We start from the raw sequence: 47190 nt of genomic DNA, 5'->3' as shown, positions 1-47190 counted from the left end.
ACGGTTCTGGTGGTCGTGAACCTCGATCCGCACCACACCCAGGAGGCCACGGTCTCGTTGGACATGCCGCAACTCGGCCTGGAATGGCACGAGTCCCTGTCCGTGCACGACGAACTGACGGGTGAGACCTACCGCTGGGGCAGAAACAACTACGTGCGCCTGGAGCCCGGCCGGGCACCGGCGCACCTGTTCCAGGTCCGCAGGTCGGCGCCGCAGAGCGGAGGATCCACAGCGTGACTGTCAACGAGCCCGTCCACGACACCTTCGAGGACACCCCGGCCAAGGACCGGGACCCCGACTGGTTCAAACGCGCGGTCTTCTACGAGGTGCTGGTCCGGTCCTTCCAGGACAGCAACGGCGACGGCGTCGGTGACCTCAAGGGCCTGACCGCGAAACTGGACTACCTCCAGTGGCTCGGTGTCGACTGCCTGTGGCTGCCGCCCTTCTTCAAGTCACCGCTCAGGGACGGCGGCTACGACGTCTCGGACTACACCGCCGTCCTTCCGGAGTTCGGTGACCTCGCCGACTTCGTGGAGTTCGTCGACGCCGCCCACCAGCGCGGCATGCGCGTGATCATCGACTTCGTCATGAACCACACCAGCGACCAGCACCCGTGGTTCCAGGAGTCCCGCAAGGACCCCGACGGCCCCTACGGCGACTACTACATGTGGGCCGACGACGACAAGCAGTACGAGGACGCGCGGATCATCTTCGTCGACACCGAGGTCTCCAACTGGACCCACGACCCGGTCCGCGGCCAGTACTACTTCCACCGCTTCTTCTCCCACCAGCCGGACCTCAACTACGAGAACCCGGCCGTGCAGGAGGAGATCCTGGCCGCCCTCCGCTTCTGGCTCGACCTCGGCATCGACGGCTTCCGCCTCGACGCCGTCCCCTACCTCTACGCCGCCGAGGGCACCAACTGCGAGAACCTCCCCGCCACACACCAGTTCCTGAAGCGAGTGCGGCGCGAGATCGACGCGATGTACCCGGACACGGTCCTGCTCGCGGAGGCCAACCAGTGGCCGGAGGACGTGGTCGACTACTTCGGCGACTACCAGGCCGGCGGCGACGAATGCCACATGGCCTTCCACTTCCCGGTCATGCCCCGCATCTTCATGGCCGTGCGCCGCGAGTCCCGCTACCCGATCTCGGAGATCCTCGCCAAGACCCCGGCCATCCCGCAGAACTGCCAGTGGGGCATCTTCCTGCGCAACCACGACGAGCTGACCCTGGAGATGGTCACCGACGAGGAGCGCGACTACATGTGGGCCGAGTACGCCAAGGACCCACGGATGCGCGCCAACATCGGCATCCGACGGCGCCTGGCCCCCCTGCTCGACAACGACCGTGACACGATCGAGCTGTTCACCGCCCTGCTGCTGTCCCTGCCCGGCTCGCCGATCCTCTACTACGGCGACGAGATCGGCATGGGCGACAACATCTGGCTCGGCGACCGGGACGCCGTCCGCACCCCGATGCAGTGGACCCCCGACCGCAACGCGGGCTTCTCCACGGCCGACCCGGGCCGGCTCAACCTGCCGATCATCATGGACCCCGTCTACGGGCACCAGGTCACCAACGTCGAGGCGTCGATGGCCTCCCCGTCCTCCCTGCTGCACTGGACGCGCCGGATGATCGAGATCCGCAAGCAGAACCCGGCGTTCGGCCTCGGCACCTTCACCGAGCTGCCGTCCTCCAACCCGGCGGTCCTGGCCTTCCTGCGGGAGTACGAGGACGACCTGGTCCTGTGTGTGAACAACTTCTCGCGGTTCGCCCAGCCCACCGAGCTGGACCTCCGTGAGTTCGACGGCCGGCACCCGGTCGAGCTGTTCGGCGGGGTGCGCTTCCCGGCCATCGGTGAACTGCCGTATCTGCTGACCCTCGGCGGGCACGGCTTCTACTGGTTCCGGCTCTCCCGAGTCGCATCCCGCATCGGCCGACGCCATTGAGCGTGCCGACGAAAGGACGCGTCACCATGCCGAAGACCGCACCCCTCAGCCCGAGACCCGCGCCCGCGGCCGATCTCATGGCCTCGCTCGGCGAGCTGCTGCGCCAATGGCTGCCGCGGCAGCGCTGGTTCGCGGGCAAGGACCGGCCCGTGAGCGACCTCGGTCTGCTGTCGATGACCGAGCTGTTCCCGGGCTGTCTGCACCTGCTGGTCCACACCGGTCACGGCGGGGTGCCCGCGCCCGGCGGCGGCGCGCCGGCTGGTGACTGCTACCAGTTGCTGCTCGGCGTACGCAAACACCTCTCGCCGCGCCTGGGCCGCGCCCTCATCGGCCGCGCCGAGCAGGGCCCCCTGGCCGGCCTGACGATCTACGACGCCCTGCACGACCCGCGCTCGGCGCAACTGCTGCTGGAGCGGCTGCGCCGGCCCGGCACGGCCGGCCCCCTGTGCTTCGAACGCGCCCCCTCGGTACCGGTGCCCGGCGGGCTCCCGCCGCGATTGCTGGACGCCGAGCAGTCGAACTCCTCGCTGGTGTACGGCGACGAGTTCATCCTGAAGGTCTTCCGCCGCATCCAGCCCGGGGTCAATCCGGACCTGGAGGTGCCGGTCGCACTGGCCGGACAGGGCTGCCGCAGGGTGCCGGCGCCGGTCGCCTGGTTCCGGACCACGCATCCGCAGGAGGCCACGCTCGGCGTGCTCCAGCCGTATCTGCGCGACGCGTCCGACGGCTGGGCCCTGGCCCTCCAGGCGCTCGCCTCGGGTGACGACTTCACCGTGCAGGCGCACGAGCTGGGGCGGGCGATGGCCGAGGTGCACCTCGCACTGGCCGCCGCCTTCCCCGGCAGCGGCCACGACGACAACGGCGCCACGGCCGCCGCGATGACCGAACGCCTGGACTGCGCCGCGCACAGCGTGCCGGCCCTGCGGCCGTTCGTCCCCGGCCTGCGGGGCGCGTTCGGCGCGCTCGCCACCTGCGACTCCGGGCCGCCCGCGCAGCGCGTCCACGGTGACCTGCACCTGGGGCAGGTGCTGCGGGCCGGCCGCGAGTGGTTCGTCATCGACTTCGAGGGCGAGCCCTCGCGCCCGCTCGCCGACCGGTGCACCGCCCAGTCCCCGGTGCGGGACATCGCGGGCATGCTGCGCTCCTTCGACTACGCGGCCCGGCAGCGCCGGCCCTGGCGCCCGGAGTGGGCGCGCCGCTGCCGGGAGGCCTTCTGCGGGGGCTACGCCACCCTCGCCGGGTGGGATCCGCGCAAGAAGCACGGCCTGCTGCGCGCCTACGAGACCGACCGGGCCGTCTACGAGGTCCTGTACGAAGCACGACACCGGCCCGACTGGCTGCCGGTGCCCATGGCGGCGATCGAACGTCTCGCCGTGAGAGGAGACTGAGCCGTGGCTTTGCGTGACACCTCACTGCCCGAGCCGTCCGGACCGGCGCGCTGTGCCCCGGCCCCCGCGCTCGACCCCGGGGACCGGGGCCGGCTGCTGGCCGGCGCCCACCACGACCCGCACGCGCTGCTGGGCGCCCACCCGGTCGCGGACGGGATCGTCTTCCGGGCGCTGCGCCCCTTCGCCCGCGGGGTGAGCGTCGTGATCGGCGGCGAGCGCAGACGGCTGGCCTCGGAGGGCGACGGCCTGTTCTCCGGTCTGCTGCCCCTCGACGCGATCCCCGACTACACCCTGCTGGTGGCGTACGCGGACGGCGAACAGGAGGTGCACGACCCCTACCGCTTCCTGCCCGCGCTCGGCGAGACCGACCTCCATCTGATCCGCGAGGGCCGCCACGAGCAGTTGTGGAAGGCGCTCGGCGCCGAGCCGATGACCCACCAGGGCGTGACCGGCACCCGGTTCACGGTATGGGCGCCCAACGCCCAGGGCGTCCGGGTGGCCGGGGAGTTCACCTTCTGGGACGGCCAGGCCTTCCCGATGCGCTCGCTCGGCTCGTCCGGCGTGTGGGAGCTGTTCCTGCCGGGGATCACTGAGGGCGCCCGGTACAAGTTCGAGATCACCTCGCGCCACGGCGACCGGTTCCTCAAGGCCGACCCGATGGCGCGCAGCACCGAGGTGCCGCCCGCCACCGCGTCCGTGGTGACCTCCTCGCGCTTCGAGTGGGGCGACCAGGAGTGGATGGCCGGGCGCGGTGACATCCCGGTGCACCAGGCGCCGTTCTCGGTCTACGAGGTCCATCTCCCGTCCTGGCGCCAGGGCCTGACGTACCGTCAGCTCGCCGAACAGCTGCCCTCCTACGTCAAGGACCTGGGCTTCACCCACGTCGAGCTGATGCCGGTCGCCGAGCACCCCTTCGGCGGCTCCTGGGGCTACCAGGTCACCGGCTTCTACGCGCCGACCTCCCGGCTGGGCACGCCCGACGACTTCAAGTACCTCGTCGACGCCCTCCACCGGGCCGGAGTCGGTGTGATCATGGACTGGGTGCCGGCCCATTTCCCGAAGGACGACTGGGCGCTGGCCCGCTTCGACGGGGAGCCGCTGTACGAGCCCGGCGACTCCCGGCGGGCCGAGCACCCGGACTGGGGGACGTACGAGTTCGACTTCGGGCGCGTCGAGGTGCGCAACTTCCTGGTCGCCAACGCCGTGTACTGGTGCGAGGAGTTCCACATCGACGGGCTGCGGGTGGACGCCGTCGCCTCGATGCTCTACCTCGACTACTCGCGTGACTCCGGCCAGTGGAGCCCCAATGTGTTCGGGGGCCGGGAGGACCTCGACGCGGTCGCCTTCCTCCAGGAGATGAACGCGACCGTGTACCGCCGGGCGCCGGGTGTCGTCACCATCGCCGAGGAGTCCACGGCCTGGGACGGCGTGACCCGCCCCACCGACAGCGGGGGCCTGGGTTTCGGCCTGAAGTGGAACATGGGCTGGATGCACGACTCCCTCGGCTACATCAGCCATGAGCCGGTGCACCGCAAGTACCACCACAACGAGATGACCTTCTCGATGGTGTACGCGTACAGCGAGAACTACGTCCTGCCGATCTCCCACGACGAGGTCGTCCACGGCAAGCAGGCGCTGGTGTCCAAGATGCCGGGCGACTGGTGGCAGCAGCGCGCCAACCACCGCGCGTACCTCGGCTTCATGTGGGCGCACCCCGGCAAGCAACTCCTCTTCATGGGCCAGGAGTTCGCCCAGGGCGCCGAGTGGTCCGAGGCCCACGGCCCCGACTGGTGGCTGCTCGACCCGGAGTACGGGGCCGAGGCCGACCACCGGGGTGTCCGCGATCTCGTGCGCGATCTGAACACCGTCTACCGCGCCACCCCCGCACTGTGGGAGCGCGACACCGACCCCGGCGGTTTCCGGTGGGTGGTCGGGGACGCGGCCGAGGACAACGTCTTCGCCTTCCTGAGGTTCGACGCGGCGGGCGGTCCGCTGCTCGCGGTCTCCAACCTCTCCCCCGTCGTGCGCGAGGACTACCACCTCACCGTGCCCGACGGCCATCCTCTGTGGCAGGAGTCCCTCAACACCGACGCCGCGCGGTACGGCGGCGGCGACATCGTGCTGCGTGACCCGGTCAAGGCGGAGGACGGGGCGCTGCGCCTCACCCTGCCGCCGCTCGCGACGGTGTGGCTGGTCCCGGTGCCCGACTGAGTCCGCAGGCGACACGGAGGTGTCCGACCGGCCCCGAAGGGGCAGTCGGGGTCGTACGACACCCAGCATCCTCGTCGTCGCCGAGGGCCAGAGAAAGGGCTGCATCACGTGCGCACCGTGGGAGTGGAGGAGGAACTCCTCCTGGTCGACCCCGAGACCGGCGAGCCGCAGGCGCTGTCGGCGGCCGTACTCGCGCGGGCCGAGCAGGACGAGCCCGACCAGGACGTCTTCGAGAAGGAACTGCACAACCAGATGCTGGAGTTCGCCACCCACCCGCAGTCGGGGATGGAGGAGCTCCGAGCGGAGATCGTGCGCTGCCGCAAGGAGGCCGCCCGCCTCGCCGGCGACAGCGGGTGTGCCGTGGCTTCCCTGGCCACCTCGCCGCTGCCCGTCAGCCCCTCCATCGGTATGGGCCGCCGCTACCGGTGGATGGCGGAGCAGTACGGCATCGCCACCCAGGAACAGCTCGTCATGGGCTGTCACGTCCATGTGTCCGTGGAGTCCGACGAGGAGGCCGTCGCCGTCGTGGACCGGATTCAGCCCTGGCTGACCGTGCTCGCCGCGATGAGCGCCAACTCTCCCTTCTGGCAGGGGAAGGACACCGGCTACAGCAGTTACCGCAGCCGGGTGTGGCAGCGCTGGCCCTCGGCCGGCCCGACCGAGCCCTTCCGCTCCGCTGAGCGCTATCACCGGCGGGTCGCGGACATGGTGGCGACCGGTGTCATCCTGGACGAGGGGATGATCTACTTCGACGCCCGGCTGTCCCGGACCTACCCGACGGTGGAGATCCGGGTCTCGGACGTCTGTCTGCACGCGGACACCGCCGCACTCCTGGCGACCCTCGCCCGCGGGCTGGTGGAGACGGCCGCGCGCGAGTGGCGGGCGGACAAGGAGCCGGTGACGCACAGTGTGAGTCTGCTGCGGCTGGCGGCCTGGCAGGCCGCGCGCTGCGGACTCTCCGGCGAACTGCTGCACCCCGCCACCATGCACCGCATGCCGGCGGAGACGGTGGTACGGGCCCTCCTCGAGCACGTCGAGGACGCGCTCGCCGACACCGGCGACCTGGACCGGGCCCGCGAGTCCTGCGCCGAGCTGCTGCGGCACGGCAACGGCGCCCGGGTGCAGCGTGAGCTGCTGGAGCGCACCGGGAGTCTGCGGAGCGTGGTCACCGAGTGCGTACGGCTGACCCAGGCCTAGGTCTCACAGGGCCAGGACGATCGCGTACACCAGGAAGAACGCGGCGACGAGGACGACCAGGAGCAGGATCAGGGCCAGCGGCCCCTTGGCCCAGCCCTTGGTCGGGTTGTGCGTCTCCCGGGGGCCCGCCTCGGGCAGGCTGCTCTCGGCGGGCGGGGTCTCGCCCGGGGGGACGCCGCCGCCCGGTTCCAGTCCGGTGGTGCGCTCGGGTTCGGGATCGGGGTTCGTGTGACTCATGCGGTCCGAGTGCCCCGATCTCGACGAGATCACGGCTGACCGCTTACTTCCGTATTCCAGGTACCACTCGCTCGCGCCTGGGCTAGATTCGAGCACCGCGGATGACCGAACTCGTCCGCGTCGTCACAGTCCGTACACGTCAGGAGCAGCGCAATGCGCGACTTCGCCCTCGCTCCCCGGACCATCTCGCGCTCCAGCGGCGGTCTGGCCGACAGCGTGTTCGAGCGGGCGGAACTGGAGCCCGCCCTGCCGGTGCTCGCCCGCCGTCCCGAGGGCTCCCCGGGAGGCTGGCAGAAGGTGACGACGGCGCAGCTGCGGGACCAGGTCGTCGACCTCGCGAAGGGACTGGTCGCCTCCGGTATCTCACCCGGCCACCGGGTGGCGATCATGGCGCGCACCCGTTACGAGTGGACGGTCCTCAGCTACGCGCTGTGGACGGTCGGCGCCGAGGTCGTGCCGATCTATCCGACGTCCTCCCGCGAACAGACCGAATGGATCCTGCGCGACGCCGGCTGTGTGGGCGTGGTGGTGGAGGACGAGCAGGCGGTCATGACGGTCGGCTCGGTGTGCGCCTCGCTGCCCCGGCTGCGCCACGTCTGGCAACTGGACGCGGACGCGCTGGAGGACCTGACGGAACGGGGCCGGACGATCCCGCTCGCCACGGTCGAGTCGCTGCGCCGTATCGTGCTGCCGGACTCCACGGCGGTCGTCGCCTACACCTCCGGCACCACGGGCCACGCGCTGGGCTGCGCGCTCAGCCACCGCGGCCTCGCGAGCAACGTCGACACCCTCCTCGAAGGCTGGCGCCACATCACGGCGGCCCCCGGGGAGCAGCCGTCCGTCCTGGCCTTCCTGCCCTTCTCCCATGTGTACGGCCTCATGATCCAGGGTGTGTGCATCCGCGGCGGTCTGCTCATGGCCCACGAGCCCGACCTGAGCGAGGAGGCGCTGGCGACCTCCCTCCAGTCCTTCCGCCCCACCTACTTCTACGCCGTCCCCTCGGTCTTCGAGAAGATCTACAAGAACTTCCTGCGCGCCTCCCAGCAGGCGGGCCGGGGCGCCCTGTTCGAGCGGGCCGCCGACACGGCACGCGACTTCGCCCTGGCCTGCGAGCGGCAGCGGCTGGGCGAGGGCCCCGGTCCCGGGTTCGACCTGCGGCTCCAGCACGCCCTGTACGAGCGGACCGTGTACCGCAGGCTGCGGGCCGCGCTGGGCGGCCGGGCCCGCCGTGCCACCTCGGGCGGCTCCACCCTCAACCGCGAACTCTCCCTGTTCTACGAGGGCATCGGCGTCTACGTCCACGACGGGTACGGCCTCACGGAGACCTGCGGCGGGATCACCATGCAGCCGCTGGGCCGGGAGAAGTCCGGGACCGTGGGCCGCCCCCTGCCGGGCGTGGATCTGCGGGTGGCGGACGACGGGGAGATCCTGGTGCGCGGGCCGTCGGTCTTCCAGGGCTACGTCAACGACGAGCACGCCACACGGGCCGCGCTGTACGGCGGCTGGCTGGCCACCGGGGACCTCGGGCGGCTGGACGCCGACGGCTATCTGACGATCACCGGCCGCAAGAAGGACATCATCGTCACCACCAGTGGCAAGAGCGTGGCCCCGGCCGCCCTGGAGCACCGGCTGAGGATGCATCCGCTCGTCCACCAGGCCGTGGTGGTGGGTGACAACCGGCCCTGCGTGGGCGCCCTGCTCACCCTGGACCCGGTGTTCCTGGCCCACTGGCGCGGGAACCTGGTGGCCCAGCAGGACCCCTCGGCCCGCGAGGCCCGGGAGGAGAACGCGCTGCGGGAGGAGATCGCGCGGGCGGTGGCCGCCGCCAACAGCACCGTCTCGCGCTCGGAGTCGATCCGGGTGTTCCGGGTGCTGCCGGAGCCGTTCGACCTGGCCAACGGTCTGCTGACGCCGTCGATGAAGCTGCGCCGGGACGAGATCGTGCGCCGGTACGCGGCGGAGATCGACGCGATGTACCAGGCCCGCTCGGCCGGCGCCCGGCGGACCCCGGCGGAGGACTTGCTGAGCTGGGACGACTCGGACAACGTGTTCCGGTGAAACCCGGCCCGTGGGCAGCGTTCCCGAAGGTGAGGACGATTGGGCGGCCTGCCCTCGGGAACACGGCTCATTGTCGACGTGAGACAGTACGACAACCCGTAGACGCCGAGCCGTGAGAGCGGCACGGCACCGAGCCGCATTGGGACGAGACACTGACTTCCGAGGCGATTCCGAGCCGCACCACCCGTTTCGCGGGCGAGCCGCAATGCGTGACGGGTGCGCGGCTCGCCGCTGAAGAATTCCTGGACGACCTCGGCCAGAGCGTGCCGCCCGCGACCCCCGAACACTGGGACGACATCCTGCTGGTGGTCACGGAACTCGCCGCGAACGCCGTCCAGTACGCCCCCGGGCCCTTCGTGCTGCGCATGCGCCGCACCTTCGACGGCGTGCACGTCACGCTTCGCGACACCAACCCGACGCCGCCGGCCCCCCGTTCCTTCGATCCGCGCACGGGCGGCGGCGGCATCGGCTGGCACCTGGTCCACGCCCTGTGCGACCAGGTCAGCGTGGTGACGGACGAGCGGGGCAAGGATGTGCACGTCTTCCTGCCGTGGTGAACCGCCCCGCCAGGCCCGTCAGGCGGTGGCCGTGAGCCGCAGATAGTAGGCGCCGACCGCCGCGAGGTACTCACGGTCCCTGGTCTCGCTGTCGGTGCGGAAGCGGGGGGCCGCCTTCACCTCCGACCCGGTGCAGGCCAGCGTGATCCGCCGGCCCTGGGTGTCGACCCGCGTCACGACGCCCAACGGGACCAGGACGCTGCGGCCGAAGATCCAGACGCCGGTGTCGACGACGAGATGTCCCATGCCGTGGGGGGCGGCCTGCCGGTCCACGTGTCCGATCGTGCCGTCGCTCGCGACGACGCTGAAGCCCGTCAGGTCCTGTCCCTCGACGTATCCGCTGTCCGGCGCGTACGACCAGATTCTGTCGGTGGTCACGCTGCTCCTTCCCTCCCGAGCGCTGCACGGATCCCGCCTCTTCGCTGCGAGCGGGCCCACAGCACCCCATACCCCTCTGCCGCACACACATTCGGCGACCGGCATCCTCACAAGCGGTTTCCCCGGGTCCGGTCCGCGCACCTCCTTCACTTTTCTCCCGGTGCACTTTCAGGCCAGGACGGGCAAGGTGGTCCTCGACGCATTCGTCGCGCCCGCACGGGCAGACGAAGGGCGTTCGAGGCAGACCGCCTGGAGCCGCAGAAAGGGATGAACACCGTGACACGACCCAGGATCCTGGTGGTCGGCGCCGGCTTCGCCGGAGTCGAATGCGTTCGCCGGCTGGAGCGGAAACTCTCCCCGGACGAAGCCGACGTCACGCTGGTGACGCCGTTCGCCTACCAGCTCTATCTCCCGCTGCTCCCCCAGGTCGCCTCGGGTGTGCTGACGCCCCAGTCGATCGCCGTCTCCCTGCGCCGCAGCAAGAAGTACCGCACCCGGATCATCCCGGGCGGCGCGATCGGCGTGGACCTCAAGTCGAAGGTCTGCGTGATCCGCACCATCACGGACGAGATCGTCAACGAGCCGTACGACTACATCGTGCTGGCGCCCGGCAGCATCACCCGCACCTTCGACATCCCCGGTCTCACCGAGCACGCCTTCGGCATGAAGACCCTCGCCGAGGCCGCCTACATCCGCGACCACGTCATCTCGCAGCTCGACCTCGCGGACGCCAGCCAGGACCCGGCCGAGCGCGCGGCCCGGCTCCAGTTCGTGGTGGTCGGCGGCGGATACGCCGGCACCGAGACCGCCGCCTGTCTGCAGAAGCTCACGCACGCGGCGGTCAAGCGCTACCCGCGCATCGACCCGTCGCTGATCAAGTGGCATCTGATCGACATCGCCCCGAAGCTGATGCCGGAGCTGGGCGACAAGCTGGGCCGCAGCGCGCAGGAGATCCTGCGCCGGCGTGGCATCGACGTGTCGCTGGGGGTCTCCATCGAGAAGGCGGGCCCCGACGAGGTCACCTTCACCGACGGCCGGGTGATCCCGACCCGGACCCTGATCTGGACGGCCGGTGTCGTCGCCAGCCCGCTGATCGCCACGCTCGGCGCCGAGACGATCCGCGGGCGGCTCGCGGTGACCGCCGAGATGACCCTGCCGGGCCAGGACGGCGTCTTCGCGCTCGGCGACTCCGCCGCCGTGCCCGACAAGGCCAAGGACGACGACAGCGCGATCTGCCCGCCCACGGCCCAACACGCCATGCGGCAGGGCAAGGTGGTCGCCGACAACGTCATCGCGACACTGCGGGGCCAGGCCCTGAAGCCGTACGTCCACAAGGATCTCGGCCTGGTCGTCGACCTCGGCGGAACCGACGCCGTCTCCAAGCCGCTCGGCATCGAACTGCGCGGCCTGCCCGCCCAGTTCGCCGCCCGCGGCTACCACTGGGCCGCGCTGCGCACCAATGTCGCCAAGGTCCGCGTGGCGACGAACTGGACGCTCAACGCCATCGCGGGCGACGATTTCGTCCGCACCGGTTTCCAGGCCCGCAAGCCCGCGAAGTTGAAGGACTTCGAGTACACGGACGCGTACCTGACGCCGGAACAGGTCAGGGCGCAGGTCGAGGGGACACGACAGCTGGACCAGTAGGTGTGGCGCACATCACTCCGGGCCGCCGATCGGTTTCCGGCCGGTCGGTGGTCGTAGGAAGAACAGCAAGCGCCACCGAGAGGACACCGCCATGGCCGCGACCGTGAAGGGCCCCGCGAGCTACTTCCCCTCCATCGAGAAGAAGTACGGCCGCCCGATCTCCGACTGGCAGGAGCTCGTCCGCTCCTCGCCGCTGACCCGGCACATGGAACTGGTCGCCTGGCTGAAGACCGAGCACGGGCTGGGACACGGCCACGCCAACGCGCTGGTCGCCCACACCCTCGCGGAGGCCAAGGGCGAGTGATCCATTCCGCCGTGCCATGCTGGAACGGATCATGACGTGACACGGGAGTGAGTACGGCGGAGTGAACACAGCGAGGCTGCGCGATCGGGTCGCGGCGTCGGACCCCGGGCTGCTGCGGTTGGCCGCCGGTCTGCGCACGGTAGGGGCGATCGCGCTCACGCTGGTCGTGCTCGGTGTGCTGGGGGTGAGCGTCCCGCACCTGGTGGCGGGCGCCATCGCGGCGATGGTCGCCACCTTCGCCATCCGGGAGAAGCAGCGCGCCCCACAGGCCGTGACACTCGCCCTGGGCCTGCCGGTGGCAGCGGCCTCGCTGTCCCTGGGCGCGCTGCTGAGCTCCCGGGTGCTGGCTGGTGACCTGTTCTTCGTCGCGCTGATCTTCTGCGCCGTCTACGGCCGCCGCTTCGGCGACCGGGGCACCGCGCTCGGCCTGATCGGCTTCCAGGTCTACTTCGTGTCCCTGTTCGTCGGCGCCACCGTCTCCGGCCTGCCCGAGCTGTACGGCGTCCTCGGCGTCGCCTTCCTGTGCAGCGCGGCGGCACGCTTCCTGCTGGTGCCGGAGACCCCGGCGGGCCTGCTGGAGCGCCTGCGGGAGGCTTTCCGGGCCCGGCTGGCCCAGCTCGTGTCCGCGCAGCTCGAGCTTCTCGACGCCGGGCCCGAGGAGATCGACGAGGCGCTGAAGGACGTACGCGAGGGGACGGCGCGGCTGCACGAGACCGCGCTGATGATCCAGGGGCGGCTGGAGGAGGGGACCGCCGACGAGGCCGCGGCGCGGCTCGTGCAGCGGCGGATCGCCGACGCCGAGATCGCGGCCGAGCGGCTCGGCCTGTTGCTGTTGTCGGCCCGCAGCGCCGAGCGTGCGGACACCCTCACCCTGCATCTGCCGGGTGCGCCGGCCCCGCGGACGGGCCCGATGCCGGGCCGGGACGAGGCGATGGCGAGGGTGCGGCGCGATCTGGAGGCTCTGCGGCTGCTGGTGCTGCGCCCGGTCGCGGCAAGGTCCAGCACGGCCCTGTCCCAGATCCGCAACCGGCTGCTCGGCTACCGCGAGGAGGAGAACCTGCCGCCCGCGCCGCCCGCCGTCCAGGACGTCTTCCGGGGCGTCGGTGAGGCCGCCCGCGCGGTGCTGGGCCTCAGGATCGCCCTGGACGGCCCGCAGGACGAGTCGGACGACTCCCCCGCGACGGCCCGCTCGCGCGAGGAGCTGGACGCCGAGGACGCCGTCATCGACGCCGGTGAGGAGGACGGCGGGACGCAGGAGGAGCTCACGGGGCTCAGGCGGCCCACCACCCGGGCCGCCGTGCAGGTCGCCGTGGGGTCCTCGCTCGCCATCGTCGGCGGCGAGTTCCTCTCCAGCCAGCGCTGGTACTGGGCCGTGCTCACCTGCTGGATCGTCTTCCTCAACACCGCGTCCACGGGCGAGATCCTGGTCAAGGGATACCGCCGGCTGGTCGGCACCGTCCTCGGCGTGCTCGCCGGGATCGTGCTGGCGGGGGTGGTCGGGCAGCACACCTGGACGGCGTTCGCCCTGGTGCTGGTGCTGGTGTTCGCGATGTTCTACACCGCGCCGCTCTCCTACACCCTGATGTCGTTCTTCGTCACCGCCGCCCTCGGCCTGCTCTACACACTGCTGCACACCTACAGCCTCTCGGTGCTGGTGCTGCGCGTGGAGGAGACCGCGCTCGGCGCGGCCTGCGGGGTGATCGCGGCGGCCTTCGTCCTGCCGGTGCGCACGGACCGCCGTACGAACGACCTGCTCGTCACCGTCCTGGAGCGGCTCGACGAGGTCACCGAGGCCGCCGTGGACCAGCTCAGCGGCGGCTCCTCCGAAGAACTGCTCGACCGGGCGCGCGATCTGGACCAGGCGCTGGCCGACCTGCGGGCCGCCACCCAGCCGCTCACCCATCCGATCACGCCGCTGCGGGCCCGGCGGGACACCGCCCGCTATGTCGTGGCGCTCCTGGAGACCTGCGCGTACCACGCGCGGTCCCTGGCGGCCACCGCCGAACTGCTGCCCACGCACCCCTCGATCGCGGCGGATCCCCGGCTGCGCAGGGCCGGCCGGCGGATCGGGGAGAACATCGCGGCCATCGCCGCGCATGTCGCCGACGAGCGCTCCACCGCCCGGGTCGAGACCGGGCCGAGCATCGCGTCGCTGCTGGAGTCCGAGGTCCCCGGCACCCCGCGCTTCGGCCGGGTCACCGACCGCGTGCTGCGGCACGTCCAGCGGCTGGACGAGACCCTGGTGGGCCTGGCCCGGCCACTGGACGTGCCGGTCGCGGCGCCCCGTCGTTAGGGGGCCGAGAGACGGGGCCCAAGGGCGCTCAGAGGTCCGTGGGCAGGCCGCTCACCTCGGCGATGCCGCGCAGCTCGTCGTCGAGCCGCCGACGTTCGCGGATGTAGTCGGCGATCTCACCGAGGCGGACCGGGTCGGAGGCAGTGTCCGCGTCGGTGACCACCCGGATCGGGCTGGTGGTGTCATCGACATGGAGTTCGATCACCTGGTTGTCCATTCGGCCGGTCACCGCCGTGGCGATGACCAGGGCGGCCTCGTCGCGGATCTCCTGGGGCAGCCCGTCCTGCTGGCTGTCCTCGAGGGCGAAGTCCAGCGCGGGCAGTTGGTGCTCGTCGATCGCCCGCAGGACCGGACGGACGACGCTGAGCAGGAGCTCGTAGTCGTCCGAGGCCATGCGGATGCGCAGAAGGTCCAGGTAGACGTCCACGGGCCTACCGTCGGGCGGAAGCTCGGGTTCGTTCATGCACCCCGGGTTCCCCGTGACCCGCCGCTCAGACCCTCCGCCACCGAGCCATCGCGAACGAGAACAACCCGAACAGCACCAGCCCGACGGCGACCAGGACGAGCAGCCACGGTCCCAGCGGGGTGTCGGCGAAGGAGCGAAGCGTGTCGTCGAGGCCCTTGGCCTTCTTGGGCTCGTAGTCGACCGCGGCACGGACGGCGAACGCGCCCGCCGCGGTGAACACCACACCGCGCGCCACGCCGCCGCCCACGCCCGTCACATCGACGAACTTCCGGACCCGCGGGCCCATCTGGGCGAGCTTCATCTTGTCGTGGAAGGACCTGCGCAGTGCCTGCGCGGCGATCCACACACCGGCCACCGCGACGCCGATACCCGCGATGCCCACCAGCCACTGCCCGCCGGGCCACTCCAGGATCCTGGCGGTGACGTCCTTGGACTGCTTGTCGCTGGATCCGCCGCTGCCGGAGCCGACGGCGAAGGAGAGCACGGAGTAGGCGACGAACGCGTAGAAGACGCAGCGGGCCGCCGACAGCAGCCGTTTGGTGGCCTTGCCGCCGTCGGGGCCGACCGCGCCGAACACCACCTCGGACAGCCGCCACAGGGCCATGCCGACCAGCCCGATCCCCAGCGCCCACAGGACGACGGAACCGAACGGCTTGTCGGCGAGGGCGGCGAGGGCGCCGCCGCGGTCGGCCTGGCGCTTGCCGTCGCCGAAGGCGATCTGCAGCGCCAGCACACCGACCAGCAGGTAGATCACTCCGCGGGCGGTGAAGCCCGCGCGGGCGGCGCCCTCCATGACGGAACCGCGTGCCGCGCGCCTGGCCTGGATCCGGCCGGTCGGTGCCGTGGAGCTCGTGGTCATGTCGACCTCCTGGGAGTCCGGATGCCGTCCTGGCGGACGGTCACACGGGATGCGGTCAGTCGTCCGGTCACGCGGGTTCGGGCGTGGCGGCGAGCAGACGGTGAGCCGTCTTGAGGGCCAGCCGCACGTCCCGCGTGCCGGTGGATACACAGAGCGTGTAGGCGAGGTCCCGGGCCCTCGGGCTCGGTTCGGCCGCCGTCGCGGCCTCCTCGGCGCGCAGCGCCTCGTACTCCTGGACGAGGCGCCGCAGGAACGTGCGGTCGGGTATCAGCATCCGAGTCCCTCCTCGTGCTCTCAGGCCTCGGCCGGGCCGTCGGCCTGACGCCTCGCCCGGTCGGCCATCGCCTCGTCGCGCACGCGGGCGCAGCTGCGGCTGATGAGCCGGGAGACGTGCATCTGCGAGATGCCGAGCTGGTCGGCGATACGGCTTTGTGTCATGTCCTCGAAGAAACGCATGTAGAGGATGGCCCGCTCACGCTCGGGCAGCTTGCGCAGGCCCTCCTTGGCGGACTCGCGGTCGACGACGACGTCGTACGAGGTGTCCGGGCCGCCCAGGGTGTCGGCGAGGCTGTAGCCGTCGTCGCCGGCCGAGAGTTCGGCGTCGAGGGACAGGGTGCTGAAGCTTTCGAGGGCCTCCAGGCCGGTGGTGACCTCTTCCTCGGTCAGGCCGGTGTGGGCGGCGAGGTCGGCCGGTGTCGGTTCGGGGGCGCCGGGGTTCTGGGTGAGCTCGCGCCGGGCCACCCGCACCTTGTTGCGCAGTTCCTGCACGCGGCGGGGCACCCTGAGGGCCCACATGCGGTCGCGGAAGTGGCGCTTGACCTCGCCGGTGATGGTGGGCACGGCGTAGCTCTCGAAGGCTCCGCGTTCCGGTTCGAACCGGTCGATGGCCTTCACGAGCCCGAGGGCGGCGACCTGGCGCAGGTCCTCGAGGGACTCGCCGCGGTCGCGGAACCGGCCCGCGATGCGGTGGGCCATGGGCAGCCAGGCGGTGACGAGTTCGTCGCGCAGGGCGTCGCGCTCGGGGCCTTCCTCCAGCCCGGACAGGCGGGCGAAGAGGGCCATGGTGTCAGGGGCGTCGTCGTGCCGCCGCCTGCCGGAGGTGGTGGGACGGTCCTGCGTGGTGGGACGGCTGGTCGACGTGTCGGTGAGCATGCGGATTCGCTCCTGAAGAACGGGTTCAGGGACTGACCGCGGGAGGAAGACGCCGGGACCGCCGAAGTGGGGCCCGCAGCAGCCATACAGCTCCCGCTGGCGCGCCTCCGGTCCGAAGCACGAAACTGCGTCTGCCCTGCTGTATGGCACCCAAACGCCGCCGATGAAACTCCGTTTTCCGGCGGCTTGCACAGGAGTGCCGAACTAGCCCAGGGGCACCACGGCGGTGATGCACTTCCCGCCCGAGGGCAGGTCGGTCACGCGGACGTCGCGGGCCAGCCGGCAGACGATCGGCCAGCCGTGTCCGCCGGGCCGCCACCTGCCGCGCGGGTCGACGGGCTCCTTGGCGACGGGGAGCGCCGTGCTGCGGTCGCTGACCGAGACGCACACGCCGCGGCCCTCGACGGTGACCCGGAAGTCGGTGACGCCGCCACCGTGCAGGATGGCGTTGGTGGTGAGTTCCGAGGCGACGAGCAACGCGTCCGAGAGCGCCTGCGCGTCGCACGGGGTGTGTGTGGCGCGGCAGCGTTCGGACACGGCCCGCTCGACCGCCTGGCGTGCCTCGGCGGGTGCGTACGGCCGCGGTTGTACGCGTCGGCGTGCGACGGAGATTTCGGGGGTGGCTGCGGTCCTGTGCTCGTCGCACATGACGTGGCTCCTGATCGGTGGATCGACTGGTCGTTCTCAGGTCGGTGAAGCAGAAGCCGGGCCCGGCCGGGCCCACGGACGCGGTGACGGTGGTGTACGGTGCGCGCCCTCCGTAGGCCTCCAGTAATCGGCTGACCTGTGCGCGCCGGGTCAAACCTCCCCGTTTCGGGCGGCCATCCGGCGATTCGATCGCGTTCCCGGGGTACGCGAACTGCATGACGGATGTCGTGGACTCAGATGAACTGCTGCGCCGGATCCAGCGCGCCCGTGCCTGCGCCGCGGAGGAGGAGCGGTCCTGGCGGGCCCGGAGTGACGAGCTGGAACCCTCCGATCCGGAGGCCGCAAGGGACGCCGCCGTACGCACCCTGGCCTACGAGGCCGTGACCAGGGTGCTGGACGAGGTGATCAGGCCAGGCAGTCGCTGACCGCCGGGCGCCCCGGTCCGGACCGATTGCCGGACGTCCGGGCCGGGCACCCGGGGACGATGACTGTCGATCACACCCAAGCACCGGTCCTGGATGCCCTGGCCGACTACCACCGCCGGGGGCAGCTCTCGTTCGCGCCACCGGGACACAAGCAGGCGCGCGGGGCCGATCCGGCGGTGCGCGAGACGCTGGGGGACGCGGTCTTCCTCGGGGACGTGCTGGCGTCGGGCGGTCTGGACGACCGGCTGACGCGGGGGCGGGTACTGGAGCGGGCCGAGGAGCTGATGGCCGACGCCGTGCACGCCGACCACACGTTCTTCACCACGTGCGGGAGTTCCCTGTCGGTGAAGGCGGCGATGCTGTCCGTCGCGGGCCCGCACGAGAAGTTGCTGATCGGGCGGGACGCGCACAAGTCGGTGGTGTCCGGGCTGATCCTGTCGGGGATCGAGCCGGTCTGGGTCGAACCGCGGTGGGACGCCGAGCGTCACCTCGCGCACCCGCCGTCCGCCGCGGAGTACGAGCAGGCCTTCGAGGCCCACCCGGACGCGAAGGGCGCCCTGGTCACCAGCCCGACCCCGTACGGCGGTTGCGCCGCGCTCGGGGACATCGCCGAGGTCTGCCACCGCCGTTCGGTCCCGCTGATCGTGGACGAGGCGTGGGGCGCGCACCTGCCCTTCCATCCCGATCTGCCGTCCTGGGCCATGGACGCGGGCGCCGACATCTGTGTGACCAGCATCCACAAGATGGGCAGCGGCTTCGAGCAGGGGTCCGTCTTCCATCTGCGGGGCGATCTCGTCCCACCGGACCTGCTGAAGATGCGGGCGGACCTGCTGGGCACCACCAGCCCCTCGGTGCTGCTGTACGCCGGTCTGGACGGCTGGCGCCGGCAGATGGCGTTGCGGGGCGAGGAGTTGATGGGCGGTGCGCTGGATCTCGCGGCCCGGGTCCGTGCCGCGATCGAGGAGATCGACGGGATGCGCGTCAACGGCCGCGACGACTTCTGCGGGCCCGGCCTCGCTGACGATGTCGACCCGCTGCCCGGCGTCATCGACCTCTCGGAACTCGGGATCAGTGGATTCCAGGCCGCCGACTGGCTGCGCGAGCACCGGCACATCGACGCCCATCTCAACGACCACCGGCGTATCGGGATGCAGATCACCCACGGCGACGACGAGGAGACGGCCGGCGAGTTGCTCGCGGCGCTCAAGGATCTCGCCCGGGCCGCGCCGGAGTTGGGCCCGGCCCCGCGGATGGAGGTACCGCCGCCGGCCGAGCTGCGGATGGAGCAGGTCAGGCTTCCCCGGGACGCCTTCTTCGGGCCGGCCGAGGACGTGCCGGTCGCCGAGGCCGCCGGGCGGATCGCGGCCGAGATGATCACGCCGTACCCGCCGGGGATCCCGGCCGTGCTGCCGGGCGAGCTGCTGACCGAGCCCGTACTGGGCTATCTGCGGACCGGGCTGGCCGCGGGCATGAACCTGCCCGATCCCGCCGACGCGGAGTTGAGGACGATCAGGGTGGTAAACGCGTCCGCCGAGTGAAACCGGTCACGCACCCCGGATCTGATTGCGCGAAATCGCCATGGATGGTTTACGGTTCATCCATACGTGGTGACGGGGTCGACACACCGTCCTCCGACACCACCTCTGACTGCCCTGGCTGGCCTCCCCCGTCCAGCCAGGGCTTTTTCATGCCCTGCGCAGATCCTCACATCCGCCGAGGTGCCCCGGACGACGGCAGCCGCTGAAATGGGCGTAGGCACAACCGGAATCCATCGCCGGCGAGGAGCCCCGCGTCATGACCAAAGCGATAAAACTGCTGACCGCACTACCGCAGCCGCAGCGCCAGAGCCTGATGACGCTCGCCAGGGAGGTCTCCTTCCCCGAGGACTTCCGCATCTTCGAGGCCGGCGGTACGGCCGACCGCTTCTGGGTCATCCGCTCCGGGGCGGTCTCGCTGACCCAGCAGGTGACCAGCCACCACCGGGTCACCGTCGCCGGACTGGGCTCGGGCGACCTGCTGGGGTGGTCCTGGCTGTTCCCGCCGTACCGGTGGGACTTCGGCGCGGAGGCCTTCAGCCCCGTGCGGGCCTACGAGTTCGACGCGGCGGCGGTGCTCCGGCTCTGCGAGGAGGACCGGCAGCTCGGCATGATCCTGGTCCGCACGGTCGCCGAGATCCTCGCCCACCGTCTGGAGACGACCCGGGGCAAGCTCATGGAGCAGTACGGCTCGCACCGCAGGGGAGCGCTTTAGGGTCTGTCGTTTGGTTCAGGCCGGCGTCACGGAGCGTGGTGGCAGGCGCTCCCACAGAGGGGGTGCCCCCGGCCGCCTTGTCGTCGGGTGTCGACTCCCCCACGCTCGAACAGCCTCGCGCGGGAGGGGCCCCATCGCGTCGCAGCCCTCCTGCGCCTTGCAGCGGCACGCACCACGCCCGCTCATGTCGGTTGAGCGCCGCAGTCCCTCTGTGCCGACCTGATCCAGACGACAGGCCCCAGCCGTCAGACGCGGTAGCGACGCAGTGCGGGTGCCGCGAAAGCCAGGGTCAGCATGACGGTGACGACCAAGAGGCCGCCGCCGGCGACCGCGGCGCGGGCCCCGAAGGCCGAGCCGGCCGTACCGTGCAGGACGTCGGCGAGGCGGGGGCCGCCCGCGACGACGACGGTGAAGACGCCCTGCATCCGGCCGCGCATCTCGTCGGTGGCGGCGGAGAGCAGGATCGCCCCGCGGAACACCATCGAGACCATGTCGGCGACCCCGGCCACGGCCAGGAACACCACCGCGAGCCACAGACTCCCGCTCAGCCCGAACCCGGTGATGGCCACACCCCAGACGACGACCGCCCCGATGACCATCCAGCCGTGCCGGCGGGCCCGCGAGAACGTGCCGGAGAACAGCCCGCCGGCCACGGCGCCGATCGGGATCGCGGCGAACAGCAGGCCCAGCGCGAGCTCTTCGCCGTACGGGGCGTAGGTCTCGGCGGCGAGCTGCGGGAAGAGGGCGCGGGGCATGCCGAAGACCATGGCGACGATGTCCGCGAGGAAGGACAGCAGCAGCACCTTGTGCGCACAGATGTAGCGGAACCCCTCGACGATCTCGCGTACGCCCGCCCGGCGTGCCCCCGAGGCGGCGAGCGGCGGCAGGGCGGGCAGCCGGTAGACCGCCCACACCGTGACGCACAGCGCCAGGGCGTCGATGAGATACAGCTCCGGCAGGCCGATCACCGGGATCAGCACGCCCGCGAGCAGCGGGCCCATCACCTGGCCGGTCTGCATGACCGTCGAGCCGAGGGCGTTGGCGGCGGGTAGCTGGTCCTCGGGCACCAGACGGGCGATGGAGGCGTTGCGGGCAGGGGAGTTGAGACCCCAGAAGGCCTGCTGGACCGCGAGCAGGACCATGAGGGCCGCCACCGAGTCGAGCCCGCCGACCGCCTGGAGCCAGAACAGGACCGAGGTGACGGCGATACCGCTGTTGGTGATCAGGAGCAGCTTGCGGCGGTCCATGCTGTCGGCGACCGCGCCGCCCCACAGCGCGAACACGATCAGCGGCAGCAGTCCGGCCAGGCTCGCGGCGCCGACCCAGGCCGAGGAGCCGGTGATGTCGTAGATCTGCTTGGGCACCGCGACGGCGGTGAGCTGGCTGCCGACGGCCGTGACGATGGTCGAGCTCCACAGCCGGCGGTAGGCCGGGATGCGCAGCGGGCGGGTGTCCATCGCCCAGCGCCGCCAGCCGCGCCGGGGTGGCGGCGCCTCCTCGGTCACGGGTGCCTGCGGGTCGGTGCTGCTCTCGCCGGTGTCCACACGCTTCCTGGTTGCTCGGTACATCTATCGGGTCCGGGGTTCACTATCGCAGGACCGTCCAGGCGTTCGGTAGGCGATGTCTCAGGTCGTGGACCCGCCCCTGGGCGTCACGCTCCGGCCACGAGCGTGACGCCCAGGGCGATCATCATGGCGGCGACCAGTCCGTCGAGGAAGCGCCAGGCCGTCGGTCCGGCCAGGAAGCGGCTGAGCAGCCGGGCCCCGAAGCCGAGCGAGGCGAACCAGCACAGGCTGGCGAGCACCGCGCCGAGCCCGAAGGTCCAGCGCAGGGGGCCGCGGTCGGCGGCCACGGAACCGAGCAGGAACACGGTGTCGAGATAGACGTGCGGGTTGAGCCAGGTCATCGCCAGACAGGTCAGCACCGCCCGCTTCCGGGAGCCCGTCGCCCCGCCCTCCGTGTGCAGGCCCGACTGCCCCGGCCGCAGGACCCGGCGGGCGGCGAGGGCGCCGTAGCAGAGCAGGAATCCGCCGCCGATCCAGCCGACCAGGGTCAGCGCGCCCGGCCAGGCGACCACCAGCGCCCCGACACCGCCGACACCGAGGGCGATGAGCGCGGCGTCGGACAGGGCGCAGATGCCGACGACGGCGAGGACGGCGTCGCGGCGGACCCCCTGGCGCAGGACGAAGGCGTTCTGGGCGCCTATGGCGACGATGAGCGAGAGGCCGGTGCCGAAACCCGCGGCGGCGGCGGACAGAGAAGCGGACATGGCCTCGACGGTACGGAGACGATCACCGCGCGTACAGCTAAAGATTCTTAAGTAACATTAGCTGATGTGATGATGACCGAGCTCCCTCTGGATCAGGTGCGGACTCTGCTCGCGGTGGTCGACGAGGGCACGTTCGACGCGGCGGCGGCTGCTCTGCACGTGACGCCGTCGGCGGTGAGCCAACGGGTGAAGGCGCTGGAGCAGCGCACGGGACGGGTCCTGCTGGTGCGCACGAAACCGGTGCGGCCGACCGAGTCGGGCGAGGTGGTGGTGCGGTTCGCCCGCCAGCTCGCCCGACTCGAGCGGGACGCGCTCGCCGAGCTGGGCATGCCCGGCGAGGGGGAGGCGACCCGGGTGTCGGTCGCGGTGAACGCGGACTCCCTGGCGACCTGGTTCCTCAAGGCCCTGACGCGGGTCCCCGACCGGGAGCGGCTGTGTTTCGAGCTCCGGCGCGAGGACGAGACCCGTACGGCGGAGCTGCTGCGGGAGGGGCTGGTGATGGCGGCGGTGACGTCTTCTGCCGAGGCGGTGGCGGGGTGTTCGGTGCGCCCGCTGGGGCGCATGCGGTATCTCGCGGCGGCCAACCCGGAGTTCGTCGAGCGATGGCTCACTGGCGCCCTGCCGGACGGGCTGCCGCACGCGCCGGTGGTGACGTTCGACCGGAGTGACGACATCCAGGACGGTTTCCTGCGGGGGCTCGGCCGGGCCGGAGCGAGTCGGATGCGGCACACGGTGCCCACGTCGGAGGGGTTCGTGGAGGCGATAGCGCTGGGGCTGGGGTGGGGGATGGTGCCCGAGGCGCAGGTGGGTCCGCTGCTGCGGTCCGGACGGTTGATCTCGCTGGCGCCGGATCGTCCGGTCGATGTTCCGCTGTACTGGCAGCAGTGGAAGCTGGACTCTCCGGCCTTGGCCGCGCTGGTCGACGCCGTGACGGCGGCCTCCTCAGCGGCGCTCCGCTGATCCGGACCTCCCTCGCGGGGCGCTGACCGTCTGGCTCTCCACGCTGTCCAGGAGCATGTCCAGCGCCGTCGGATAGGCGCTGGTGACCATGCGGCTCGCCAGGAGACGCGCCGCTTCCGCGATCCTCGGATACCGGTCGGCGGGCAGGCGCGCGTACGTCGAGCGCCACTTGTCCTCGTCGGCGTCCAGCGCCGCGCTCGGCAGGGCCAGGGACGCCGCGTCCAGGGCCGCGAAGGCCAGCGTCTGGTCGATGAAGGCGTGGTAGATCCGCACGGTGTCCGGGAGGGCGAGGCCCGCCCCGCGCAGGATGTCCAGGACCGCCTCGTCCGCGGCCAGTTCGTTGGCCCGGCCGGTGACCCTGCTGGTCGTCAGCACGGCGGCCTGGGGATGGGCGACGTACGCCGCGTGGATGCGCAGACCCACCTCGCGCAGATCGTGCCGCCACTCCCCCGTCGGCGCCCACCCCTCCAGCGCCTGCCCGATCAGGGCGTCACCGATGGCCAGAGTCAGTTCGTCCATGCCGCGGAAGTAGCGGTAGAGCGTGCTCGGGTCGGCGTCCAGGGCCAGGCCCAGACGGCGGGCCGTGAGGCCGGTGCTGCCGTGCTCGCGGAGCATGCGCAGAGCCGTCTCGACGATCAGCCCTTCGGACAGCACGGTCCCGCTCCTGGTGGGCCTGCGCCGACGGCGTTTCTCCTCGGGGACCACGGGTTTCGGCATGGCGGCCTCCTTATGCCAACGCCATTGACCTTATGCGAGCGCACGGCGTTGTATCTCCGCCGGGGCCCCTGCATCTGCGGAAACCGACCCGTCACAGGGAGTGTTTGTCATGCGTGTACTGCTCGTGGGCGCCGGGGGCGTCGGCACCGCCATCACCCGGATCGCCGCCCGGCGGCCGTTCTTCGACGCCATGGTCGTCGCCGACTACGACCGGGCCCGCGCCGAGGCCGCGGTCACCGCGCTCGGCGACCGGGCCGACCGGTTCCGCGCCGAACGCGTGGACGCGAGCGACGAGTCGGCCGTGACCGCCCTGCTGGAGCGGCACGCCTGCGACGTCCTCCTCAACGCCACCGACCCGCGGTTCGTGATGCCGCTGTTCCGGGCGGCGCGCTCCGCCGGGGCGACCTATGTCGACATGGCGATGTCCCTGTCCCGTCCGCATCCGGAGCGGCCGTACGAGGAGTGCGGGGTCAAGCTCGGCGACGAGCAGTTCGCGGGGGCCGAGGAGTGGGAGAAGGCGGGCGCGCTGGCTCTGGTCGGCATGGGCGTGGAGCCGGGCCTCTCGGACGTCTTCGCCCGGTACGCGGCCGACGAGCTCTTCGACGAGATCGAGGAGATCGGTGTCCGCGACGGTGCGAACCTCACCGTCGACGGCCACGACTTCGCCCCCTCCTTCAGCATCTGGACCACCATCGAGGAGTGCCTGAACCCGCCGGTGGTCTACGAGGCCGACCGCGGCTGGTTCACGACGGAGCCGTTCAGCGAGCCGGAGGTCTTCGACTTTCCCGAGGGCATCGGCCCGGTCGAGTGCGTGAACGTGGAGCACGAGGAGGTGCTGCTCGTCCCCCGCTGGGTCGGCGCCCGCCGCGTCACCTTCAAGTACGGCCTGGGCCGCGAGTTCGTCGAGACGCTCAAGACGCTGCACCTGCTGGGACTGGACCGCACCGAGCCGGTGACCGTGCCGGGCCCCGCCGGGCCGGTCGCGGTCTCGCCGCGGGACGTCGTGGCGGCTTGTCTGCCCGACCCGGCGACCCTGGGCGACCGGATGCACGGCAAGACCTGCGCGGGCACCTGGGTGAAGGGCGTCAAGGACGGGGCGCCGCGCGAGGTGTACCTCTACCACGTGGTCGACAACCAGTGGTCCATGGCGGAGTACGGCTGTCAGGCCGTGGTGTGGCAGACCGCCGTGAACCCGGTCGTCGCCCTCGAACTCCTGGCCGGCGGCGCCTGGACCGGCACGGGTGTCCTCGGTCCGGAGGCGTTCCCGGCCCGTCCCTTCCTTGATCTGCTGACCGCGTACGGCTCCCCGTGGGGCCTGCGGGAGCAGTGACCGGGCACGTCCCACAGGACCCGGTTGTTTCACAGCGCATCGACAGGTGACCCGAAAGCGAGTAAGGCATGCACGAGGGCACGTACGACTTCGATCGCAGGTGACTTTGATGGACAACTGGCGAACCCATGCCGCGTGCCGCCGCGAGGACCCGGACCTCTTCTTCCCCGTCGGCACCACGGGCCCCGCGCTGGTCCAGACGGAGCAGGCCAAGTCCGTGTGCCGGCGCTGCCCCGTCCAGGAGCAGTGTCTGCAGTGGGCGTTGGACACGGGGCAGGGCATCGGCGTCTGGGGCGGCACCAGTGAGACGGAACGCCGGAGCCTCGCCCGGCGCGCGGCCGCCGCGCGCAGAAGGTCCGGCTGACGGGAGACTGAACGGGTCCGGTCGCCGGACCCGTTCAGTATCAGTGGCCTGGGCACCGTTCAGTGTCAGTGGCCCGTGCGCCGCAGCGGGCCCCAGGGGTTCTCCTGCCGGTCCACCGCGGTCCGCGCCTCGTCGATCACCTGGGGGTCGATCCAGCACATCGGCCGCACGTCGGCGACGAGCGGCTCGTTGTCAGGACCTCGGCCCCGCTCACGGCCCTGGAGCACCCACGGAAGTACGCCGGGGCCCTTCTCGTGCGGCAGGTGCGAGTAGTCGTACAGGCGCCGGGCCACCCACAGCTGGGCGGGCCGCCCCTGCCACCAGTCCTCGACGTCGAGCGGGTTCGCCGAGAGACCCGGCAGGGCCAGGCCGGTGAGTTCGTCGGTGCTGGAGGACCGGGCCAGATCGACCTCGGGACCGCGCGACCAGCGGACGTACAGCCGCTCGTGCCGCTCCGCCAGGCCCGCGAGCTCGGCGAGGGTCCGCACCACCGGCAGCCCGTCCGACACGGTCATCTCCCGTCCTCCCGTTCCTTGCGCTTCCTTCCGCGGGCATACGGGGTACCCGCACGCCACGAGGGGAATCAGGCGTCCGGACCGGGCGGGGAACCCCCCGGCATCCGCAGGGTGAAGACGCTGCCGGTGCCGGGCTCGCTCGCCGCCGCGACCGTCCCGCCGTGGGCCGCGAGCAGGTGCCGGACGATGGGCAGGCCCAGGCCCGAGCCACCGGTACGACGGCTGCGGGACTTCTCCGCGCGCCAGAACCGGTCGAATACGTGCGGCAGCTCGTCGGGGGCGATGCCGGTGCCGGTGTCGACGACCTCCAGGACGATGTCGTCGCCGTCCCGACGCGCGGACAGCGTGACCGTGCCGCCGGCCGGGGTGTGGCGCAGCGCGTTGGACACCAGGTTGCCGAGCGCCTGCCGCATACGGACCGGGTCGGCGTCCAGCCAGGGCTCACCGTCGACGTCGGTGCGCAGCTCGACCCGGGCCGCGTCGGCGGCGACGCGGTGGGCCGCGGCGACCTGCTGGAGGAGTTCGTCGCAGCGGACGGGCTCCGGGTGCAGGCGCAGGGTGCCGGCGTCGGCGTCCGCGAGGTCCTGGAGGTCGTCGATGACACGCTGGAGGACGAGGGCCTCGTCGTGCAGGGAGGCGAGCAGGGCGGGGTTGGGGTCGACGACGCCGTCCCGGGTGACCTCCAGCCAGCCGCGGATGTTGGTGAGCGGGGTGCGCAGTTCGTGGGCGATGTCGCTGACCATCGCCTTGCGCTGGGCTTCCAGGCGCTCACGGCGTTCGGTCAGGTCGTTGAAGGCGACGGCGAGGATGCCGGTCTCGTCGCGGGTCGTGACGGGGACGCGCACATGGAGTTCGGGCGGCTGCTGGGCCGCCGCGGTGAGCGCCCGCAGCGGCCGCACCAGCCGGGTGGCGACCAGGGCGGTCGCGGCGACGGTGACGGCGAGCACGAGCCCCGCGGTGCCGACGACCTTGGCCTTGTTGACCGGGGACATGTCGAACAGCACGGCCGGTGTGTCCCCGGTGCCCAGGAAGAGCTCGGCCACCGGTGCCACGTACGGGTCGAGCTGGGCGCGGCGGGCCTCGTCGACGCAGGTCCGGCTCGCGCGCTCCTGTTTCGCGTCCCCCGCGAAGGTGGGCGCCAGCGACGGGTCGGCGCCGGCGATCGTCGCGCCGACGGTCAGCCGGACGTCGTCGCCCAGGCCGTGGCGGACCAGACAGGGGCGCGCCTCCTTCTGGAGTGCGGCCAGGGCCTTCGCCTCCGTGGGCATCGGCGTGTTGAGGAAACCGTCGGCGCACGGTTCGGGCACGTAGGAGGGCTGGGCGGTGCTGTCCGCCTCCGTGAGGAACGGACGGCCGCTCGGGGTGTGCGCGATGGTGGTCTCGACGCCGTTGTGGTGGAAGCAGATCTGGCGTTTGCGTGCGAGGGCGTCGATCTCGATCCGCTCCCCCTTCGTGAGCCGGTACGGGCCGACCGCGCGCGGATCCATGCCGCTGATCTGGGCGCCGCGTTCGCTGTAGGTGTCGGTGCGCAGCGGGTCGACGGTGGCGGCGGCGCTCGGCGGCAGGGCGGTGCCGCGGGGCGCGGAGTCGGCGATGGCCGTGCGGTCGGGGGCGGTCAGGGCGATGCGCCGGCCGGTCCTCGCCGACAGCTCCCGTACGGTGGCGGCCACTGCGGTCCAGTCGGGGTGGGTGGCCGCGTATCCGCTGAGTTCGGCGAGGACGTCCATGTCGTCGGCGAGTGCCTGCCCCTGTTCCTCGCGCAGGGCCTGGGTGGTGGTCGCCACGGCCAGCCAGGCCGTCGCGGCCACCGAGCACACCGCGATGAGCCCGGACGTGATCAGCAGGCGGACCAGCAGACGCTTGTGCAGAGGTATCCGCGCGCTCATCCGCGGCTCCCGCTGAGCTTGTAGCCGACGCCGAACACCGTCAGCAGCCGTGCCGGGCGGCGCGGATCGGTCTCGATCTTGCGGCGCAGGTTCATGATGTGCACGTCCACGGCCCGTTCGGTGGAGGCCCGGTCGGTGCCCCGGGTGACCTCCAGCAACTGCCGCCGCGAGAAGACCCGTTCGGGCTCGGCGACCATGGCCAGCAGGATCTCGAACTCGGCTGGGGTGCACTCCACCGGCGCCCCGTCGCACCGCACCTCGTGCCGTACCGGATCGACGGCGAGGCCCGCGGCGCGGACGACGGGATCCTCCCGCCGGTCGGACACGGCGGCCCGTCCGCTGCGCCGGAGGACGGTCCGGATGCGGGCCATGAGCTCCCGCGGGCTGTACGGCTTGGTCATGTAGTCGTCGGCGCCCAGCTCCAGGCCCAGCAGGACGTCGTCCTCGTCGGACCGCGCGGTGAGCATCACGACGGGGATGTCCGCGTCGCGGCGCAGCACCCGGCACACGCCGAAGCCGTCGATCACGGGCAGCATCAGGTCCAGGACGACGAGGTCGGGGGCGACCCGCCGGGCCGCGTCCAGGGCGGCCCGCCCGTCGTGGACCACGGTGGCGGTGTGGCCCTCCGCGAGCAGGGACCGCCGTATGAGTTCGGCCTGCATCTCGTCGTCCTCGGCGACCAGCACATGTGCGCACACCCGGCGGATCCTAGGCGCTCAGCGCTTCAGGGACGCGGCGTCGCCCATGACGACGACGGGGTGCAGGTCCGGGTCCAGGGCGAGGAGCAGCTCCTTCATGTGTTTCTCGGCGATGCTGACACAGCCGTGGGTGGGGCCGCCGTGGTCGACGTGCAGCCATATCCCGCCGCCGCGTCCCGCGCCCAGCGGCCGGGTCCAGTCCAGCGGTGAAGTGCCGGGCTTCCGGTTGTAGTTGATGGCGATCACGTAGTCGAAGGACCCGGCCAGCGGCTCACCCTCGAAGCCGGTGCCGGGCGCGGTGAAGCCCACACCGTGGTCGTACGGCAGCTTGCTGCCGGGGTTCTTCAGCAGGCCTCCGGCATCGGTGAGGGTGTACACGCCGATCGGTGAGCGCAGGTCGCCTGCCAGGTGGTGGTCGGTCCAGCCCTTGCGGGCGTTGTGCGCGGGCCAGCTCGCACCGGCCCGCCAGCCGGCCGCCGTGCGTTGGTAGAGCACCACGGTGGAGACCGGCGAGTCGCGGCCCCGCCCGGTGGCCACGACGGCCTGCCGGGCGTCGGCCGGTACCTTCGCCCAGGTCTTCGGTCCGAGCCCGGGTATCCGCTGGGGAGCGGTCTCGGCGGAGACCTCCGGTGAAGGGGTGGTCTCCGAGGGCTCCGGAGTGGGCGTGGGCGCGCTCTCCGTGCCGGCCACGGCACCGCCGCCGCATCCGGTGAGAAGCAGGGACGCGGCGAGCAGGGCGACGTGGGTTCTGCGTGTGATCATGGTGTGACTCTGACCGACACTTGTAAGAAACTGGTCAGGTTCTAGGGCCGGTTCGGCTTGCCGGGCGTGTGGAGCCAGGTCTGGAACAGGCCGTTCAGGTCCTTCTTCGACACCCTTTCCGCGAGACGCACGAACTGCGCGGTGGTTCCGTTGCCGTCGCGGTGCCCGGTCGCCCAGGCGCGCAGGATCAGGAAGAACGCCCGGTCGCCGACGGCCGTGCGCAGCGCGTGCAGGGTCATGGCTCCCCGGGCGTAGACGGGGGTGCCGAAGATGTTGGCGCCGCTGCCGGGGTCGCCGGGAGGGAACTCCCACAGGTCGTCGCTCGCGGGTTTCGCGTAGAGCTCGTCGAAGGTCTTCTGCGCGCTGTCGCCGCCGTGCTGCTCGGCGTAGAGCCACTCCGCGTAGGTCGCGAAGCCCTCGTTGAGCCAGATGTCCTTCCAGGAGGTGAGCGATACGGAGTCGCCGAACCACTGGTGGGCGCTCTCGTGGACGAGGGTGCTCAGGTCGGGTGCCCGGTCGTAGACCGGACGGCTCTGGGTCTCCAGCGCGTAGCCCACGTTCGGGGCGTGGTCGACGATCGATCCGGCCGCGCGGAACGGGTAGGGCCCGAACAGCTTGCTCTCCCACTCCAGGACGGAGGGCAGCTTCTTGAGCACGGGCGCCGCGGCGGCGGCCTCGCGCGCGTCGACGGCGTTGTAGACCCGGATGCCGTTCCTGGTGGTGAACTGCTCGACCTTGAACTTCCCGACGGTCGCGGTGGCCAGGTAGGCGGCCATGGGCTCGCTCTGACGCCAGCGGAACGTGGTCTGGCCGTGCGTGGTCCGCTGGGAGAGGAGGATCCCGTTGGCGACGGCGGTGCGCCCCTGCGGGACGGTGAGGGTGAAGTCGTACGACGACTTGTCCGTGGGGTGGTTGTTCGCCGGGAACCAGGTCATCGCGCCCTGGGGCTCTCCGGCGACGAAGGCTCCGTCGTCGGTGGGGATCCATCCGTCGAGCGAGCCGTCCGGGTCGGTGACGGGGCCGGGCTTCCCCTTGTAGGTGACGGTGATGGTGAATCGTTCCCCCTTGCGCAGGGCGCGCTGCGGGGTGACCACGAGTTCCTGTCCGTCGCGGCGGAAGGCGGCCTTGGCGTGACCGACCGTCAGACCGGTGACCGTCAGTCCCTTGAAGTCGAGGTCGAAGCGGCTCAGGCGCTGGGTGGCGCGGGCGGTGAGGACCGCCCGGCCGTCGAGGTGACGGCTGTCGGGGTCGTAACCGAGCGTCAGGCCGTAGTGCTCGACGTGGTATCCGCCGTTTCCGGCGAGCGGGAAGTAGGGGTCGCCGGCTCCGGACGAGCCCGTCGGGGAAGGCGCGGCGGCCCCGAGCAGAGCGGTGAGGGCCATGACGAGGACGAAGGTGCGTCTGACGGCCTTCGGCACGTGCTCTCCTACAGGTCGGGGGGTGGACATCGGCTTCACACTAAAGGCCCCCTCCGCCGCAACTCACCCTTGATCAGGTCAAGTCACGGCGGGCTCCGCAGTACGCTCCGACGCACTCACCCCTTCGTCGAGAGGCCACCCGTGAGCGTGCGCGTCCGCCGTGTCTACGAACCGCCCGAGCCCGCGGACGGCGTCCGCGTCCTGGTCGACCGGCTGTGGCCGCGCGGCCTGTCGAAGGACGCGGCCCGCGTCGACGAGTGGCCCAAGGCGCTCACCCCGTCGACCGAACTGCGCCGCTGGTACCACGCGGGCGAGGGCTCCTACGAGGAGTTCGCCGAGCGGTACGAGGCGGAACTGGCAGATCCCGAGGCGGCCGAACTGCTCGATCGGGTCCGGGAGTTGGCGAGCCAGGGCGACGTGACCCTACTGACCGCGTCGAAGACGCCGGAGCAGAGTCACGCCACCGTGCTGGTGCGCCTGTTGGGGGGTTAGGGCCCCCGACGGATCAGGCCGACGTCACGAGGTCCGGCACGCCGACCCGCGCCGCACCGGCTCCCGACCGCCCGCTCACCCGCGCTCCCGGCGCCGTGCCTCGAAGCCCGCGCGAACCACCGGCAACCGTCCCCGGCCGACCCGCGTCAGGGCCCCTGGTCCTAACCGACCTGCTTCGCCGCCGCCCGTCCCGCCGCGCGGCCGGAGAAGAGGCAGCCGCCGAGGAAGGTGCCCTCCAGCGCGTTGTAGCCGTGGACGCCGCCACCGCCGAAGCCGGCGACCTCACCGGCCGCGTACAGGCCCTCCAGGGGCTTGCCGTCGGTGCCCAGGGCGCGGGAGTCGAGGTCGGTCTGGATGCCGCCGAGGGTCTTGCGGGTCAGGATGTGCAGCTTGACGCCGATCAGCGGGCCGGCGGCCGGGTCCAGGACGCGGTGCGGGGTGGCGACCCGGCCGAGGCGGTCGCCGATGTAGCGGCGGGCGTTGCGGATGCCCTGCACCTGGGCGTCCTTGCTGTAGGAGTTGGCGATCTGGAGGTCGCGGGCCTCGATCTGGCGGCGGATCGAGGGGGCGTCGAGGAGGGGCTTGTCCGTCAGCCCGTTCATCTTCTCCACGAGCTGTTCCAGGTTCGGGGCGGTCACGAAGTCCGCGCCCTTGCGCAGGAACGCGTCCACCGGTCCCGGAGCCCCCTTGCCGAGGACGCGCTCCTTGAGGAAGCCCGCGCGGTCCTTGGCGGTGATGTCGGGGTTCTGCTCGGAGCCCGAGAGCGCGAACTCCTTCTCGATGATCTTCTGGGTGAGGATGAACCAGGAGTGGTCGTGCCCGGCGATGTCCTCGGTGGTGCGCAGGTGCCTGAGGGTGCTGAGGGTGTCGTAGCCGGGCAGGCAGGGGTCGGGCAGCCGGCGGCCCAGCGCGTCGAACCACAGGGAGGACGGGCCGGGCAGGATGCGGATGCCGTGGCCCGGCCAGATGGGGTCCCAGTTCTGGATGCCCTCGGTGTAGTGCCACATGCGGTCGCGGTTGACCAGGCGGACGCCCGCGCCGGCGCTGATGTCGAGCATCCGGCCGTCGACGTAGGCGGGGACACCGGTGACCATCTCGGCGGGCGGGGTGCCGAGCCGCTCGGGCCAGTAGCGGCGGACGATGTCGTGGTTGGCGCCGATGCCGCCGGTGGTGACGACGACGGCCTGGGCGGTGAGCTCGAAGTCGCCGACGCGGTCGCGGTTGGAGGCGACCCCGCGCGCGGAGTTGTCCTCGGCGAGCACGGTCCCGCGCACGCCCCGCGCGGTGCCGTCCTCGACGACGAGCTCGTCGACCTGGTGGCGGTGGTAGAAGGTCAGCAGCCCGTCGCGCGCCGCCTGCTTGGCGTATCCGACGAAGGGCTCCACCACTCCGGTGCCGGTGCCCCAGGCGATGTGGAAGCGGGGTACGGAGTTGCCGTGGCCGTGGGCGGTGAGGTCACCGCGCTCGGCCCAGCCGACGGTGGGCAGGAACTTGATGCGGTGCCCCTCCAGCCAGGACCGCTTCTCGCCGACCGCGAACTCGACGTAGGAGCGCGCCCAGCGCACCGCCCAGGAGTCCTCGTCGTCGACGCGGTCGAACTGGGCGCTGCCCTGCCAGTCGTTCCAGGCGAGGTCGAAGGAGTCCTTGATGCCGAGGCGCCGCTGTTCGGGGCTGTCGACGAGGAAGAGCCCGCCGAACGACCAGAAGGCCTGGCCGCCGAGGTTGGCGGCGTTCTCCTGGTCGACCAGGGCGACCCTCCTGCCCCGGCTGGTGAGCTCGTGCGCGGCGACCAGGCCCGCGAGGCCCGCTCCGACGACGATGACGTCGGCATCCATGGCGACCGTCCCTTCCCTCATACGGTGGTGTCGCTGCCGTCGGTGAGCAGCGCGGTGAGCAGTTGCTTGAGCCAGACGCGGGCCCGCTCGACGTCGGCGTCGAGGAGCAGTTGGACGGTGACCCCGTCGTAGGCCGCGACCACGGCGTGGGCGGCACCCTCGACGTCGACCAGCACGGCGGGCAGTTCCGCGTGTCCACGCGCGCGTGCCAGCCGGTCGGCGACGGCACGCCTGAGCCGGGCCCGGTGTTCGAGCAGGGTGCGGGCGACCTCGGGCGCGCGGGCGGCGTGCACCAGGAAGTCGGTCTTCACCAGGAGCCAGTCCCGGTCCAGGAGCAGCACCTCGGTGACCCGGTCGACGGCGGCCGGCACGTCGAGGCCGGGTCCGTCGAGGGCGAGGGCACCGGAGACCTGGTCCGCGATGAGGTCGGCGCGCTGCTGGTAGAGCGCGAAGAAGAGCTCGTCGAGGCTGTCGAAGTTCGAGTAGAAGGCGCCGCGGCTGTATCCGGCGGCCTCGCAGACCTCCTCGATCGACACCCGTCCGAAGCCCTTGGCGGCGAACACCGCGAAGGCCGCGTCCAGGAGGTTGGCACGCGTGCGGACCCGGCGCCTGGTCACACGCCTGGTCGTGTCCTCCATCGCCACGTCGGCACCTCCGTTCGATACGCGAATGTATCCGATACACCGATGTATCGAAAGAGTCGAACACGCAAGCGGATTTTCATGGGAACAGATTTTCGATTCAGGAGTACGCTGGATCCATGACCGCGCACCTCCAGGGCTCCCTGTTCGACCAGGCCGACCAGCTCCGGCTCGGCCCGCTCGACGGGATCCGCCGTACCGTGCTCGACTTCGGCGCCTGGATCGACCTGCTGCCCGGATGGCTCGGCGGCTCGGACGCGCTGTTCGAACAGCTCGCCGCCGAGGTGCCCTGGCGTGCGGAGCGACGCAAGATGTACGACCACGTCGTCGACGTCCCGCGCCTGCTCGCCCACTACGGCGTGGACGACGAGCTGCCGCATCCCGTCCTCACCGAGGCCCGCGCGGCGCTCACCGCGCACTACGCCGAGGAGCTCGGCGAGCCGTTCACCACGGCGGGGCTCTGCTACTACCGCGACGGCCGGGACAGCGTCGCCTGGCACGGCGACCGGGGCGGCAGGGGTGCCAGTCAGGACACGATGGTCGCGATCCTCTCCGTGGGCGCCCCGCGCGATCTCCTGCTGCGGCCGGCGCGTGGCGGCGGCGAGACGCTGCGGCGGCCGCTGGGCCACGGCGACCTGATCGTGATGGGCGGTTCCTGCCAGCGCACCTGGGAGCACGCCGTACCGAAGTCCACGCGCGCCACGGGACCGCGCATCAGCATCCAGTTCCGCCCGCACGGCGTGCACTGAGGCCCGCACGGCGTGCGGTGAGAACCACGCACGGCGTGCACTGCGAGCCCCCCGCACGGCGTGCACCGCGGCAGAGAGGCGGCTGCCTCGGGGCGCGCGGGGGCTGCCTCCGGCGGACGGTGCCGGAGGCAGCCCCGTCCCGCCGGGGCCTGGAGGCGGAAAGCCAGGGGAAGTTGACCGCTGGAGGACCGGTACCCGCCGCTCCGGATCGACGGGGCGTCTGCTTTGCTGTGTGCCGTCGGGCAGGGACTCATCGGGCGGGGCGATCATGAGCGCGGGCGTGCAGCAAGTCGCGGACGGCACCTACCTGGTGCACGGCAGCAACACCAACTGGGTGATCCTGACCGAGGGAAGCTCCGCCACTCTGGTCGACACCGGCTACCCGGGCGACCGGGAGCAGGTGCTCGCCTCCCTCGCCGAGGTGGGGAGTTCACCGGAGGCGGTCACCGCCGTACTGATCACGCACGCCCACAACGACCACCTCGGGTCCGCCGAGTACCTGCGCTCCGCCTACGGCACGCCGGTCTATCTGCACGAGGCCGAAGTCCCGCACGCACGCCGGGAGTTCCTCCACCAGGTCTCCGTCGGAACGGTCCTGAGGAACGGCTGGCGCCCCGGTGTGCTGCCGTGGGCGGTGCACGCGATCCGGTCGGGGGGCACGGCCCACGTACCGGTCGCCTGCCCGCAGCCGTTCCCGGCGGAGGGCGCCCTCGACCTGCCCGGCCGGCCCGTGCCCGTGCACACGCCGGGCCACACCGACGGGCACTGCGCCTTCCACCTCCCCGAACGCGGCGTGGTGATCTCCGGCGACGGCCTGGTGAGCGGTCACCCCACGTCCCGGGTCGAGGGTCCCCAGCTGCTGCCGGACATGTTCCACCACGAGCGCGCGCGTGCCGTGGCCTCGCTGGACGTGTTCGCCGGGCTGGAAGGCGACGTCCTGGTGCCCGGACACGGCCCGGCCCACCGCGGTCCAGTCCGTGAATCGGCACTTCAGGCCAAGGAGCGCGCGCTCTAAGGTGAGGTGACGATCACCGGCCGGACAAGGACACCGCACCATGGCACTGCAGATCAGCGCGACGAACCCGGAGCACCCCGCGCTCCTGCTCGAACTGCCCTGGCACCTGCCGCTGGAGCAGTGGCCGGACGAGGTCCTGGTCCCGCTGCCGCGCGGTATATCCCGCCACGTGGTGCGCTACGCCCGCGCCGGCGACGAGGTGATCGCCGTGAAGGAGCTCGCCGAACGCCCGGCGCTGCGCGAGTACGAGCTGCTGCGCGATCTGGACCGGCTCTCCATCCCGGCCGTCGATCCGCTCGCCGTGGTCACCGGGCGCACCGACGCCGAGGAGGCCCCGTTGGAGTCGGTGCTGGTCACCCGGCACCTGGGCGGCTCGATGCCGTACCGCTCGATGTTCGAGACGACCATGCGGCCCGCCACCATGCACCGCCTGATGGACGCCCTCGCGGTCCTCCTGGTCCGCCTGCACCTGGCCGGGTTCGCCTGGGGCGACTGCTCCCTGTCCAACACCCTGTTCCGGCGCGACGCGGGCGCCTACGCCGCCTACCTGGTGGACGCCGAGACCGGCGACCTGCACCCGCAGCTCAGCCCCGGGCAGCGGGACTACGACCTCGACCTCGCCCGCGTCAACATCAGCGGTGAGCTGCTCGACCTGGAGGCCTCCGGCGCCCTGCACCCCTCCGTGGACGCCATCGAGTTCGGCATGGAGATCTGCTCGCGCTACGGCAAGCTGTGGGAGGAGTTGACCCGCCGGTCCGTGTATCCGGCGGGCAAGTACCACTTCATCGAGCGCCGGATCCGCCGCCTCAACGACCTCGGATTCGACGTCGCCGAGATGCAGATCGAGCACGCGCCCAACGGCGACTCGGTCACGTTCGTGCCGAAGGTCGTGGACGCGGGTCACCACCAGCGCCAGCTCCTGCGCCTGACCGGCCTCGACACCGAGGAGAACCAGGCCCGGCGGCTGCTGAACGACCTGGAGTCCTGGATGGCCACCCAGGACGACTACGCCCCGGGCGACCCCCTCGGCGCCCGCCCGGAGGTGCTCGCCCACCGCTGGGTGCGGGACGTCTTCCGGCCCACGGTGCGGGCCGTGCCGCTGGAGATGCGCGGCTCGATGGACCCGGCGGAGATCTACCACGAGCTCCTGGAGCACCGCTGGTACCTGTCCGAGCGGGCCCAGCACGACATCGGGCTCGACACGGCCGTCGAGGACTACATCAACAACATCCTCCCCAAGGCCCGCGAGACGCTCCAGCCCACCCCCGCCACCGCGGACTGACCTCACACGTGCGGCACCACGGCCACCGGGCAGTCCGCGTGGTGCAGCACACCGTGCGCGACCGAACCGATCCGGGCGCCCACGGCGGTACGGCGGGCCCGGCGGCCCACGACCATCAACTGGGCCCGCGCGGTGACCGACAGCAGCACCTGGCCCGCGCTGCCCATCTCCACGTGCTCGACGACCGGCACGTCGGGGAAGCGCTCCCGCCACGGCTGGAGCGCCGCGGCCAGGGCCTTCTTCTCGTACGGCTCCAGCCCGCCGGCCTCGTCGAGGAGCTTGAGCGAACCGGGGCTGTAGGCGAACACCGGCGGCAGCGTCCAGGCCCGTACGGCACGCACCGCCGCTCCCCGGGCCGCCGCCGTCTCGAAGGCGAAGCGCAGGACCTTGGCGCTGTCCTCCGGGTCGCCCTCCTGGCCCACGACGACGTCGCGCCCCGAGACCTCCGTGGCGGCCTGGTCCCCGGCACGCACCAGGACCACGGGCCGCGTCGCCTCGGCGATCACCTGCTGGCCCACCGAGCCCAGCAGGAAGCCGACCACCGGCCCGTGCCCGCGGGAGCCCAGGACCAGCACTTCGGAGTCGGCCGCGGCGGCCACCAGCACGTCGACGCTGCCGCCCTCCACGAGGTCGGTGTCCACGTCGAGCCCGGTGTGCCGCCCGGTGACGGCCCGGACGGCCTCGGCGACGGCGTCCCGGGCCCAGCCCGCCTGGGTGTCCCGGTCCCCCGCGTCGATCCCCTCGTACGGCTGGAACCGCCACGCGTGCACCACCCGCAGCGCCACGCCTCGCCGGACCGCCTCCCTCGCGGCCCAGCCCAGCGCGGCGAGGCTCTCCTCGGTTCCGTCGATGCCTGCGGTGATCGGGCGGGTCATGCGGTGGCCTCCCTGGTCGCGGTCACGTGCGTGCGGTCCAGTCTTCACTACGCTGCCGTCATGACACTGGAATGGGAGCAAGTCATCGTGGACTCGGCCGATCCCGTCGCCCTCGGGCGCTGGTGGGCCGAGGCGCTGGGCTGGGTCGTGGTCGCGGACGCCCCGGACGAGTTCGAGATCCGCCCCGAGAAGGACCGGATGCCGGGGCTGCTGTTCGTGCCGGTTCCGGAGCCCAAGAGCGTCAAGAACCGGCTCCATCTCGACTTCCGCCCGGACGACCAGGAGGCCGAGGTGACCCGCCTCCTCGCCCTGGGCGCCCGGCACGCGGACGTGGGGCAGGGCGAGCAGCCCTGGGTGACGCTCATGGATCCCGAGGGCAACGAGTTCTGCGTACTGGGCAAGCGCCGAGCCTGACACCGGCAGGGTCAGCCATCTCTGCGCGTCTGAGGGCGATCGAACATACGATGGGCGGGACCGGGCCGGACACCACGGGGGGCGCTGTGCCCCGACCGACCGCCCGGGGTGGGGAGACGCATGGCACAGGCCGCCGAATCGGCGCGGACCGTCATCCTGACCGTGGACGACGACCCGGGGGTCTCCCGCGCCGTCGCCCGCGATCTGCGGCGGCGCTACGGCGAGTCGTACCGGATCGTGCGCGCGGAGTCCGGCGAGTCCGCGCTGGAGGCGCTGCGGGAGCTGAAGCTGCGCGGCGACCTCGTGGCGGTGATCCTGGCCGACTACCGCATGCCGCAGATGAACGGCATCGAGTTCCTCGAACAGGCCCTGGACGTGTATCCGGGCGCCCGGCGCGTGCTGCTGACGGCATACGCGGACACCAACGCGGCGATCGACGCGATCAACGTCGTGGACCTCGACCACTACCTCCTCAAGCCGTGGGACCCGCCCGAGGAGAAGCTCTACCCGGTGCTGGACGACCTCCTGGAGGCGTGGCGGTGCAGCGACTACCGGCCCGTCCCCGCCACCAAGGTCGTCGGTCACCGCTGGTCGGCGCGCTCCTCGGACGTGCGGGAGTTCCTGGCCCGCAACCAGGTGCCGTACCGCTGGTACTCCTCGGACGAGCCCGAGGGGCAGCGGCTGCTGGCCGCGGCGGGCGAGGACGGGCAGCGGCTGCCGGTGGTGATCACGGCGGACGGCACTCCCCTGGTCGAGCCGGAGGCACCCGACCTGGCCGCCCATGTGGGCCTCGCGACGACCCCGACCGCCGACTTCTACGACCTCGTCGTCATCGGCGGTGGTCCGGCCGGGCTCGGCGCTGCGGTGTACGGGGCCTCGGAGGGGCTCAGGACCGTGCTGGTGGAGCGGTCGGCGACCGGCGGTCAGGCCGGGCAGAGCTCCCGGATCGAGAACTACCTGGGCTTCCCCGACGGGGTGTCGGGTGCCCAGCTCACCGACCGGGCCCGCCGGCAGGCGACGAAGTTCGGGGCCGAGATCCTCACCGCCCGTGAGGTGGCCGGTCTGGAGGTCAACGGCGCGGCCCGCACCGTGCGGTTCTCGGACGGGTCGGCGGTGGCCGCGCACAGCGTGATCCTGGCCACCGGGGTGTCGTACCGGCAATTGGAGGCGCCGGGCTGCGCGGACCTGACCGGGTGCGGGGTGTACTACGGCTCGGCGCTCACCGAAGCTGCCGGGTGCCAGGGGCAGGACATCTACATCGTCGGCGGGGCCAACTCGGCCGGGCAGGCGGCCATGTACCTGTCCCGGGGCGCCAAGTCGGTGACCCTGCTGGTGCGCGGTCCCGACCTCACCGCGTCGATGTCGCACTACCTGATCCAGCAGATCGAGGAGGCGCCCAACATCTCGGTCCGCGCGCGCACGGTCGTCGAGGCCGCGCACGGCTCCGACCACCTGGAGCAGCTCACCCTGCGCGACGTCGACACCGGGCAGACCGAACTCGTCGACGCGCAGTGGATGTTCGTGTTCATCGGCGCGGCCCCGCTGACCGGCTGGCTGGACGGCACGGTGCTGCGGGACGAGCACGGGTTCATCCTGGCCGGACCCGACCTCACCGCCGACGGGCGACCGCCGTCGGACTGGGAGCTGGACCGGCCGCCGTACCACCTGGAGACCAACATTCCGGGCGTGTTCGTCGCGGGCGACGCGCGCGCGGAGTCCGCGAAGCGGGTCGCGTCCGCCGTCGGAGAGGGAGCCATGGCCGTGATGCTCGTCCACCGGTACCTGGAGCAGTCGTGAGCGGGCGGCTGATGCCGTGCAGCGCGGGGGAGATCAGCTCGCTGTTCCTCTTCGAGAAGCTCAGCCCCGAGCAGCTCGGCAGGCTGTGCAGCGAGGGACGGGTCGAACTGTTCGACCCCGGGCCGGTGTTCGCCGAAGGTGACCCGGCGACCTGCTTCTACGTGATGATCGAGGGCACGCTCGTCATGTCGCGCCGGGTGGGCGACGACGACATCGAGGTGAGCCGCACCTCCCAGCCAGGGGTGTACGCGGGGGCCGTGCAGGCGTACGTCGGGGACGGGAAACCGCAGCGGTACATGAACTCGGTGCGGGTGTCGCAGCCGACGCGGTTCTTCGTCCTGCCCGCCGAGTCGTTCGCGAACTTCATGCACGAGTGGTTTCCGATGGCGGTCCATCTCCTGGAGGGGCTCTTCCTCGGTTCGCAGACCTTTCAGCGGGCCGTCGGGCAGCGCGAACGGCTGCTGGCGCTCGGCTCGTTGTCCGCGGGTCTCACCCATGAGCTCAACAACCCGGCCGCGGCGGCCGTACGGGCCACGGCGACGCTGCGGGAACGGGTCGGCAAGATGCGGCACAAACTCGCCGTCATCGCCCAGGGCTCCTACAGCCCCGAGGTGATGGCGAACCTCATCGACATCCAGGAGCGCACGGCCGAACGGGTCGCCAAGGCGCCCGCGTTGAGCCCGCTGGAGGCCTCCGACCGGGAGGACGCGCTCAGCGACTGGCTCGACGACCACGGCATCCAGGACGGCTGGCGGATCGCGCCGACCTTCGTGCAGGGCGGCCTCGACGAGGACTGGCTCGACCAGGTCGCGGCGACCGTGGGCGAGGAGATCCTGCCGAACGCGATCGGCTGGCTCAACTACACCGTCGAGACCGAGCTGTTGATGGACGAGATCAACGACTCCACGGCCCGGATCTCGCACCTCGTGGACGCGGCCAAGCAGTACTCCCAGCTGGACCGGGCGCCCTACCAGGTGGCCGACGTGCACGAACTCCTCGACAGCACCCTGCTGATGCTGTCGGGGAAGATCGGGCAGCAGATCAAGGTCGTCAAGGAGTACGACCGGACCCTGCCGAGGATCCCGGCCTACCCCGCCGAGCTCAACCAGGTGTGGACGAACCTGATCGACAACGCGGTCCAGGCCATCAACAGCGTCGGCGGGGAAGGGACGTTGACCGTCCGGACCGCGCTCGACCACGACCGGCTGCTGGTGGAGTTCCGGGACACCGGGCCCGGGGTGCCGCCGGACATCCGCGGGCGGATCTTCGATCCCTTCTTCACCACCAAGCCCGTGGGTGAGGGGACAGGACTCGGGCTCGACATCTCCTGGCGGATCGTGGTCAACAAGCACCACGGGACGCTCCAGGTGGAGTCCACGCCGGGCGACACCCGCTTCCAGGTGCTGCTTCCGCTGACCGCCGTGGACAACGACACGACCGAGGAGCCGGAATGACCGACGTCAAGGGGATCGACCCGAGCGTGCCGCCCAGCGGGGACGGGTGCGTGGAGTGCGACGCGGCGGGTGGCTGGTGGTTCCATCTGCGGCGGTGTGCGCAGTGCGGGCACGTGGGGTGCTGCGACTCCTCCCCCGGGCAGCACGCGACCGGCCACTTCCGGGATTCCGGGCATCCTCTGGTGCAGAGCTTCGAGCCGGGCGAGGAGTGGTTCTGGAACTTCGAGACGGGTGAGATGTTCGAGGCGGGGCCGGAGCTGGCGCGGCCGGGGAGTCATCCGGAGTCGCAGCCGGCGCCGGGGCCTGCGGGGCGGGTGCCGGCGGATTGGGCGCGGGTGCTTCGCCGATGAACTCGGTGGCGCCGGTCCGATGGCGGCTGCGGGTGCGTCGTGGCTGGTCCCGCAGTTCCCCGCGCCCCTGAGTGGTTCGACCGGCTGTCAGTTCGAAGTGCCAGGATGTTCGTGTGCCGCAGATCTCTATCAGTACTCCGCTCGTCGGGCGGGAAGACGAGCTGACCCTCCTGTCCGATGTACTCAAGCGTGCCCGGGGCGGGGAAGCGAGGGCCGTGCTCGTCGCCGGGGACGCCGGGGTCGGCAAGACGCGAGTCCTCGACGAGGTCGCCGGGAGGGCCGCCCGGGCCGGGATGACCGTGCTCACCGGGCACTGTGTCGACCTCGGGGACGTCGGGCTGCCGTACCTGCCGTTCACCGAGGTGCTGGGGGCGATCGCGCAGGACGAGCGGTTCGCCGGTGCCCTCTCCGCCTATCCGGTGGCGGAGCGGCTGCTGGGCGGCGGCTCCACCGGCGACTCCGGTGGCCGGCTGCGGTTGTTCGAGTCGATCGCCGGGCTGTTCGCCGACCTCTCGGACATCGCTCCCCTGCTGCTCGTCCTGGAGGATCTGCACTGGGCCGACCAGTCGTCCCGAGATCTGCTGCGGTTCCTGCTCAGCCGGGGGATCCTCCAGCGGTCGGCGGGCGGGGCGCCCACCCATCGGCTGGCCGTCCTCGCCTCGTACCGGGCGGACGACCTGCACCGGCGTCATCCGCTGCGGCCGCTGCTCGCCGAGCTCGTGCGGCTGCCCTCCGTCGAGCGGCTGGAGTTGCGGCCGCTGGCCGACGGCGAGGTGGCCGAGCTGGTGCGGGCCCTGCGCGAGGGGCCGCTGCCGGACACCACCGTGCGGCGGATCGTCGAGCGGGCCGAGGGCAACGCCTTCTACGCCGAGGAGTTGCTCGCCGCCATGGGGAGCGGGGAGGGCGGGGTGCCCAGTGGGCTCGCCGATGTCCTGCTGATCCGGTTCGAGCAGCTGTCCGACACGGCTCAGCAGGTGCTGCGTACCGCGGCCGTGGCCGGGCGGCGCGTCGAGCACGACCTGCTGCGGGACGCCGTACGACTGCCCGACGAGGAGCTGGAAGCGGCGCTGCGCGAGGCCATCGGGCGGCAGGTGCTGGTGCCCGGTGAGGGGGACACGTACGCGTTCCGGCACGCCCTCGCCCGTGAGGCCGTGTACGCCGATCTGCTGCCGGGTGAGCGGGCTCGGCTGCACGGGGCGTTCGCCCGGCTGCTGGGCGGGCGGGAGCAGAAGGCCGAGAGCGCGGCCGAGCGGGCCCATCACTACCGGGAGAGCCACGACCTCGCCCCCGCGCTCGCCGCCTCCCTGGAGGCCGCGGACCACGCCGAGCGGGTCGGGGCGCCCGCCGAGGAGCTACGGCATCTGGAAGCGGCCCTCGATCTCTGGTCGGCGGTGGAGCCGTCCGCGCGGCCCTCGGGTGAGGGCGTCGACCGGGTCCGGTTGATGCTGCGGGCCTCGGCGGCGGCCGCGCACGCCGGGGAACTGCACCGGGCGGTCTCGCTCACGCGGGCAGCGCTCGCCGGTGTCGGTCAGGAGGCGGACTCCGAGCTCGCCGCCCGGGTGCGGTACACCCTCGCCGGGAACCTGATGAGCGTCGACAACCTCACCGCGGCCTTCGCCTACAGCAGCGAGGCACTCGCCATGATCCCCGCCGATCCCCCGTCCCGTACCTGGGTGTGGGCCGCGGCGACACATGTGCTGGCGGCCCGCCAGGTCGGGGAGAACGAGACCGCTCTGCGGGTCGCGCGGCAGGCCCTGGACACGGCGGAGGAACTGGGCGTGACCGACGCCCAGGCGGACCTGCTGATCTCCCTCGCGGTCGTCGAGGGCGGCGGCCGTCGGTCGGTGGAGGGTCGGGAGCGGTTGCGGCAGGCGCGGGAACTGGCCCGCAGTTCGGGTAACGCGCCGGTGGAGATGCGCGCGCTGTTCAATCTCGCCATCGGCACCTTCGAGGCCGGGCACCTGGACGACTGTCTGCCATGGATCACGGAGGGACTCGACCGCGCCCGCAGGGCCGGGCTGCTGTCGTCGCCGTATCCGATGGAGATGCGCTATCTCCATCTGCTGGTGCTGTACACACTGGGCCGCTGGGACGAGTGTGTCCGGGCGGCGCGCACCGATGCCGAGGTGCTGCCCGCGGCCGGTGGGTACAGGGTGGCGCCCGCGCTCTACGTGGCGCTCGCGCGCGGTGACTTCAGGGCCGCAGACCGCGCCCGGGCGCTGATGGAGGGGCCGTTCGACTGGATGGCCACGCTCGTCGCGGGCATCGCGCTGACCGAGGCGGCGGTCCTGCGGGGTGACGCGGAGGCGGCCGTGGAACGGATGCGGTCCACCGTCGCGGTCCTCACCGACGACGCGGGCACGCCTCCCCACGTCACCGTCCGGCTGGCCGCCCTCGCGTTGTCCGCGGTCGCCGACCGGGCCACCGATCTGCGTCTGAGGGGAGACCAGGAAGGTGCGCGTCGATGGGCGGAGACCGCGACCGAGCTGCTGGGGCCGGCCAGGGCCCTCGCCGTGCACGGCGGAGTGCCGCAGGGCCCCGAGGGACAGGCCTGGCTGGCCCGCGCCGAGGCGGAGTGGACTCGGGCCGTGTCGGGGCCGGATGCCGAGGCCTGGGCCAAGGCCGTCGCCGCGTTCGACTTCGGTGACGTGTACGAACCGGCGCGCTGCCGGCTGCGGTACGCCGAGGCGCTGCTCGCGGCCGACCGGCGCGAGGAGGCCGCGGTGGAGGCGCGTGCGGCCCGTGAGGTGTTCGCCCGGCTCGGTGCCAAGGTGCTGCTCGGCCAGGTGGACGCGCTGATCCGGCGCGGCCGCCTGACCGAGGCCCCGCCCACCGCGTCGCCGCTCACGGCCCGCGAGCAGGACGTGCTGCGGCTGCTCGCGCGCGGGCGCAGCAACCGGCAGATCGGCGAGGAGCTGTTCATCACCGGCAAGACGGCCAGCGTGCACGTCTCCAACATCCTCGCCAAGCTGGGCGCGGCGAGCCGCACCGAGGCCGTGGCCGTCGCCTACCGCGAGGGGCTGATCACCCCGGAGACGACGGCCCACGGCTGACGCCTCCTCAGTGGCGTGCGCACTCCAGGCTGTTCAGGTCGACGGAGTCCGCCATGGCCTGCATGCCCTTGTCGTTGGGGTGGATGTGGTCCCCGCCGTCGAAGACGGGGAGCATCCGCTCGTGGTCGTAGGGGCTGCGCAGGACGCGGTCGAAGTCGGTGACCGCGTCGAACTCGTCGCCGCGGCTCCTGACGAAGTCGTTGACCTCCTGGCGTACGGCCTCGGCGTCCGGGTCCCATTCCGGCCAGCCCTTGAAGGGGGCGATGGTGGAGACGACCACGCACTTGCCGGCGTCGTGGGCCCGGTCGACGATCTCGCGGTAGCCGGAGACCAGATCCGCCGCGGTGACGCCGCTGCGGGCCTTGAGGTCGTTGACGCCCTCGAAGAGGAACACGGTGCGCACGCCCGGCTGGGAGAGCACGTCCCTCTCCAGCCGGTTCAGGGCGCTCGGCCCGGAGCCGTCGGCCAGCACCTTGTTGCCGGAGATCCCCTCGTCGGCCACGCCCTTGACCGTGGTGTGCGCCTTCCGCAGACGGCGGGCCAGGTAGTCGGGCCAGCGGCGGTTCCGGTCGCTGGTGGACTGCCAGCCGTCGGTGATGGAGTCGCCGAGCGCGACGACGGCACCGGTGGCCGCGGGGGTACGCACCGAGACCGCGTCGAGGTAGAACCACGACCCGATCGGCTCGGTCCAGTGGGCGCCGCTCTCCTCCGCGGTGTGGTCGCCCCGGGTGGCGTACGACGTCTGCAGGGCCATCCAGTGACCGGTGACCGGGCCCGTGGCGTCCGGGGTGTGGAGGCTGACGACCAGGTTCGACCCGGCGGCCAGGGAGCCGGCCAGCGGGTCGCTGTACACCGTGGCGCCGGGTTCCACGGTGACGGAGGACGAGCCGTCGAAGGTGAGCCGCCGGTTGCTGCCGCGCACCAGATCGGCGTCCTTCAGCTGGAGGCCGGCGTAGACGCTGTCGAAGGTGACCGGCTGGTGGCCGAAGGCGTTGGACAGCCGGACGCGGGCGTCGCGGCCGCCGACGCTGGTGTGGACGACCATGCGGTAGCCGCGGTCGGGGGCCGAGTCACCGATGGCGTAGGCGCTCGCGCCCCAGGTGATCACCCCGTCGGGCGGGCTGACGGCGGCCGGCGCGGGGGTGGCCTGGAGGGCCGCGGCCGCGACCGTGACGGCGGCGAGCCGGGCCCAGCGGACTGCCTGGCGGCTCATCGGCCGAAGCCCTTCAGGGTGACCGTCTCCCCCGGCTTCAGTGTCACCGCGCGGGTGCTTCCCGCGTGGGCGACCGTCGTGGTGCGGCCGCCGGTACTGCGGATCCGGGCTTCGGTCGGTTTCCCGTCACGCCAGCGCAGGTCGACGACGAAGCCGCCGCGGGCGTTCGCTCCGCTGAGGGAACCGGAGGCGGCCCAGGCGTCGGGCAGGGCGGGCAGGAGTTCCAGGTGGCCGGGGCGGGAGTAGAGCAGCATCTCGATCATCGCTGCAGGGGTACCCAGATTCGCGTCGATCTGAAAGATTCCGCGGCCCTGTTCCACCTGGTAGATGTCGAAGAGGTTGAAGGCGGTGCCGTTGCTGCCTCCGCTGGAGGGGCGCAGGTTGTTGACCACGAGCTGGTAGGCGTTGTCGGCGTTCTTGAGGCGGGCCCAGCACAGGGCACGCCAGGCGTTGGCCCAGCCGAAGCTCTCCATGCCGCGTGCGGTGAGCAGGGCGGTGGCGCCGTCGACGATCTCGGCCGGGGTGGAGCCGTCGGGGCGGATGCGGTCGCCGGGGAAGAGGCCGACGAGCGGGGACAGGTGGCGGTGGGTGGTCTCGCCGAGGTTGTCGGGGGACATCCACTCCTCCAGCCAGCCGGTGGTGGGGCTGACCTGCGGGAGGTAAAGGCGTTTGCGGAGGCCGGCGATCGTGGCGGCGAAGCCGGTGTCCTTCTTCAACTCGGTCGCCGCCGCGCAGTAGTTGCCGAACAGCGCCCACACGAGTTCCTGGGCGTAGGTGATGCCCTTGGCGTCGAGGGGGCCGTGCTCGGGCGACCAGTCGCTGTCGGCCACCAGGACCTCCCGTGAGGTGCCCGGGAGGGTCATGGTCAGCAGCCGTGCCTCCCAGAACTCGCAGGCGCCCTTGAGCAGCGGGTAGATCTTCTCCAGGTGGGCCCGGGAGGCGGTGAACTCGTAGTGCTCGTACAGGGAGTTGCACAGCCAGGCGTTGCCCGCCGGGTGCCACCACCAGCCGCCCCCGCCGAAGGGGTTGGTGGAGATGGCGACCGTCCAGCCGGCGTTTCTGCCCGTGGAGTTGCGGTAGCG

Annotated in this window: 44 protein-coding genes and 1 pseudogene (1 of these 45 cut by a window edge); 25 read left to right on the top strand and 20 right to left on the bottom strand. The window is 71.8% G+C overall.

The window, feature by feature from the left end:
* From ABZ098_RS18610 to ABZ098_RS18590, 5 genes and pseudogenes are all read left to right on the top strand, one after another.
* Nucleotides 1–237 (top strand): annotated as a pseudogene (locus ABZ098_RS18610) (alpha-1,4-glucan--maltose-1-phosphate maltosyltransferase); the annotation flags it as partial.
* Nucleotides 234–1952: a maltose alpha-D-glucosyltransferase gene (gene treS / locus ABZ098_RS18605; protein WP_356592313.1), complete on the top strand. Its 1719-nt coding sequence runs from the start codon at nucleotides 234–236 to the stop codon at nucleotides 1950–1952. The pseudogene ABZ098_RS18610 and the gene treS, both read left to right, overlap by 4 nt.
* A 26-nt stretch (nucleotides 1953–1978) precedes the next feature.
* Complete coding sequence (locus ABZ098_RS18600; RefSeq protein ID WP_356592311.1) at nucleotides 1979–3340, top strand: maltokinase; 1362 nt, start codon at nucleotides 1979–1981, stop codon at nucleotides 3338–3340.
* A gap of 3 nt (nucleotides 3341–3343) precedes the next feature.
* Entirely contained in the window at nucleotides 3344–5551 is a 2208-nt protein-coding gene (gene glgB / locus ABZ098_RS18595; protein ID WP_356592309.1) for a 1,4-alpha-glucan branching enzyme, read from the top strand.
* Between the two features lie 108 nt (nucleotides 5552–5659).
* Nucleotides 5660–6748 carry a glutamate--cysteine ligase gene (locus tag ABZ098_RS18590; protein ID WP_356592307.1) on the top strand — a complete coding sequence of 363 codons (1089 nt, stop codon included), beginning with the start codon at nucleotides 5660–5662 and terminating at the stop codon, nucleotides 6746–6748.
* Between the two features lie 3 nt (nucleotides 6749–6751).
* On the opposite strand, the gene ABZ098_RS18585 is transcribed toward ABZ098_RS18590, so the two are convergent.
* Nucleotides 6752–6985: a DUF6480 family protein gene (locus ABZ098_RS18585; protein WP_356592305.1), complete on the bottom strand. Its 234-nt coding sequence runs from the start codon at nucleotides 6983–6985 to the stop codon at nucleotides 6752–6754.
* A gap of 153 nt (nucleotides 6986–7138) precedes the next feature.
* Between ABZ098_RS18585 and ABZ098_RS18580 the strand changes: the two genes are divergently transcribed.
* Together ABZ098_RS18580 and ABZ098_RS18575 are read left to right on the top strand one after the other, a co-directional pair.
* Complete coding sequence (locus tag ABZ098_RS18580) at nucleotides 7139–9043, top strand: AMP-dependent synthetase/ligase (RefSeq protein WP_356592303.1); 1905 nt, start codon at nucleotides 7139–7141, stop codon at nucleotides 9041–9043.
* Between the two features lie 152 nt (nucleotides 9044–9195).
* The gene (locus tag ABZ098_RS18575; RefSeq protein WP_356013639.1) at nucleotides 9196–9600 is read left to right on the top strand and encodes an ATP-binding protein; all 405 of its coding nucleotides are present in this window, start codon (nucleotides 9196–9198) and stop codon (nucleotides 9598–9600) included.
* 18 nt (nucleotides 9601–9618) lie between these two features.
* On the opposite strand, the gene ABZ098_RS18570 is transcribed toward ABZ098_RS18575, so the two are convergent.
* Nucleotides 9619–9978, bottom strand: a complete 360-nt coding sequence (locus tag ABZ098_RS18570) for a PRC-barrel domain containing protein (RefSeq protein ID WP_356592301.1) — start codon at nucleotides 9976–9978, stop codon at nucleotides 9619–9621.
* 267 nt (nucleotides 9979–10245) lie between these two features.
* On the opposite strand from ABZ098_RS18570, the gene ABZ098_RS18565 reads away from it, so the two are divergent.
* The 3 genes from ABZ098_RS18565 to ABZ098_RS18555 all read left to right on the top strand — a co-directional run bounded on the left by ABZ098_RS18565 (nucleotide 10246) and on the right by ABZ098_RS18555 (nucleotide 14219).
* Nucleotides 10246–11622, top strand: coding sequence for an NAD(P)/FAD-dependent oxidoreductase (locus tag ABZ098_RS18565; protein ID WP_356592299.1), 1377 nt, complete (start codon nucleotides 10246–10248; stop codon nucleotides 11620–11622).
* A 91-nt stretch (nucleotides 11623–11713) separates the two neighbouring features.
* Entirely contained in the window at nucleotides 11714–11926 is a 213-nt protein-coding gene (locus tag ABZ098_RS18560; RefSeq protein WP_356592297.1) for a DUF4287 domain-containing protein, read from the top strand.
* Between the two features lie 61 nt (nucleotides 11927–11987).
* Entirely contained in the window at nucleotides 11988–14219 is a 2232-nt protein-coding gene (locus ABZ098_RS18555; protein WP_356592295.1) for an FUSC family protein, read from the top strand.
* A 28-nt stretch (nucleotides 14220–14247) separates the two neighbouring features.
* Here the strand turns inward: ABZ098_RS18555 and ABZ098_RS18550 are convergent, their stop codons facing one another.
* From ABZ098_RS18550 to ABZ098_RS18530, 5 genes are all read right to left on the bottom strand, one after another.
* Nucleotides 14248–14682, bottom strand: coding sequence for a hypothetical protein (locus tag ABZ098_RS18550; protein ID WP_356592293.1), 435 nt, complete (start codon nucleotides 14680–14682; stop codon nucleotides 14248–14250).
* A 28-nt stretch (nucleotides 14683–14710) separates the two neighbouring features.
* Nucleotides 14711–15544, bottom strand: a complete 834-nt coding sequence (locus ABZ098_RS18545; protein WP_356592291.1) for a DUF1206 domain-containing protein — start codon at nucleotides 15542–15544, stop codon at nucleotides 14711–14713.
* A gap of 67 nt (nucleotides 15545–15611) precedes the next feature.
* On the bottom strand, nucleotides 15612–15818 hold the full coding sequence (locus ABZ098_RS18540; protein WP_356592289.1) for a DUF5133 domain-containing protein: 207 nt from the start codon (nucleotides 15816–15818) through the stop codon (nucleotides 15612–15614).
* Between the two features lie 20 nt (nucleotides 15819–15838).
* Nucleotides 15839–16696, bottom strand: a complete 858-nt coding sequence (locus tag ABZ098_RS18535) for a SigB/SigF/SigG family RNA polymerase sigma factor (RefSeq protein ID WP_356592287.1) — start codon at nucleotides 16694–16696, stop codon at nucleotides 15839–15841.
* 204 nt (nucleotides 16697–16900) lie between these two features.
* The gene (locus tag ABZ098_RS18530; protein WP_356592285.1) at nucleotides 16901–17344 is read right to left on the bottom strand and encodes an ATP-binding protein; all 444 of its coding nucleotides are present in this window, start codon (nucleotides 17342–17344) and stop codon (nucleotides 16901–16903) included.
* Between the two features lie 215 nt (nucleotides 17345–17559).
* Here ABZ098_RS18530 and ABZ098_RS18525 point away from each other — a divergent pair, with 215 nt between their 5' ends.
* The 3 genes from ABZ098_RS18525 to ABZ098_RS18515 all read left to right on the top strand — a co-directional run bounded on the left by ABZ098_RS18525 (nucleotide 17560) and on the right by ABZ098_RS18515 (nucleotide 20019).
* Entirely contained in the window at nucleotides 17560–17769 is a 210-nt protein-coding gene (locus ABZ098_RS18525; protein ID WP_007379740.1) for a hypothetical protein, read from the top strand.
* 59 nt (nucleotides 17770–17828) lie between these two features.
* Nucleotides 17829–19307: an aminotransferase class I/II-fold pyridoxal phosphate-dependent enzyme gene (locus tag ABZ098_RS18520; protein ID WP_356592283.1), complete on the top strand. Its 1479-nt coding sequence runs from the start codon at nucleotides 17829–17831 to the stop codon at nucleotides 19305–19307.
* Nucleotides 19308–19563: 256 nt separating this feature from the next.
* On the top strand, nucleotides 19564–20019 hold the full coding sequence (locus tag ABZ098_RS18515; protein ID WP_356592281.1) for a cyclic nucleotide-binding domain-containing protein: 456 nt from the start codon (nucleotides 19564–19566) through the stop codon (nucleotides 20017–20019).
* A 245-nt stretch (nucleotides 20020–20264) separates the two neighbouring features.
* On the opposite strand, the gene ABZ098_RS18510 is transcribed toward ABZ098_RS18515, so the two are convergent.
* Together ABZ098_RS18510 and ABZ098_RS18505 are read right to left on the bottom strand one after the other, a co-directional pair.
* Nucleotides 20265–21587 (bottom strand): MFS transporter, encoded by a 1323-nt coding sequence (locus ABZ098_RS18510; protein WP_356592279.1) that lies wholly within the window; start codon nucleotides 21585–21587, stop codon nucleotides 20265–20267.
* A gap of 83 nt (nucleotides 21588–21670) precedes the next feature.
* Entirely contained in the window at nucleotides 21671–22288 is a 618-nt protein-coding gene (locus ABZ098_RS18505) for a LysE family transporter (protein ID WP_356592277.1), read from the bottom strand.
* A gap of 69 nt (nucleotides 22289–22357) precedes the next feature.
* Between ABZ098_RS18505 and ABZ098_RS18500 the strand changes: the two genes are divergently transcribed.
* Nucleotides 22358–23248 carry a LysR family transcriptional regulator ArgP gene (locus tag ABZ098_RS18500; protein WP_356592275.1) on the top strand — a complete coding sequence of 297 codons (891 nt, stop codon included), beginning with the start codon at nucleotides 22358–22360 and terminating at the stop codon, nucleotides 23246–23248.
* Here the strand turns inward: ABZ098_RS18500 and ABZ098_RS18495 are convergent.
* Nucleotides 23231–23965: a TetR/AcrR family transcriptional regulator gene (locus tag ABZ098_RS18495; RefSeq protein ID WP_356592273.1), complete on the bottom strand. Its 735-nt coding sequence runs from the start codon at nucleotides 23963–23965 to the stop codon at nucleotides 23231–23233. The genes ABZ098_RS18500 and ABZ098_RS18495 overlap by 18 nt on opposite strands.
* 109 nt (nucleotides 23966–24074) lie before the next feature.
* Between ABZ098_RS18495 and ABZ098_RS18490 the strand changes: the two genes are divergently transcribed.
* Both ABZ098_RS18490 and ABZ098_RS18485 read left to right on the top strand, forming a co-directional pair.
* Nucleotides 24075–25295, top strand: a complete 1221-nt coding sequence (locus ABZ098_RS18490) for a saccharopine dehydrogenase C-terminal domain-containing protein (RefSeq protein WP_356592271.1) — start codon at nucleotides 24075–24077, stop codon at nucleotides 25293–25295.
* Nucleotides 25296–25404: 109 nt separating this feature from the next.
* Entirely contained in the window at nucleotides 25405–25659 is a 255-nt protein-coding gene (locus ABZ098_RS18485) for a WhiB family transcriptional regulator (RefSeq protein ID WP_356592269.1), read from the top strand.
* 65 nt (nucleotides 25660–25724) lie between these two features.
* On the opposite strand, the gene ABZ098_RS18480 is transcribed toward ABZ098_RS18485, so the two are convergent.
* The 5 genes from ABZ098_RS18480 to ABZ098_RS18460 form a co-directional block, all read right to left on the bottom strand.
* Nucleotides 25725–26174 (bottom strand): DUF6098 family protein, encoded by a 450-nt coding sequence (locus ABZ098_RS18480; protein WP_356592267.1) that lies wholly within the window; start codon nucleotides 26172–26174, stop codon nucleotides 25725–25727.
* Between the two features lie 68 nt (nucleotides 26175–26242).
* Nucleotides 26243–28060 (bottom strand): HAMP domain-containing sensor histidine kinase, encoded by a 1818-nt coding sequence (locus ABZ098_RS18475; protein WP_356592265.1) that lies wholly within the window; start codon nucleotides 28058–28060, stop codon nucleotides 26243–26245.
* A complete protein-coding gene (locus ABZ098_RS18470; RefSeq protein ID WP_356592263.1) occupies nucleotides 28057–28758 on the bottom strand; it encodes a response regulator transcription factor in 702 nt (233 codons plus the stop codon). Before ABZ098_RS18470 ends, ABZ098_RS18475 begins: the two co-directional genes overlap by 4 nt.
* A gap of 18 nt (nucleotides 28759–28776) precedes the next feature.
* A complete protein-coding gene (locus tag ABZ098_RS18465) occupies nucleotides 28777–29520 on the bottom strand; it encodes a L,D-transpeptidase family protein (RefSeq protein ID WP_356592261.1) in 744 nt (247 codons plus the stop codon).
* A gap of 41 nt (nucleotides 29521–29561) precedes the next feature.
* Nucleotides 29562–30968, bottom strand: a complete 1407-nt coding sequence (locus ABZ098_RS18460) for a M1 family metallopeptidase (protein ID WP_356592259.1) — start codon at nucleotides 30966–30968, stop codon at nucleotides 29562–29564.
* A gap of 111 nt (nucleotides 30969–31079) precedes the next feature.
* Between ABZ098_RS18460 and ABZ098_RS18455 the strand changes: the two genes are divergently transcribed.
* Nucleotides 31080–31430 (top strand): DUF488 family protein, encoded by a 351-nt coding sequence (locus tag ABZ098_RS18455; RefSeq protein WP_356592257.1) that lies wholly within the window; start codon nucleotides 31080–31082, stop codon nucleotides 31428–31430.
* Nucleotides 31431–31591: 161 nt separating this feature from the next.
* Here the strand turns inward: ABZ098_RS18455 and ABZ098_RS18450 are convergent, their stop codons facing one another.
* Together ABZ098_RS18450 and ABZ098_RS18445 are read right to left on the bottom strand one after the other, a co-directional pair.
* Nucleotides 31592–33265: an FAD-binding dehydrogenase gene (locus tag ABZ098_RS18450; protein ID WP_356592255.1), complete on the bottom strand. Its 1674-nt coding sequence runs from the start codon at nucleotides 33263–33265 to the stop codon at nucleotides 31592–31594.
* 17 nt (nucleotides 33266–33282) lie between these two features.
* Nucleotides 33283–33903 (bottom strand): TetR/AcrR family transcriptional regulator, encoded by a 621-nt coding sequence (locus tag ABZ098_RS18445; protein ID WP_356592253.1) that lies wholly within the window; start codon nucleotides 33901–33903, stop codon nucleotides 33283–33285.
* Nucleotides 33904–34025: 122 nt separating this feature from the next.
* On the opposite strand from ABZ098_RS18445, the gene ABZ098_RS18440 reads away from it, so the two are divergent.
* The 3 genes from ABZ098_RS18440 to ABZ098_RS18430 all read left to right on the top strand — a co-directional run bounded on the left by ABZ098_RS18440 (nucleotide 34026) and on the right by ABZ098_RS18430 (nucleotide 36952).
* A complete protein-coding gene (locus tag ABZ098_RS18440) occupies nucleotides 34026–34655 on the top strand; it encodes an alpha-ketoglutarate-dependent dioxygenase AlkB (protein WP_356592251.1) in 630 nt (209 codons plus the stop codon).
* Between the two features lie 268 nt (nucleotides 34656–34923).
* Nucleotides 34924–35670 carry an MBL fold metallo-hydrolase gene (locus ABZ098_RS18435; RefSeq protein WP_356592249.1) on the top strand — a complete coding sequence of 249 codons (747 nt, stop codon included), beginning with the start codon at nucleotides 34924–34926 and terminating at the stop codon, nucleotides 35668–35670.
* Nucleotides 35671–35710: 40 nt separating this feature from the next.
* Complete coding sequence (locus tag ABZ098_RS18430; RefSeq protein ID WP_356592247.1) at nucleotides 35711–36952, top strand: DUF4032 domain-containing protein; 1242 nt, start codon at nucleotides 35711–35713, stop codon at nucleotides 36950–36952.
* 2 nt (nucleotides 36953–36954) lie between these two features.
* Here ABZ098_RS18430 and ABZ098_RS18425 read toward each other — a convergent pair whose 3' ends face one another.
* Nucleotides 36955–37827 carry a universal stress protein gene (locus ABZ098_RS18425; protein WP_356592245.1) on the bottom strand — a complete coding sequence of 291 codons (873 nt, stop codon included), beginning with the start codon at nucleotides 37825–37827 and terminating at the stop codon, nucleotides 36955–36957.
* A 60-nt stretch (nucleotides 37828–37887) separates the two neighbouring features.
* On the opposite strand from ABZ098_RS18425, the gene ABZ098_RS18420 reads away from it, so the two are divergent.
* The 5 genes from ABZ098_RS18420 (at nucleotide 37888) to ABZ098_RS18400 (ending at nucleotide 44895) form a co-directional block, all read left to right on the top strand.
* Nucleotides 37888–38241 (top strand): VOC family protein, encoded by a 354-nt coding sequence (locus tag ABZ098_RS18420; protein WP_356592243.1) that lies wholly within the window; start codon nucleotides 37888–37890, stop codon nucleotides 38239–38241.
* 120 nt (nucleotides 38242–38361) lie between these two features.
* Nucleotides 38362–40038, top strand: a complete 1677-nt coding sequence (locus ABZ098_RS18415) for an FAD-dependent oxidoreductase (protein ID WP_356592241.1) — start codon at nucleotides 38362–38364, stop codon at nucleotides 40036–40038.
* Nucleotides 40039–40049: 11 nt separating this feature from the next.
* Nucleotides 40050–41492, top strand: a complete 1443-nt coding sequence (locus ABZ098_RS18410) for an ATP-binding protein (protein WP_356592355.1) — start codon at nucleotides 40050–40052, stop codon at nucleotides 41490–41492.
* Entirely contained in the window at nucleotides 41489–41842 is a 354-nt protein-coding gene (locus tag ABZ098_RS18405; protein WP_356592239.1) for a UBP-type zinc finger domain-containing protein, read from the top strand. Before ABZ098_RS18410 ends, ABZ098_RS18405 begins: the two co-directional genes overlap by 4 nt.
* A gap of 113 nt (nucleotides 41843–41955) precedes the next feature.
* Nucleotides 41956–44895: an AAA family ATPase gene (locus tag ABZ098_RS18400; RefSeq protein WP_356592238.1), complete on the top strand. Its 2940-nt coding sequence runs from the start codon at nucleotides 41956–41958 to the stop codon at nucleotides 44893–44895.
* A gap of 7 nt (nucleotides 44896–44902) precedes the next feature.
* Here the strand turns inward: ABZ098_RS18400 and ABZ098_RS18395 are convergent, their stop codons facing one another.
* Nucleotides 44903–46108, bottom strand: coding sequence for an SGNH/GDSL hydrolase family protein (locus ABZ098_RS18395; RefSeq protein WP_356592236.1), 1206 nt, complete (start codon nucleotides 46106–46108; stop codon nucleotides 44903–44905).
* On the bottom strand, nucleotides 46105–47190 hold the 3' end of the coding sequence (locus ABZ098_RS18390; RefSeq protein WP_356592234.1) for a glycoside hydrolase N-terminal domain-containing protein. Its footprint extends 1257 nt past the window's final position; the window shows 1086 of its 2343 coding nt (coding positions 1258–2343); its start codon lies off the right edge, out of view; the stop codon is at nucleotides 46105–46107. The genes ABZ098_RS18395 and ABZ098_RS18390 overlap by 4 nt, the downstream gene beginning before the upstream one ends.

Source organism: Streptomyces sp. NPDC006335, from assembly GCF_040612795.1.
GTDB lineage: Bacteria > Actinomycetota > Actinomycetes > Streptomycetales > Streptomycetaceae > Streptomyces.
Note: the sequence above shows the minus strand (reverse complement) of the source record. Positions and strands in the feature narration are given on the sequence as shown.

Excerpts from the sequence above, each read along its gene's own strand:
- ABZ098_RS18520 (WP_356592283.1), top strand. The coding sequence starts at position 17,829 with ATGACTGTCGATCACACCCAAGCACCGGTCCTGGATGCCCTGGCCGAC.
- ABZ098_RS18425 (WP_356592245.1), bottom strand. The coding sequence starts at position 37,827 with ATGACCCGCCCGATCACCGCAGGCATCGACGGAACCGAGGAGAGCCTC.
- ABZ098_RS18500 (WP_356592275.1), top strand. The coding sequence starts at position 22,358 with ATGATGACCGAGCTCCCTCTGGATCAGGTGCGGACTCTGCTCGCGGTG.
- ABZ098_RS18420 (WP_356592243.1), top strand. The coding sequence starts at position 37,888 with ATGACACTGGAATGGGAGCAAGTCATCGTGGACTCGGCCGATCCCGTC.
- ABZ098_RS18540 (WP_356592289.1), bottom strand. The coding sequence starts at position 15,818 with ATGCTGATACCCGACCGCACGTTCCTGCGGCGCCTCGTCCAGGAGTAC.
- ABZ098_RS18480 (WP_356592267.1), bottom strand. The coding sequence starts at position 26,174 with ATGACCGTGTCGGACGGGCTGCCGGTGGTGCGGACCCTCGCCGAGCTC.
- ABZ098_RS18440 (WP_356592251.1), top strand. The coding sequence starts at position 34,026 with ATGACCGCGCACCTCCAGGGCTCCCTGTTCGACCAGGCCGACCAGCTC.
- ABZ098_RS18465 (WP_356592261.1), bottom strand. The coding sequence starts at position 29,520 with ATGATCACACGCAGAACCCACGTCGCCCTGCTCGCCGCGTCCCTGCTT.
- ABZ098_RS18410 (WP_356592355.1), top strand. The coding sequence starts at position 40,050 with ATGCCGTGCAGCGCGGGGGAGATCAGCTCGCTGTTCCTCTTCGAGAAG.
- ABZ098_RS18585 (WP_356592305.1), bottom strand. The coding sequence starts at position 6,985 with ATGAGTCACACGAACCCCGATCCCGAACCCGAGCGCACCACCGGACTG.
- ABZ098_RS18460 (WP_356592259.1), bottom strand. The coding sequence starts at position 30,968 with ATGTCCACCCCCCGACCTGTAGGAGAGCACGTGCCGAAGGCCGTCAGA.
- ABZ098_RS18510 (WP_356592279.1), bottom strand. The coding sequence starts at position 21,587 with ATGTACCGAGCAACCAGGAAGCGTGTGGACACCGGCGAGAGCAGCACC.
- ABZ098_RS18490 (WP_356592271.1), top strand. The coding sequence starts at position 24,075 with ATGCGTGTACTGCTCGTGGGCGCCGGGGGCGTCGGCACCGCCATCACC.
- ABZ098_RS18600 (WP_356592311.1), top strand. The coding sequence starts at position 1,979 with ATGCCGAAGACCGCACCCCTCAGCCCGAGACCCGCGCCCGCGGCCGAT.
- ABZ098_RS18565 (WP_356592299.1), top strand. The coding sequence starts at position 10,246 with ATGAACACCGTGACACGACCCAGGATCCTGGTGGTCGGCGCCGGCTTC.
- ABZ098_RS18535 (WP_356592287.1), bottom strand. The coding sequence starts at position 16,696 with ATGCTCACCGACACGTCGACCAGCCGTCCCACCACGCAGGACCGTCCC.
- ABZ098_RS18450 (WP_356592255.1), bottom strand. The coding sequence starts at position 33,265 with ATGGATGCCGACGTCATCGTCGTCGGAGCGGGCCTCGCGGGCCTGGTC.
- ABZ098_RS18475 (WP_356592265.1), bottom strand. The coding sequence starts at position 28,060 with ATGAGCGCGCGGATACCTCTGCACAAGCGTCTGCTGGTCCGCCTGCTG.
- ABZ098_RS18395 (WP_356592236.1), bottom strand. The coding sequence starts at position 46,108 with ATGAGCCGCCAGGCAGTCCGCTGGGCCCGGCTCGCCGCCGTCACGGTC.
- ABZ098_RS18445 (WP_356592253.1), bottom strand. The coding sequence starts at position 33,903 with ATGGAGGACACGACCAGGCGTGTGACCAGGCGCCGGGTCCGCACGCGT.
- ABZ098_RS18560 (WP_356592297.1), top strand. The coding sequence starts at position 11,714 with ATGGCCGCGACCGTGAAGGGCCCCGCGAGCTACTTCCCCTCCATCGAG.
- ABZ098_RS18545 (WP_356592291.1), bottom strand. The coding sequence starts at position 15,544 with ATGACCACGAGCTCCACGGCACCGACCGGCCGGATCCAGGCCAGGCGC.
- ABZ098_RS18435 (WP_356592249.1), top strand. The coding sequence starts at position 34,924 with ATGAGCGCGGGCGTGCAGCAAGTCGCGGACGGCACCTACCTGGTGCAC.
- ABZ098_RS18505 (WP_356592277.1), bottom strand. The coding sequence starts at position 22,288 with ATGTCCGCTTCTCTGTCCGCCGCCGCCGCGGGTTTCGGCACCGGCCTC.
- ABZ098_RS18430 (WP_356592247.1), top strand. The coding sequence starts at position 35,711 with ATGGCACTGCAGATCAGCGCGACGAACCCGGAGCACCCCGCGCTCCTG.
- ABZ098_RS18525 (WP_007379740.1), top strand. The coding sequence starts at position 17,560 with ATGACGGATGTCGTGGACTCAGATGAACTGCTGCGCCGGATCCAGCGC.
- ABZ098_RS18515 (WP_356592281.1), top strand. The coding sequence starts at position 19,564 with ATGACCAAAGCGATAAAACTGCTGACCGCACTACCGCAGCCGCAGCGC.
- ABZ098_RS18485 (WP_356592269.1), top strand. The coding sequence starts at position 25,405 with ATGGACAACTGGCGAACCCATGCCGCGTGCCGCCGCGAGGACCCGGAC.
- ABZ098_RS18495 (WP_356592273.1), bottom strand. The coding sequence starts at position 23,965 with ATGCCGAAACCCGTGGTCCCCGAGGAGAAACGCCGTCGGCGCAGGCCC.
- ABZ098_RS18415 (WP_356592241.1), top strand. The coding sequence starts at position 38,362 with ATGGCACAGGCCGCCGAATCGGCGCGGACCGTCATCCTGACCGTGGAC.
- ABZ098_RS18530 (WP_356592285.1), bottom strand. The coding sequence starts at position 17,344 with ATGTGCGACGAGCACAGGACCGCAGCCACCCCCGAAATCTCCGTCGCA.
- ABZ098_RS18580 (WP_356592303.1), top strand. The coding sequence starts at position 7,139 with ATGCGCGACTTCGCCCTCGCTCCCCGGACCATCTCGCGCTCCAGCGGC.
- ABZ098_RS18405 (WP_356592239.1), top strand. The coding sequence starts at position 41,489 with ATGACCGACGTCAAGGGGATCGACCCGAGCGTGCCGCCCAGCGGGGAC.
- ABZ098_RS18550 (WP_356592293.1), bottom strand. The coding sequence starts at position 14,682 with ATGAACGAACCCGAGCTTCCGCCCGACGGTAGGCCCGTGGACGTCTAC.